The 41,924-nt window shown below is 61.3% G+C and carries 47 protein-coding genes and 5 pseudogenes (1 of these 52 running past the window's edge); 26 read left to right on the top strand and 26 right to left on the bottom strand.

Annotated features, from left to right (window positions below; genetic code table 11):
- The 3 genes from BUA41_RS15285 to BUA41_RS19035 form a co-directional block, all read left to right on the top strand.
- On the top strand, positions 1–75 hold the final stretch of the coding sequence (locus BUA41_RS15285) for a site-specific integrase (RefSeq protein ID WP_072824425.1). The gene continues 1,281 nt to the left of window position 1, outside the view; 75 of the gene's 1,356 nt are visible here — the last part of the coding sequence; its start codon lies beyond the left edge, outside the window; its stop codon occupies positions 73–75.
- 86 nt (positions 76–161) lie between these two features.
- Positions 162–3,080 carry a tyrosine-type recombinase/integrase gene (locus BUA41_RS15290; protein ID WP_217652834.1) on the top strand — a complete coding sequence of 973 codons (2,919 nt, stop codon included), beginning with the start codon at positions 162–164 and terminating at the stop codon, positions 3,078–3,080.
- A complete protein-coding gene (locus BUA41_RS19035; RefSeq protein WP_139249148.1) occupies positions 3,077–3,544 on the top strand; it encodes a hypothetical protein in 468 nt (155 codons plus the stop codon). The genes BUA41_RS15290 and BUA41_RS19035 overlap by 4 nt, the downstream gene beginning before the upstream one ends.
- Before the next feature lie 27 nt (positions 3,545–3,571).
- Here BUA41_RS19035 and BUA41_RS15300 read toward each other — a convergent pair whose 3' ends face one another.
- The 8 genes from BUA41_RS15300 to BUA41_RS15335 all read right to left on the bottom strand — a co-directional run bounded on the left by BUA41_RS15300 (position 3,572) and on the right by BUA41_RS15335 (position 8,162).
- Positions 3,572–4,030, bottom strand: coding sequence for a c-type cytochrome (locus BUA41_RS15300; RefSeq protein WP_072824429.1), 459 nt, complete (start codon positions 4,028–4,030; stop codon positions 3,572–3,574).
- Positions 4,023–4,889 carry a WD40/YVTN/BNR-like repeat-containing protein gene (locus BUA41_RS15305; protein WP_072824431.1) on the bottom strand — a complete coding sequence of 289 codons (867 nt, stop codon included), beginning with the start codon at positions 4,887–4,889 and terminating at the stop codon, positions 4,023–4,025. The genes BUA41_RS15300 and BUA41_RS15305 overlap by 8 nt, the downstream gene beginning before the upstream one ends.
- Positions 4,890–4,912: 23 nt before the next feature.
- Positions 4,913–5,656: a cytochrome c biogenesis CcdA family protein gene (locus BUA41_RS15310; protein ID WP_175546990.1), complete on the bottom strand. Its 744-nt coding sequence runs from the start codon at positions 5,654–5,656 to the stop codon at positions 4,913–4,915.
- Between the two features lie 17 nt (positions 5,657–5,673).
- Positions 5,674–6,057, bottom strand: coding sequence for a hypothetical protein (locus BUA41_RS15315; protein ID WP_072824433.1), 384 nt, complete (start codon positions 6,055–6,057; stop codon positions 5,674–5,676).
- Entirely contained in the window at positions 6,054–6,584 is a 531-nt protein-coding gene (locus BUA41_RS15320; protein ID WP_227370344.1) for a TlpA family protein disulfide reductase, read from the bottom strand. The genes BUA41_RS15315 and BUA41_RS15320 overlap by 4 nt, the downstream gene beginning before the upstream one ends.
- A 48-nt stretch (positions 6,585–6,632) precedes the next feature.
- Positions 6,633–7,124 (bottom strand): DUF411 domain-containing protein, encoded by a 492-nt coding sequence (locus BUA41_RS15325; RefSeq protein ID WP_245791936.1) that lies wholly within the window; start codon positions 7,122–7,124, stop codon positions 6,633–6,635.
- A gap of 13 nt (positions 7,125–7,137) precedes the next feature.
- On the bottom strand, positions 7,138–7,833 hold the full coding sequence (locus tag BUA41_RS15330) for an SCO family protein (RefSeq protein WP_072824435.1): 696 nt from the start codon (positions 7,831–7,833) through the stop codon (positions 7,138–7,140).
- A 74-nt stretch (positions 7,834–7,907) separates the two neighbouring features.
- Positions 7,908–8,162 (bottom strand): hypothetical protein, encoded by a 255-nt coding sequence (locus tag BUA41_RS15335; RefSeq protein WP_072824437.1) that lies wholly within the window; start codon positions 8,160–8,162, stop codon positions 7,908–7,910.
- 253 nt (positions 8,163–8,415) lie between these two features.
- Between BUA41_RS15335 and BUA41_RS15340 the strand changes: the two genes are divergently transcribed.
- Positions 8,416–8,853 (top strand): MerR family transcriptional regulator, encoded by a 438-nt coding sequence (locus BUA41_RS15340; protein ID WP_072824439.1) that lies wholly within the window; start codon positions 8,416–8,418, stop codon positions 8,851–8,853.
- On the opposite strand, the pseudogene BUA41_RS15345 reads toward BUA41_RS15340, so the two are convergent.
- The 10 genes and pseudogenes from BUA41_RS15345 to BUA41_RS15385 all read right to left on the bottom strand — a co-directional run.
- Positions 8,847–9,449 (bottom strand): annotated as a pseudogene (locus tag BUA41_RS15345) (sulfite exporter TauE/SafE family protein); the annotation flags it as partial. The gene BUA41_RS15340 and the pseudogene BUA41_RS15345 sit on opposite strands and share 7 nt — an antisense overlap.
- 102 nt (positions 9,450–9,551) lie before the next feature.
- Positions 9,552–10,463, bottom strand: coding sequence for an MBL fold metallo-hydrolase (locus tag BUA41_RS15350; RefSeq protein ID WP_072824441.1), 912 nt, complete (start codon positions 10,461–10,463; stop codon positions 9,552–9,554).
- 175 nt (positions 10,464–10,638) lie between these two features.
- Positions 10,639–10,887, bottom strand: coding sequence for a protein-disulfide reductase DsbD N-terminal domain-containing protein (locus tag BUA41_RS19515; RefSeq protein ID WP_245791937.1), 249 nt, complete (start codon positions 10,885–10,887; stop codon positions 10,639–10,641).
- 289 nt (positions 10,888–11,176) lie between these two features.
- Positions 11,177–11,989 carry a prolipoprotein diacylglyceryl transferase gene (gene lgt / locus BUA41_RS15360; protein WP_072824443.1) on the bottom strand — a complete coding sequence of 271 codons (813 nt, stop codon included), beginning with the start codon at positions 11,987–11,989 and terminating at the stop codon, positions 11,177–11,179.
- Between the two features lie 71 nt (positions 11,990–12,060).
- Positions 12,061–12,585, bottom strand: a complete 525-nt coding sequence (locus BUA41_RS15365) for a DsbE family thiol:disulfide interchange protein (RefSeq protein ID WP_072824445.1) — start codon at positions 12,583–12,585, stop codon at positions 12,061–12,063.
- A 33-nt stretch (positions 12,586–12,618) separates the two neighbouring features.
- Positions 12,619–13,296 carry a TVP38/TMEM64 family protein gene (locus BUA41_RS15370; protein WP_072824447.1) on the bottom strand — a complete coding sequence of 226 codons (678 nt, stop codon included), beginning with the start codon at positions 13,294–13,296 and terminating at the stop codon, positions 12,619–12,621.
- A gap of 70 nt (positions 13,297–13,366) precedes the next feature.
- Positions 13,367–13,501 (bottom strand): hypothetical protein, encoded by a 135-nt coding sequence (locus tag BUA41_RS19610; RefSeq protein WP_264477432.1) that lies wholly within the window; start codon positions 13,499–13,501, stop codon positions 13,367–13,369.
- A gap of 33 nt (positions 13,502–13,534) precedes the next feature.
- On the bottom strand, positions 13,535–16,024 hold the full coding sequence (locus BUA41_RS15375; RefSeq protein ID WP_072824449.1) for a heavy metal translocating P-type ATPase: 2,490 nt from the start codon (positions 16,022–16,024) through the stop codon (positions 13,535–13,537).
- An 87-nt stretch (positions 16,025–16,111) separates the two neighbouring features.
- Positions 16,112–16,519, bottom strand: coding sequence for a heavy metal-responsive transcriptional regulator (locus BUA41_RS15380; RefSeq protein WP_072824451.1), 408 nt, complete (start codon positions 16,517–16,519; stop codon positions 16,112–16,114).
- An 84-nt stretch (positions 16,520–16,603) separates the two neighbouring features.
- Positions 16,604–17,236 (bottom strand): peroxiredoxin, encoded by a 633-nt coding sequence (locus BUA41_RS15385; protein WP_072824453.1) that lies wholly within the window; start codon positions 17,234–17,236, stop codon positions 16,604–16,606.
- 261 nt (positions 17,237–17,497) lie between these two features.
- On the opposite strand from BUA41_RS15385, the gene BUA41_RS15390 reads away from it, so the two are divergent.
- From BUA41_RS15390 to BUA41_RS15405, 4 genes and pseudogenes are all read left to right on the top strand, one after another.
- Entirely contained in the window at positions 17,498–18,220 is a 723-nt protein-coding gene (locus BUA41_RS15390; RefSeq protein ID WP_072824455.1) for a cytochrome c biogenesis CcdA family protein, read from the top strand.
- Positions 18,221–18,362: 142 nt separating this feature from the next.
- Positions 18,363–18,497, top strand: a pseudogene (locus BUA41_RS19755) (MerR family DNA-binding transcriptional regulator); the annotation flags it as partial.
- 126 nt (positions 18,498–18,623) lie between these two features.
- The gene (locus tag BUA41_RS15400; RefSeq protein WP_072824457.1) at positions 18,624–20,207 is read left to right on the top strand and encodes a multicopper oxidase family protein; all 1,584 of its coding nucleotides are present in this window, start codon (positions 18,624–18,626) and stop codon (positions 20,205–20,207) included.
- A 50-nt stretch (positions 20,208–20,257) separates the two neighbouring features.
- On the top strand, positions 20,258–20,878 hold the full coding sequence (locus BUA41_RS15405; protein WP_072824459.1) for a class I SAM-dependent methyltransferase: 621 nt from the start codon (positions 20,258–20,260) through the stop codon (positions 20,876–20,878).
- A 172-nt stretch (positions 20,879–21,050) separates the two neighbouring features.
- On the opposite strand, the gene BUA41_RS15410 is transcribed toward BUA41_RS15405, so the two are convergent.
- From BUA41_RS15410 to BUA41_RS15425, 3 genes and pseudogenes are all read right to left on the bottom strand, one after another.
- Positions 21,051–21,404: a hypothetical protein gene (locus BUA41_RS15410; RefSeq protein WP_072824461.1), complete on the bottom strand. Its 354-nt coding sequence runs from the start codon at positions 21,402–21,404 to the stop codon at positions 21,051–21,053.
- 597 nt (positions 21,405–22,001) lie between these two features.
- Entirely contained in the window at positions 22,002–22,760 is a 759-nt protein-coding gene (locus BUA41_RS15420) for a ZIP family metal transporter (RefSeq protein ID WP_072824463.1), read from the bottom strand.
- A 142-nt stretch (positions 22,761–22,902) separates the two neighbouring features.
- Positions 22,903–23,740 (bottom strand): annotated as a pseudogene (locus BUA41_RS15425) (cation efflux transmembrane domain-containing protein).
- A 229-nt stretch (positions 23,741–23,969) separates the two neighbouring features.
- On the opposite strand from BUA41_RS15425, the gene BUA41_RS15430 reads away from it, so the two are divergent.
- The 3 genes from BUA41_RS15430 to BUA41_RS15440 all read left to right on the top strand — a co-directional run bounded on the left by BUA41_RS15430 (position 23,970) and on the right by BUA41_RS15440 (position 26,805).
- Complete coding sequence (locus BUA41_RS15430; RefSeq protein WP_072824467.1) at positions 23,970–24,638, top strand: DsbA family protein; 669 nt, start codon at positions 23,970–23,972, stop codon at positions 24,636–24,638.
- On the top strand, positions 24,635–25,897 hold the full coding sequence (locus BUA41_RS15435) for a M23 family metallopeptidase (protein WP_084671684.1): 1,263 nt from the start codon (positions 24,635–24,637) through the stop codon (positions 25,895–25,897). The genes BUA41_RS15430 and BUA41_RS15435 overlap by 4 nt, the downstream gene beginning before the upstream one ends.
- A 125-nt stretch (positions 25,898–26,022) precedes the next feature.
- On the top strand, positions 26,023–26,805 hold the full coding sequence (locus tag BUA41_RS15440; protein WP_072824469.1) for a ZIP family metal transporter: 783 nt from the start codon (positions 26,023–26,025) through the stop codon (positions 26,803–26,805).
- A 29-nt stretch (positions 26,806–26,834) separates the two neighbouring features.
- Here BUA41_RS15440 and BUA41_RS15445 read toward each other — a convergent pair whose 3' ends face one another.
- Entirely contained in the window at positions 26,835–27,314 is a 480-nt protein-coding gene (locus BUA41_RS15445; protein WP_072824471.1) for a MerR family transcriptional regulator, read from the bottom strand.
- A gap of 66 nt (positions 27,315–27,380) precedes the next feature.
- Between BUA41_RS15445 and BUA41_RS15450 the strand changes: the two genes are divergently transcribed.
- The 9 genes from BUA41_RS15450 (at position 27,381) to BUA41_RS19675 (ending at position 35,700) form a co-directional block, all read left to right on the top strand.
- Positions 27,381–29,576, top strand: coding sequence for a heavy metal translocating P-type ATPase (locus BUA41_RS15450; protein ID WP_072824473.1), 2,196 nt, complete (start codon positions 27,381–27,383; stop codon positions 29,574–29,576).
- 20 nt (positions 29,577–29,596) lie between these two features.
- The gene (lspA, locus tag BUA41_RS15455; RefSeq protein ID WP_444939608.1) at positions 29,597–30,076 is read left to right on the top strand and encodes a signal peptidase II; all 480 of its coding nucleotides are present in this window, start codon (positions 29,597–29,599) and stop codon (positions 30,074–30,076) included.
- A 4-nt stretch (positions 30,077–30,080) separates the two neighbouring features.
- Entirely contained in the window at positions 30,081–31,583 is a 1,503-nt protein-coding gene (gene lnt, locus BUA41_RS15460; protein WP_072824477.1) for an apolipoprotein N-acyltransferase, read from the top strand.
- A gap of 89 nt (positions 31,584–31,672) precedes the next feature.
- The gene (locus BUA41_RS15465; protein WP_084671687.1) at positions 31,673–32,689 is read left to right on the top strand and encodes a L,D-transpeptidase family protein; all 1,017 of its coding nucleotides are present in this window, start codon (positions 31,673–31,675) and stop codon (positions 32,687–32,689) included.
- A gap of 89 nt (positions 32,690–32,778) precedes the next feature.
- On the top strand, positions 32,779–33,657 hold the full coding sequence (locus BUA41_RS15470; RefSeq protein ID WP_072824479.1) for a cytochrome c oxidase assembly protein: 879 nt from the start codon (positions 32,779–32,781) through the stop codon (positions 33,655–33,657).
- On the top strand, positions 33,635–34,099 hold the full coding sequence (locus BUA41_RS15475; RefSeq protein ID WP_227370340.1) for a copper chaperone PCu(A)C: 465 nt from the start codon (positions 33,635–33,637) through the stop codon (positions 34,097–34,099). Before BUA41_RS15470 ends, BUA41_RS15475 begins: the two co-directional genes overlap by 23 nt.
- 10 nt (positions 34,100–34,109) lie before the next feature.
- The gene (locus BUA41_RS15480; RefSeq protein ID WP_072824483.1) at positions 34,110–34,688 is read left to right on the top strand and encodes an SCO family protein; all 579 of its coding nucleotides are present in this window, start codon (positions 34,110–34,112) and stop codon (positions 34,686–34,688) included.
- Positions 34,689–34,747: 59 nt separating this feature from the next.
- Positions 34,748–35,128, top strand: coding sequence for a hypothetical protein (locus tag BUA41_RS19670; RefSeq protein ID WP_319799293.1), 381 nt, complete (start codon positions 34,748–34,750; stop codon positions 35,126–35,128).
- Between the two features lie 11 nt (positions 35,129–35,139).
- Complete coding sequence (locus BUA41_RS19675) at positions 35,140–35,700, top strand: hypothetical protein (RefSeq protein WP_340641251.1); 561 nt, start codon at positions 35,140–35,142, stop codon at positions 35,698–35,700.
- A 193-nt stretch (positions 35,701–35,893) separates the two neighbouring features.
- Here BUA41_RS19675 and merR read toward each other — a convergent pair whose 3' ends face one another.
- Complete coding sequence (merR, locus tag BUA41_RS15490) at positions 35,894–36,334, bottom strand: mercury resistance transcriptional regulator MerR (protein WP_072824485.1); 441 nt, start codon at positions 36,332–36,334, stop codon at positions 35,894–35,896.
- Positions 36,335–36,407: 73 nt separating this feature from the next.
- Here merR and merT point away from each other — a divergent pair, with 73 nt between their 5' ends.
- The 6 genes from merT to BUA41_RS19525 are packed head-to-tail and all read left to right on the top strand — an operon-like array spanning position 36,408 to position 39,648.
- The gene (gene merT, locus BUA41_RS15495; protein WP_072824487.1) at positions 36,408–36,758 is read left to right on the top strand and encodes a mercuric ion transporter MerT; all 351 of its coding nucleotides are present in this window, start codon (positions 36,408–36,410) and stop codon (positions 36,756–36,758) included.
- A gap of 14 nt (positions 36,759–36,772) precedes the next feature.
- Positions 36,773–37,051, top strand: a complete 279-nt coding sequence (gene merP, locus BUA41_RS15500) for a mercury resistance system periplasmic binding protein MerP (protein WP_072824489.1) — start codon at positions 36,773–36,775, stop codon at positions 37,049–37,051.
- A 2-nt stretch (positions 37,052–37,053) separates the two neighbouring features.
- Positions 37,054–37,305 carry a mercury resistance system transport protein MerF gene (gene merF, locus BUA41_RS15505; protein WP_072824491.1) on the top strand — a complete coding sequence of 84 codons (252 nt, stop codon included), beginning with the start codon at positions 37,054–37,056 and terminating at the stop codon, positions 37,303–37,305.
- Positions 37,298–38,947 (top strand): mercury(II) reductase, encoded by a 1,650-nt coding sequence (gene merA, locus BUA41_RS15510; RefSeq protein WP_084671690.1) that lies wholly within the window; start codon positions 37,298–37,300, stop codon positions 38,945–38,947. Before merF ends, merA begins: the two co-directional genes overlap by 8 nt.
- 36 nt (positions 38,948–38,983) lie before the next feature.
- Positions 38,984–39,475 carry a sterol desaturase family protein gene (locus BUA41_RS19520; RefSeq protein ID WP_227370339.1) on the top strand — a complete coding sequence of 164 codons (492 nt, stop codon included), beginning with the start codon at positions 38,984–38,986 and terminating at the stop codon, positions 39,473–39,475.
- 29 nt (positions 39,476–39,504) lie between these two features.
- Positions 39,505–39,648: a sterol desaturase family protein gene (locus BUA41_RS19525; protein WP_245791938.1), complete on the top strand. Its 144-nt coding sequence runs from the start codon at positions 39,505–39,507 to the stop codon at positions 39,646–39,648.
- Positions 39,649–39,782: 134 nt separating this feature from the next.
- On the opposite strand, the gene BUA41_RS19050 is transcribed toward BUA41_RS19525, so the two are convergent.
- The 3 genes and pseudogenes from BUA41_RS19050 to BUA41_RS15525 all read right to left on the bottom strand — a co-directional run.
- Positions 39,783–40,199: a hypothetical protein gene (locus BUA41_RS19050; RefSeq protein ID WP_139249149.1), complete on the bottom strand. Its 417-nt coding sequence runs from the start codon at positions 40,197–40,199 to the stop codon at positions 39,783–39,785.
- Between the two features lie 300 nt (positions 40,200–40,499).
- Positions 40,500–41,542 (bottom strand): annotated as a pseudogene (locus BUA41_RS15520) (ISAs1 family transposase).
- Between the two features lie 120 nt (positions 41,543–41,662).
- Positions 41,663–41,924, bottom strand: a pseudogene (locus BUA41_RS15525) (IS256 family transposase); the annotation flags it as partial.

Raw genomic sequence — 41,924 nt, forward strand, 5'->3', positions numbered from 1 at the left:
CGCTCCCAACCGACTCCTCACCCCGAGTCACTTACCGAGAGCCAGCGAATGTTAGATGAGATGCTGAAACCATGATGCCGTCGGCCCGACAACACCGTGCTGATCCGGAGCGTCGACGGCTTACGATACGTACCGAGCTTGATCGTCGGCGCGAGCTGGGTGTGGCCTTCGTGAACCGAGAGGTGATGACGGTTACCGGCTACGATCGCAAGACGATCAGTGGCGTTACCCAGCGTTATGTTAGTGAGCTGGCAGCGGAGTTGTTGGAGACGGTGGTTGAGGACCGAGAGGCTTATGAACGCTGGGTACGTGACTACCGCACCTTTCGCCCCTTTATCACACGCACGGAGAGCGGGCCGGCGCTGTTCCGGCGCTTTGTGCGGCTGGTCATCGAACAGCTGCATCGCGAGAACGCGTTGATGACGGTGAACGCAGTTGAAACCATTACTGGGGGGAGGAAACGGATCCTCAATGAGGAGCTGGTTATCTGGGAACAGGAGACCGGCCATCAGGTAGCGCGCACGGTTGCTTGGAAATCCCTCGATACTTCTGGGGCTACCGTCCTCGTGGGCGAAAACCATACGCTGAATCGGCGAAACGAATCGATCAAGGCGGAACTGGACCGTCGCCGCCAGATCGGAACGCCTTTCAAACTCATCGACATCAGCAGGTGCTTAGGATTCAGCGTAGCCACCGTGTCGGGGTATTCGCGCCATTACGTGGCGGCATTGGCCGATGAGCTCCTGAGCGCCCCGGTCGACAGTCGTGAGGCCTATGAAAGCTGGCGTCGGGACTTCAATACCTTTCGCTATTCGCTTCCCAATACGCGGCGCTCACGTGAAGTGCTCACGCGGCTCACACGTCTGACCATTGAGCACCTACACCGAGAGGGATATACGGTGGCGTACAGCGAGGTCTTGAGGCTTTCTGGACACAACGTCTCCCGCATAAAACAAGAAATTCGGCGCTGGGAAGAAGAAACGGGGCATCGAGCTAGTCCGCTGCGAGTATGGAAGGAAATCACTCTGGAAATGGTGCTCGACAGTGTATCGCCGGCACTCCATCACCTGCCGTTGACCTTTCTAGAATCACCGACCATGGGACGGCCCTTCAATGATTCTCAACGACGGATGATTCACTCCATTTCGCAGCCGAAACTACGAGATGTGGCCTTCTTCGTCATGACCTTTGCCGATGGCAATCGGCGCAACGACATCACCTTCTTCGCCAATATGTCGCGCTACCTGACACGGTTGAAGCTACCGGATATCGACGCACTGGACCCCGAGGTGTTCTATCGACGATATCATGATGGCGAGATATTGCCGGAAGAGGGCACACCCAAACGTGGCCGGTTCCTGCAGACTTACTTTCGCCTACTGCGCAAGCAAGAGGACTATCTACTCCGGTTGACACCTAAGCAGCGCCGGGCCGTAGTGCCTTGGAAACTCATTGGCCTGAAGGATGATCACTTCTGGCACCGCTCCACCCTCCACCGAGATGTGAGAACCGACCAACGGATGCGTCGCAAGGCAGCGACCGCCGTTGTACACGATCGATTCTATCTGCTTCGTGATGTGGCCGAGCGTCGATGCATTCAGGTCGAGCGCCTGCATACAGCCTTTCAGGATGCCATGGCCCATCATGAACGGGAGGGGGAGGCCTTACCGATGTCATTCTCGATCACCGATGAAACGGTATCGACATCAGGCCGTACTCGATCGACACAGCAGCATTTCAGGCTTTGGGATGCAGCAACATTGCGTTCTGTGCATGAGCCCGTGGCAGAAGACTTCTATTACCATCAGGATCAGCGTCAGCGTATACGTGCGACGATATGTGACCAGGCACGTTACTTCCTAAGCTATGAGGGTGGCCATGCTTGCGATGATGCCACTTTGATAGAGCCCTACTGGTTCATCGAACTGCTGCAGGCCAATGTACTGAAGTCTCAAGTTACTGATTCTGACTTTCTGACGCATAACGGCTACTCAAAGGGGGCGTTCCAACTTCCCCCTCACTCAACTTGGGGGCTGTCTACATCCCATTGGTTGGAGCGTGTCTCGCGAGACCTGGGAATGCTCTTTATTCCACTCGATGCGCTCAAGCTAGCCGCTCTTGTCGGGTATGCGGCCATTCAGATCATGACCAAGACCGGGGCTCGCATGAACGAGTTCCTGCAGATCAGATTGAGTCCAGAGCACTTATCACGGGTGCTGCTCGCCAAGGATCGTGAAGCGATCGCCTTTCGCGCGATCCCCAAGGGACGCCGTGCAGAAGAACCATACTATATTGACGAGCGCTGCATGAAGGCGCTACACGCCTGGTGGAAGTTCCAGCGTGATCGGGGGCAGGATCTGGAGACCATCCCGCCTACCAGAAGCTTGCGGCATAAGCTTCGAGCGGCGTCCTACCTATGGCAACATGCCGGAAGGCATTTCAGTCATAAGGATGTCAATGCGACGATGTCTATCATGTTGCACGGTATCTCGTTGCAAACTGCTGCCGGTGAGGCCGTGCGGGTCACTTCTCACCTGCTGCGTCACGGGTTTGCCACCGAGATGCGGGCATTGAACACGCCCGTGGATGTGATCGCACTCCTCATGAAGCAGCGAGATGTGCGAGTGACCGAGTACTATTCCCAGCCGACGCCGGCCAGGCTAATGGAGTTGCAACAAAAGATCTTTGAAAGTCGTGTGGATCTGTCCCGTACCCATGTGCGATCCCCGGGGCAGATCCGGCGGCAAATCGAAGCCGCACAGGAGCAGGTGGGCGCACTGATCCCGGTTATCGGTGGACGGTGCACCGTGGCCAGTCAGTGTCCCATCAAGTTCGCCTGCATCGGCTGTGCCGGGAATGCGCCCGACTGGCACAAGCGTGACCAAGTCATCGTCTACCGGCAGGCCTGTGCGCAGATGGCGGAGATGGCAGAAGCACAGAACCTGCCCGCCGAAGGGCGCAAGGCAAAGGAATCCATGGCGAGCTGTGACGATGTGTTGGCCGAGATGGAACTGCTGGAGCGAGCTGATCAGGCGGCTGCCGATCCCGTCATACTGACCATCGGGAGGAAGGAGAAATGACACGACGATCCAGTAAGGCGCGTCCAGAGGCTGCGATGGCCGGTTTGAAACGCAGTCATCAGCAGCGACGCAATCGAAGCGTCACGATCGTGCGTCGAGCGATCAGTCGGTTGCAGGAGATCGGCAGTCCCGTGACGCTGGGACGAATTGCGAGAATATCGCGCGATCTCTCCGACACGGGAATGGGTATCTCCGAGTCCACCATTCTGCGAAATCTTGAATGCCGTCAATTATACGAAGAAGCCGCCCAACCCGTTCGTCAGCGGCGTGTCGTTGGTCGGCCGCTTGCTCGCGAGGTGGAAAAGCCCACCGACGTGGAGCGGCGACGTATGCATTATTTGATGCGCCAAACCAAAGCTGAGCTGGCCGCTCGCATTATCGCTGTTGAGCGAGAGTTGGTGTGCTCGGAAAAGTCGAATGGAGTCCTTCGCGACCGGATTCTCCGGGAAAAATTTGGCCAATAATCACCTTTTCAATTCCTAGCCCCACAGCTACTCACTTTGCGTCGGAAACGGAGCTCCCTCGCTTTCTTCCGCCTGATGGCGTCGTTGCTCCGGTGTCCATAACGTCTTGAGGTAATTCACTACGGAGCGGATCTCGGCTGGGGCTAGGGCATCCTCGAAGGCCGGCATCGTCAGTCGTTCGGTCTTGTTCCAGGGGTCACGCCATCCCTCGGCGACGATCCGGTAGAGCATAGCATCGGAGTGCTTCCAGGTATGGCCCTCCGGCCCATGAGGAGGAGCCGGCAGTTCGCCCTGGGCATTCTGGCGCTCCCAGTTCGGCATGCCCTCTCCCTGGCGGCCGTGGCAACTGGCACAATACTGCTGGTAGATGCTTTCTCCCTCTTCCAGCCGAGAGGTATCGCTTGAAGAGGGGCTTCCCTCCGCCATGGCCTGCCCCGCAGCACTGAGCAGCAGCCAGGTTGTGGCGAGGAACCAGCGCCTAAGCATCGGGGGGTGTCCAGGTTTGGCCCCGATCATCGCTACGCAGGAGCTCCCCCTCGCGATTCAGGCCATAGAGCGTTCCTGCAGGAGAATGAGCGAGCGCGACGAGCGCCGGGCTGTCACCTGTCACTGACTGCCATTCCTGGCCACCATTGTCGCTGCGCCACAGGCCTTGCTCCGTGGCGACATAGACGCGCTCTGGAGCGTCGAGGTCGTAGGCCACATCGTAGACCCTGCCGGCATCGAGCTCGCCGGTCGGTCGCCAGCCGCAGAAGCAGTCCATCGACAGGCGTACCGCATCGTCGGACACCGCATAGAGCCAGCCGGTCTGCATGCTGCCTTCCATATCGGAGTGGACGAGCCGGCGAACGGGCTGGGCAGGACCGCTATCCATCTTCTTCCAGGTCGTGCCGGCATCCTCGCTTTGATAGAGGCCATCGTCGGCGATCACCGCATAGAGGGTCTCGGCCTGCTGACGGTGGGTGGCCAAGGCGATAACGTTCTCACTGGGCAAGTCCTCGTCGAGCTCCTGCCAAGTCTTCCCATGATCGGTGCTGCGCTGCACCCCGATTGACGGGCCGGCGATATAGAGCGTCTGTTCGGCGGTTGCCGGTACCGATGCCGTGACCCACTGGCCTTCTTTCACGGCTTCCGGCAAGGGGAGTTCTTGCCAGGTCTCGCCGCGGTCCGTGCTCTTGAAGAGCTGGTTGGCCTGCGCCTTGATCAGTCGTTCGCCCGTACGGTCATAACTCAGCGACGGCAATGCCTCTTCGGCAGCCCCGGCCACACCGGCGATGCCCAGGCTGGCCACGACCCAGCTCGTCAATAACAGGGTACGCCAGAAGCGACTTGCGGGATTATTCATATCAGTGATTCCTCGAATAACGGCTAGCCAATGCTGCCTAGCGCAGGGAAGGTGCGTAATAACCAATAGGACAGCTCGGTCAGTTGCCCGGTGATCATCAAGATGCCCATCAGGATCATGAGCAGGCCGGCAGCCATATGCATGACCCGGCCCCAGCGGCGCAGGAATTGCTGGTGGTGCAAGAAACGGTCGAGCGAAACGGCAGTCAGCAGAAATGGCACGCCAAGGCCTAGCGAGTAAATTCCCAGTAACGCCAGTCCGCTTGAAATATTGGCCGTCGAAGCGCTAACGGTAAGGATGGCACCCAAGATCGGACCAATACAGGGCGTCCAGCCGAAGGCGAACGCCACGCCGAGTAAATAAGCCGCACCGCGCCCGCCGCCATTTTCCGTGAGCTTGTCGATAAACCGCCATTCTCGCTGTAACCAGTGCAGCGGGATGAGCCCGGTCATGAAGGCACCGAACAGGATGACGATGAGACCGCCGACCAGGTTCGCCTCCTGGCGATAGACCAGCAGTAGGCGACCGATGGCCGTGGCACTGGCCCCCAGCATCAAAAATACCGTGGAGAAGCCCAGCACGAACCATAGCGACTGGGTCAACACCCGGAGCCGCTCGCGCCGGTCCGCTTCCCGTATCTGCCCAAGCGATCGCCCGGCCACGAATGAGAGATAGCCAGGCACGAGCGGCAAGACGCAGGGTGAAATGAACGAAATCAAGCCCGCCAGAAAGGCCGTCGCCAGGCCGATATTGGCAATCTCCAGCATCCCTCCTTATCCCGTGGCTAGGCTTGGAACTTGGAGTTGGACTGCTCGGACGACACCTCGTGAACCGCTGCTTGGCGATGGGCGGATGCCGTCTCCGTGGATACCTCAGTAGCGGGTTCCACTCCGGCTTGCACGTCAGTGGCTTCGCCCTGGTCGGTAGCCTTACCTTTCTTGTCCTTGCATTTCATCATGCACAGCCCCAAGCCGCACATGACGAGGCAAGGCAAGAGGCTCACCAGGATAGGGGCGATCCCCAGCAGGACCAGTTGATCCCAGCCCATGGCCAGGCCACCAGCCACGACCACGGCACCCAACAGCATCCAGCGGCGGGGACCCGTCAGCAGGCCTGTCAGTCCGGCTTTCTGCTGCCCCTGTGGGGTCTTGTCGTCACAGCAACTCATGGCGCTTCCTCTTTGGTGGCGTCTATCGTTTCGGTCAGAAACTCGATCATCTCAGGGGTATCCCATTCGGCTTCCCCGACCAGGCGTCCAAGCTCCCTACCCAGGCGGTCGAGCAGCAGCGTCGTGGGAATCCCCACGGCACCAAGATCCGCGCTGGCCATGCCGGTTCGATCGACATAGGGGGAAAGATGCTCGATCCCCACCTCCTGATAGAACTCATTGACGACCTCGAGACCTTTGCGATCGATCGAGAGCGCAACGACCTCGAAATCCAGTCCCCCCAATTCGGCCTGGAGGGCATCCAGGGTGGGCATCTCCTCACGGCAAGGGCCACACCAGGTCGCCCAGATGTTGAGCAAAACCTGCTTACCTTCGAAGTCAGCCAGGGTCAGTGGGGAACCTGTGTCATCCTCGAAGCGGATGTTAGTTACGTCGCGCGGGCTTTCCCAGAGAAGAAAGCCCTGTGGCCCCAGGCGTTCAGGAGGCGTGGCGGCGGCTATCTTGGCCATGGCCATCAGCAGTGCCACCACTAGCCACCTGGTTGCGATCCGTTTCCCAATCACCAGCGCTTACCTTCAGTGGGTGGCGTAGATGTCCGGAGTTTCGGTCGGCTGAAAGGCCAAGGTGTAGACCTCGAGCGGGCCTTGTTTCTCGCCCGACATTCCCGGCGAGCCGAGGGGCATGCCGGGCACGCTCAAGCCTTTGATAAAGGGCGTCTCTTCGAGCACCTGGCTAACGCTTGCCACGGGAACGTGGCCTTCGAAGACATAGTCGCCAATCAGCGTGGTGTGGCAGCCATGCAGTTTCTCGGGCACATTGTGCTCGGTTTTCAGCTGTGCAAGATCATGGGTATCGATCGTTTCCACCTCGAACCCGTTCTGTTCGAGATACTTGGCATATTCGGCACAGCAGCCACAGTTGGGGTTCTTGTAGAGAGTGGCCGATGTCTCGGCTGCCAGTCCCGAGAGGGGAAAGGTCAAAAGAGAAGCGATGGCCAGTGTTTTCCCATACTTCATATGCGGAGTCTCCGAGGAGGTCGTGAAATGAGCGATGATGCCGTTGAGCATTGTCTCGCGGAATTTAGTTAACGATATCGGTAACGTAATGACGGATACGGTCCCAGGTGCCAGTGGATAATGTCTCTGGTCCTTCTGCCAGTACCCGTACATACGAAACCAGGTGCTCCGGATCGAATTCGAGGCCATGAAAGCGAGCCCGCATACGCCCCGACGGATCGATAACATGGGTCACGACGCCATGGGCCTGGACGCCCTCCGCCACGTCGTCGAACCGGAGGCCATAGGCTTCTGCGATCTGGCGTGTGGTGTCGGCCGGATCGCCTTCGTCACGATATAGAAAGCGCCAGTTGGCGGAGTCCAGGTCGAAGTTCTTGCCATAGGCTCGCATGTTTTCCCGGGTGCCGACGATATCTTCGCTGTCGGTGGCGATGGTAATGAACTCGACCGCCTCACTCAGGCCGGCGTCGCTGACTCGTTCCTGCACCTCGGCAATCAGGTTCATATGCACAGGGCAGGCTTCCTGGCAGCGGGTGTAGATGAAATTGAGCACCACGACGCTTTCTTTCAGGTCAGAGGACGACACGGTATTACCGTCAGCATCGGTCAAGGAAAATGCCGGCGCTGGCTGGTCGACAAACTGGGCGTAGCGCTCCCGCTCCTGCAACGTCTCCTCGGCCTCTTCGAGGGAATGAGCGAAGGATGGAGAATTTGTCACCAGCAAAAGAATGGCTAACGGAGCATAGATGCTTTTACTCAAAGGCCGTCCTCCGCTCGCATCATCAAAACCGTAACTCAGCTGCTCCTATGTGGAGCAGCCGGGCCCATATACTGTCAGGCGTTACTGTCACTCTCATGACCCTGCTGCATCTTGTCCATCATGGCATTGCATTTTTCCATCATGGCATTCATTTCACTCATCATCCCCATCATGCCGTGCATGCCACCTTCCTGCATCATGTTGCCCTGCATGCCCTGACCTTCCATTGGCTCCTGCTGACTCTCTTCCTGTGCAAGGAGCGAGCCCGCCCCGAGGCTACCGGTAACGATGATGGCGGCAGTCAGGATCGCAGTATGACGTTTCCGCATGACACTCTCCTCTATCTTCCTGGGAATCACCTATCCATCCGCGAGGGTGGGAAGGTTTGACCTTGGTTTCAACATTCGCAGCGTGGCTACTTGCTGGAAAGGTATCCTTAAAGCCCACTTCAAGGTCAAGCCCTATTTTTAGGCCTCCGCGCCGGCATGGGTTGCTCGTCGGCGAAGGCCTGGCAGCGGCCTTGACCCTTGGGCAGCCCCGCGGTTGTAGACTGCTCTCAGACACGTAGTAGAGGGTAGATCAATGCGCGTCAGCGAACTGGCCCGCGCTGGTGGCGTCACCGCCGAAACGGTGCGCCACTACACGCGAGAAGGCTTGTTACCGTCGCGGCGGGATCCACGCAACGACTATCAGCTCTATGACGAAGAGGCGCTGGGGCGGCTTCGTCTTATCGACTGCCTGCGTTGTCTGGGTCTCAGCCTCAAGGAAATCAAAGAGGTACTGGTACGCGCGGAACGAGATAACACTTTGCCTGTCGACAGGGTTGACCGGCTGGCCGAGAGCTTACCTCTTATCCACTCGCGCGTTCGAGAGCTGCAGACCCTGGCAAGTTGGCTGGAACGAGCCAGGCGACGTTCGCACGCCGAGTTTCGTGACACTACCAAAGCGCCCAGCCTCAACCAACTGATGGCAGAGCTGACGCGGCAACAGGATGGGACGACTCAGCGTGGTCATCAGTGAGGCGACGGCGTCATGCCGCCGGCCATATCGTCCATACCGGTCATGGATGACAGATGCCAGAGCTGCCAGACGGCAAACGCCATGATCAGCAACGCCGCCATCGTGCGGGTCGCCGGATGACGAATCCAGAGCGAGACGCGACGCGCGGCCACACCGGTCGCCAGGACGACGGGCAGGGTGCCGAGCCCGAAGGCCCCCATCATCGCCGCGGCACGCAGCGGCTCGGCCACGGCCAGACTCCAGGCCAGCATCGAATAGATCAGCCCACAGGGCATCCAGCCCCAGATCGACCCCAGCGCGAAGGCCTGTGGCACCTTCACCACGGGCAACAAGCGTCGACCGAGCGGCTCGATACGGCGCCAGAGCGAGCGCCCCAGGGCCTCGACATGCAGCAAGCCTCTCCACCAGTTGGCGATGTACAGGGCCATCAGAATCAGCATGACCGCCGCCAGGATACGTAGTGCCAGGGCGATGCCGTCCAGGGCATGGTTGAGCACGGAACCGAGCAGCGCCACCAGGGCACCGGCAGTCATATAGCTGGTGATGCGGCCCAAGTTGTAGCCGAGCAACAGGCCCGCCAGGCGCCCAGGCCGCCGTCAGCGGCGGCAGGCTCAGGCCGGTGGGATCCATTCAAGGTACTCCGGTTTGTCTTTATGCCGCATCAGGCGGAAGGCCGCCGCGCAAAATTGGCTAAAGTATCAGTTGCGTGCTTTGCCCCAGGTAGCTTCGGGCAGGGCATCAAGAGGAATTTTGAGATAGCGCTGGCCGTTCTCTTCCGGTTCAGGAAGAGCGCCACCGCGGATATTGACCTGTAGTGAAGGCAGGATCAGCTTCGGCATGGGCAGCCCGGCATCCCGCTCGTTACGCATGGCCACGTAACCCTCAGCAGTCAATCCGTGACAAAGATGGATATTGCTTTCTCGCTGGCTGCGTACCGTGCTTTCCCACCCCGGTTCACGATCGCCGGGCATGTAGTCATGCCCCGTAAAGAGCCGGGTATCATCCGGCAATGCCAGTATGGCCTGGATGGAGTTCCAGAGCTTGTGAGCGTTACCCCCGGGGAAATCGGCACGCGCCGTTCCGCCATCGGGCTGGAACAGCGTATCGTGAATAAAAGCGGCATCGCCGATAACATAGGTGATCGAGGCCAATGTATGCCCCGGAGAGTGCATCACATGACTTTCGACCTCACCGATCTTGAATGTGTCGCCTTCGTTGAAGAGGTGATCCCACTGATGGCCATCGGCCGGAAAGTCGGGCCAATTGTAGATATCCTTCCACAAAGCCTGGACCTTCGTGACATAACTTCCGATCGCCATAGGCGCCCCAGTTTTCTCTTTTAGGTATTGCGCTGCCGAGAAGTGGTCGGCATGAGGATGGGTATCGAGGATCCATTCTACCTCGAGTCTCTGGGCTGCCACGTAATCAAGTAATTCATCGGCATGATGTGTCGCTGTGGCTCCGGATTTTTCATCAAAGTCCAGCACCGGATCGATGATCGCGCAGCGCCGGGTTGATGGGTCGCTTACCACGTACTGCACACTGGAGGTTCTTGGATCGTAGAAGCCGGCCACGTCTGGCCTGCCTGGTGAGTGTCGAAAGGTACGCATGCTTTCTCTCCTCTTCCTTTGATTCCGTTCCAAGGTAGCTTAAAAAGAAATATGAAAAGGGGCTCTTGCAGATGTTATCAATGCCACTTTCCACCCCGCGCCGTATCTCCCGAAGCTGCGACGGGGATTATGCAGTGTTTCCCCAAGACGGCAGGCTCAGGTCGGTGGGATCCATTCAAGGTGCTCCGTTGGGATTATCCGCCGTATCACGAGGGGAGGGGGTGGCAAAGGCCGCGGGAGGCGACCCGTGAAGCGCTTCGAGCTCGACCTGTTCGGGCGGGTAACACAGTCCCCGGTCGGAACAGCCCTGAAAGGTCACCGTGATGGTCAGCGGCTCGCGAGTGGCTCCGCTCGCCTCGATGGGCGCACTGAATACCACCCGGTCATGGAACACGCGGATCTCCCCCAGCGAGGCATGCACCATGCGTTCCCCGGGTGGCAATGCCAGCTCACCGACACTGACGCCCGGGAGCGGCTGTCCAGGGCGAATTGGTGGCGATGAAGGTAATAGTCCTCGGCATTGAGGAAGCCGACGTAGAGCCGCTCATCGTCTCGCCAGGCGCTGGCCTGGAAGGCTTCTTTAGCCGGCAGGAATTGCCCCTGAACCAAATCACTGAAGGGATTGCTCTTGTCACCGCCCAAGGGAATCCCCTCACGGGCCGCTACCGGTGTGGCGACGAGCAGCGCAACCAGCAGAGAAGCGAGGGCCGTGTTCATGAGGCCACCGCCGCCTTGGCGTCATCCACCGGCTGACGCCTCGCCCAGATGACCAGCGCCAGGCCCGCGATGAGCATCGGCAGGGTCAACAGTTGTCCCATGGTCAGCCAGCCGAAGGCGATGAACCCCAGTTGAGGATCGGGCAGTCGCACGAACTCCACGGCGAAGCGGAAGGCGCCATAGAGCAGCAGGAACAGCCCGGAGATCGTGCCCCGCCGGCGTGGCTGGCTCGACAGCCACCACAGCACCCCGAACAGTACGACCCCCTCCAGGGCAAATTCGTAGAGTGCCGAGGGATGGCGTGGTTCCGGGCCCAGCCCCATCATGGGCGGAAACACCATGGCCCAAGGCACCTCGCTGACGCGCCCCGGCAGTTCGTGATTGATGAAGTTGCCGAGTCGCCCGGCCCCCAGGCCGATAGGCACCAGGGGGGCGATGAAATCGGTCAGCTGAAAGAAGGCGAGGCGCTTCTTGCGGGCAAACAACAGGGCGGCGATTAGCACGCCGGCCAGGCCGCCATGGAAGCTCATGCCGCCGTCCCAGATTCTGAAGAGCCACAGGGGGTTGGCCAGCAGTTGCTCGAACCCATAGAACAGCGCATAGCCCAGGCGACCCCCGAGGATGATCCCCAGGGCGCCGTAGAAGATCAGGTCGCCGATATCGTCATGACTCAGGCCCAGGCGGTGGGCACGACGGCGCCCCAGCCACCAAGCGGCGGCCAGGCCGACCACATACATCAGGCCATACCAGTGAATCTGTACCGGCCCCAGGGAGATGGCCACAGGATCGATCTGAGGGTATTGCAGCATGTGTTTTCCTTATATGACCGTTACCGGTCGCGCTATCAACAAAAGCAATTTCCAGCACGCTCGACGACTCATTACTGCCATTTTTCCACCTCCTTCATGACCTGCTCGACATCCCCGGGAGTGATATAGCCCGTGTGCTTATAGCGGATAATGCTCTTGGTATCGACGAGGAAGGTCTCCGGCACGCCGTAGACGCCGAGTTCGAAACCCAGGTCGCCATCCGGATCGAAGATATTGACTTCGAAAGGGTCGCCGAACTCGTCAAGAAACTCCTGCCCCTTGGCACGGGTGTCCTTGTAGTTGATGCCAACCAAGCGCACGCCACGTTCGGCCAGTGTCAGCAACTGAGGCATTTCCTCCTTGCAGGTCGGGCACCACTCGGCCCAGACATTAACCAGGGTTATTTCACCTTCCAGTAGGGACTCATCGACGTGGCGTGAGGGATCTTTCAGCGTTGAGAGGCTAAAGGCCGGAAACTTCTGAGCCAGCAGTGCCGAATCGCGTGCGCTGGGATCCATTCCCAAGCCGCGGTAGAGAAAGAACCCCATGCCCAGGAAAACCAACAGGGGTAACAGCAGTAATAGTCGCCGTTTCACGTGTGCGCCTCACAGGCTGTCAGCTGTTAGGGTTCATGTATTCCGAGCCCAGACGAGTTTCGCCAGGATCGGCAGAAGCGTGATACCACTGATCAGTATCAGTACGACCATGAGGCCGCGGGAGTCGGCAGTGATCAGGGCCTCGCCGAACATGACGACCAGGTACGCCGTGGGAATCACGCCGGCCAGCGTGGCGATCAGGAAACGCCAGAAGGCCAGCGGTGTAAGGCCCGCCGCGTAACTGACGGCATCGAACGAAATAAATGGCACCAATCGCGATGCGAAGACAACGAGCATTAATCCCATCTGGGAGCGATCCCTTCCCAGCCAGTTCAGCATTGGGCGGATACGCGACCAACGATGGATCGCCTCGTAGCCAAGCAGCCGTGCAATGCAAAAGGCGAGTAGCGCGCCGGCCTCCGCACCGAGGACCACATACGCCGTTCCCCAAACAGGACCGTAGGACGCACCGGCTACCATCGCAATCGGCCCACTGGGTATCGGGCTCATGACAATGGCCGCAATCATCATGGCGATAATGGCCAGCGGCCCCCAGAATCCCAACTGGCCAACCCACTCACGCAACGCCTGCTTATTGGTAAGCGTCGATAAGACACCGGTCTCCATCAGCACCCAATAAAGGGCCACCAAGCCAACCAGGACGGCGACTCCCCATACGAGCCTTGGCTTTATGCCGAGCCTACTTGCCATATCTTTCTCACGTCGTGCATCGAAGTCTCTAGCCAAGCCAATGGGCAACTCCACTCGTTAACGTTCTTCTCTACTTCTCGCGCTTTTTGTTGAAAAACAGGTATTTGACGAGTGCTGCCACGCCGAGCACCAACGCGATGATCAGCAGGATGCCGATCAGGCCCATCCCCGCCATGCCCCACATGCAGCTTTCGCTTCCCATCATGTCGAATTCCCCTTCGATAACCGGGTGAGTGGCTCAGGCGGGATGGGCCCGTTCTGGCCGGGTAGCCCCGTCAGTGCTTGGCATCGCGTCGTCGATATCCGGCTTAAAGCGGCGAAGCCGCAATGAGTTGGTCAGAACGAATACGCTGGAAAGGCTCATGGCGCCCGCCGCTAGCATGGGATTGAGCAAGAAGCCGGTAAACGGGAATAACACGCCCGCCGCCACCGGAATCAATGCCAAGTTATAGCCATAAGCCCAGATGAAGTTGCCGAGAATGGTCTTACGGGTGCGCCTGGAGAGTGCCGTGGCATTGACGATGCCTCTCAGATCGCCGCGCATCAGCACCACATCACCGGCCTCGATCGCGATATCCGTTCCGGTGCCGATGGCGATACCGACATCGGCCTGGGCCAGCGCCGGTGCATCGTTGATCCCATCACCCACGAATGCAACATCTTGGCCCTCGGCTTGGAGCCGCTTGATCTCGGCCGCTTTCTGGTCCGGCAGCACTTCGGCAAGCACGCGCCGTATGCCGACTTGCTTGGCGATGGCATCGGCGGTGGCGCGATTGTCGCCGGTGAGCATCGCTATCTCCAGCCCCAGCGCCTTGAGTGATGCTATAGCCTCGGCCGAGCCCTCCTTGAGCGGGTCCGCCACTGCGATGATCGCTGCCAGCCGACCGTCCACCGCCGCATAGAGCGGACTCTTGGCGTCCTCGGCGAACGCCTTGGCGCGGGCTTCCGCCTGACCGAGTTCGAGCCCCAGCCGGTGCATGTAGCGATCGGCCCCCACGTGAAGCCGGTGGCCGGCGACGTCGGCCTCGATGCCATAGCCCGGCTCGGCGCTGAAATGGCTAACGCTCGGGAGCTCGAGCCCACGCTCCTTAGCGTTGCGCACAATGGCTTCGGCGATGGGGTGTTCGCTCTGCGCTTCCACCGCCGCTACCCATTGGAGCACCTCGTTCTCGTGGCCATCGGTCACGATGAAATCGGTCAGTTCGGGGCGGCCTCGGGTCAGCGTGCCGGTCTTGTCCAGCACGACCGTATCAATCTTGGCGAGCGTCTCGAGGGCTGCGCCCTTGCGAAACAGCACCCCCATCTCGGCACCCTTGCCGGTCCCCACCATGATCGCGGTCGGCGTGGCCAGCCCCATCGCACAAGGGCAGGCAATCAGCAGTACGCTAACCGTCGTGACAAAGGCGAAGGACAGCGCCGGGGCCGGTCCGAAGCCGAGCCATACGCTGAAGGTGATCAGTGCGATAACGATGACCACGGGCACGAACACCCCGGCGATCTTGTCGGCTAGCTGCTGGATCGGGGGCTTCTCGGCCTGGGCCGATTCCACCATCCTGACGATTTGCGATAGCAGCGTATCGGCACCGACCCGCGTAGCACGGAAGGTAAGCGAGCCATTCTTATTGACCGTGCCACCGACGACTTCGGCATCCTGCTGCTTGGCAACCGGCACCGGTTCACCGCTGATCATTGACTCGTCGACGAAGGAATGGCCTTCTTCAACGACGCCATCCACCGGGATGCGCTCCCCCGGGCGGGCCAGTATGCGATCGCCGGGCACGACGGCCTCGATCGACACCTCGACCGCTTCACCGTCGCGAATGACTCGGGCGGTTTTCGCCTGCAGCTGCAGGAGCTTCTTGATCGCCTCGGAAGTACGGCCCTTGGCGACGTGCTCGAAATACCGCCCTAGCAGGATGAGCGTGACGATGACCGCCGCCGCCTCGAAATAGCTTTCGGCTGTCCCCGCGGGAAAGAATCCAGGCACCAGCAGTGCCGCGACCGAATAAAAATAGGCCGCGCTCGAGCCGATCATGACCAGACTGTTCATGCCCGGGTTCGCGTGCCGAAGCTCGGCATAGCCGGAGCGATAGAAGCGTGCCCCGGCATAGAACAGCACGGGCGTAGTCAATAACCACTCGACACCCATCCAGCCTCGGTGCGGCATGATGCTGGTGAAGAAGGCTTCCAGAGCGGGAATCATCTTGCCCATGGCGATCAACACCACGGGAATCGTGAACGCCGCAGCGAGTAGGACCTTATTGCGCAACTGGAGTCCTTCTCGGTCCTCGTTCTGCGTTTGTGCGCTGGCATCGGGTTCCTGCGGCTCATAGCCCGCATCCTTGATGGCATGATGGAGTCGCGGTAACGACACCGCGCCAGGCAGAAACCGCACGAACGTCTTCTGGGTGGTCAGGTTGACACTGGCCTGGAGAATGCCCGGCAATTTCTTGAGCGAGCGCTCCACTCGCGATACGCAGGAGCCACAGGTCATGCCGATGACCGGAATCTCAGCGTCTTCGACGACGGGTTGATAGCCCGTCTCTTCGATGGCCTCGACCACCTGGCTGAGGGTGGCGCTCTCCTCGAGGGCAACCGTCGCCTTCTCGGTGGCGAGATTCACCTGAGAGTCGATGACACCCGGTTGCTTATCGAGTGCGCGTTCCACGCGCCCCACGCAGGATGCACAGGACATGCCCCGAATCTCGATAGTGACGTTTTCCGTCATCGCTGCGTCCTCCTCGTTAGGTTCTCGCCGACCCGGGATGCGCGTAGGGGTTGTCTGGCGTCACACTGTCGGTGCTCATGTGTTTGTTCACTCGTCTTGTTCGGCGATAGCATCGACAATCGGGCACCCTTCCTGCATCGGTCCTTCGCCCGTGCACTCGTCGAGAGTTTTCGACAGCACGGCCTCGACCCGCGAAAGATGCCGAATTTGCTCACGAATCTTGTGCAGCTTCTCTGCGGCGATACGCTTGGCCTGGGCGCGATCACCGTTGGCATCCTGGAGGATCAGCAATTCGCGGATCTCGTCGAGGCTGAAGCCCCACTGCTTGGCATGCACGATGAATTCGAGCCTGGCCACGGCATCCAAGGGATAGCGCCGATAGTTGGCGTCCGTTCGCTGAGGGGCAGGCATGAGCTTCTCTTTCTCGTAATAGCGGATCGCCTGGCTGGCGACCCCGCTACGTTCGGCAAGCTCGCCGATACTGAATGTCTGCATAAGTTCACCTCAACGAGGTTGTCAATCGTCGGTCATTGGCAGCCCGGTTCAACCGGGCTGCCAGATTCGCGGACAGTGGTGCCATTAGCGTGGTTGGCGGACGACACGCAGGTAAGGTGTTTTCTCGTCCCAGCCCTCGGGAAAGCGCTCCTTGGCTTCGTCATTCGACAGCGACGGGACGATGATGACATCCTCGCCGTTCTGCCAGTCCACGGGGGTCGCCACCTTGTGCTTGTCGGTCAGCTGAAGCGAGTCGATGACGCGCAGGATCTCATCGACGTTTCGACCCGTGCTGGGCGGATAGGTCAGAGTGAGACGCACCTTCTTGTCGGCATCGATGATGAAAACGGTACGCACCGTGACCTTGGGATCGGCTTTCGGATGGATCATCCCGTAGAGGTCCGCAACCACCCGATCCTCATCCGCCAGCAGCGGGTAGTTCAGCGCCGCGCCCTGGGTCTTCTCGATATCCCCGGCCCAACCGCTATGGGAGTCGAGCGGATCGACCGACACCCCAACCAGTTTAACGCCACGCTGCTCGAACTCGCCCTTGCGCTTGGCGAACGCACCCAGTTCCGTGGTGCAGACAGGCGTATAGTCGGCAGGATGCGAGAATAGTACGGCCCAGCTATCGCCAAGCCATTGATGGAAGCTGAGCGTGCCTTCCGTGGATTCGACCGTGAAGTCGGGGGCTATCTCTCCAAGCTGTAGTGCCATCATTCTCTCCTTGTATCGGGGTATATGGGATGATGCACTATGCACGATAACTTTAAAGTCAACTTTAAGGTCAAGGGCTTTCGAAGGGAGAAGTGGTATCCCGTTAGATTATATGGATAGTCATTTATTCATGGTTGACCTGGAGGCGGACACACCCTTTAGAATCTAGAATCATTTGCCGAACTGAATACCGTAGCAGGCAGTCGGTCACAGACCGGTTCACGTCTCGCATGTTGATACCGCCCCAGGAAGCGTAATGCCTTGGAATCTCTCTCTTCTATCGGTTTATTCGGTGCTTTCGCCGGCGGGTTGGTCTCCTTCTTCTCGCCCTGCACGCTGCCGCTGTTACCGGCCTACCTGTCGGTGGTCACGGGCGGGAGCGCCGGCAAGGCCGATAGACGTCTGGAGGCCATGATCCTCAGCGTCTTCTTCGTCTTCGGCTTCAGCATTGTGTTTATCTTGCTGGGGCTTGGCGCCAGTGGTATCGGTCAACTGATGCGGGGGTATCGTCAGGAATTCAACTGGGTCGCCGGGTCGGTGGTGATCGTGCTGGGCCTGTTCATGACCGGTGTGTTCCGGTTTTCGCTGTTCCAGCGTACCCTTCAGTTCACTCCAAGCGTTCAGGGCGGCTCCCCACTGTCGGCAACGGTGTTCGGGGTCTCCTTCGCTATCGGCTGGACACCCTGTATTGGCCCTATCCTGGGTGCCATCCTGATGGCCACCTCCAGTACTGCCAGTGCCCAGGCCGGCATGATCTACTTGAGTACATATTCCCTGGGCTTGGCGCTACCGTTTCTTGCCAGCACCCTGCTGATCAATCGATTTGCCCTGCATCGGCAACGCCTGGGACGGTGGAGCGCCTATGCTCGACCGGTCGCCGGGACGATCGTCATCCTCATGGGTATTGCCATCGTCTCGGGCACCATGACACGGCTTTCCAGCATCATGGTCGACCTGTTCCCCTCCCTGGCGACACTGGGATAGCCAACACAGACGCCTGCATTGCCCGCTCTTGACCTTCCCATTGCTATAAGGTTTATCGTTTTCATGTCATGTATTGAACAGAAGTCGATGAGAACGTTATCCATGAACATCGGTGATGTGAGCAGGTTGGACCGGTGTCCCAGCCAAGCTGATCCGCTACTACGAGAAAATTGGTCTGTTTCCTGCGCTATGGCGTAGGGAGAACGACTATCGTCAATATCGCAGGACATCCATTTTCTGCGATTCATACGCCGAGCCCGGGACCTCGAATTCTTGATGAAACGGACGCGCCAATTGTTCACGCCTTGGTAGGATAGTGAGCGTTCTTGCGCAACAAAGGGTTCGTCATGGAAAAAGCCCCCGTTTGTGGCCCACCGACCATCGTGAAGAGGAGGGAAAAATCATGGACAATGTCGACCTGCAACGACGTAGCGTATTACGCCGAATCGGTGGGGTGGCGGCGCTATCGACTCTGGCGGCCGCCGGGGTGTGGTTTGGAGGGGGACGTTCCCGTTCGCTGGCGGCGTCCGCGTCGACGACCATGGAGGGCCCCTTCGACGTTGATTTGCGTTTGCGAGCCCACCCCGCCAAGGTGCCGATCCTGCCCGGCGTGCCGAGCGACGTCTGGCGCTACACGGCCGAGCGAGTCGCCGGGCCCAACGAGACCCTGACGCCGGTGGGCGAGAGCTATGCGGGCCCGCTTATCCGTCTGCACCGTGGCCAGCGTGTGCGTGTACGCATCGACAACGGGCTCCTCGAAGACACCACCGTGCACTGGCATGGCCTGCACGTGCCGCCGAACGTGGACGGCCAGCCGCGCCTGCCGATCGAACCGGGGACGAGCACGACGGTCGCCTTCGATGTCGTTGATCGCGCCGGCCTGTACTGGTATCACCCCCATCCCCATGGCCCCGATGGCGGCCGAGTCGGCCCTCAGAGCTACGCCGGCCTTGCCGGTCCGCTGATCATTAGCGACGACACCGAGCGTGCTCTCGGACTGCCCGACGGGGAGCGGGAGCTGGTGCTCATCCTGCAGGATCGTACCTTTACCGATGACAACGCGCTTCAGTACATCGGCAGTGACATGGGGGCGATGATGACCCGCATGCGGGGTTTTCGTGGCGAGCAGGTGCTGGTGAACGGCCATCCGGACGCGCGACGCGAGGTGTCCACACAGTCTTATCGATTGCGTCTGCTCAACGGTTCCAACTCGCGCATCTACAAGCTGGCCTGGAGCGGTGGCCGGGCGGTGACCGTCATTGGCACCGACGGTGGCTTGCTCGCCGAGCCCGAGCGGCGCCGCTCGGTCACCCTGGCGCCGGCCCAGCGGGTCGACCTGTGGGTCGATTTCGGCGATACCGAACCTGGTGACTCCGTGCAACTCGTGAGCGAGGCATACCAACTCGAGATGATGGGCGGAAGGGAGATGATGGGGGGCGGTGGCATGATGGGCCGAGGGATGATGGGTGACATGATGGGGAGCGAGCGGCTCACGCTGGTCACCTTCGATATCGTCGCACGGGTGAACGATTCGAGAGCCTTGCCGGAGCGGCTGGCCGAGGATTTGCCGACTTCCCCGGTGCAGGCCGATACGCCGGTTCGTCGCTTCGAGCTGGGCATGCGCATGATGCAAGGGTTCACGATTAATGGTCGGCGGATGGAGGGCGCGACGGTGGCGGACGACGAGATCGTCCGGCTGGGGGAGACGGAAATCTGGGAGTTCGTTAACAACACCATGATGCCGCATCCCATGCACGTCCATGGCCTGCAGTTCCAGGTTCAGGAGCGGATATCGGCGGGTGACAGGACAGATCTGCACGATGGCATCATCGACGCGGGGTTGCACGATACGGTGCTGGTGTTCCCGGAGGAACGGGTGCGCATCGCCTTGACCTTCAAAAGCTTCGAGGGGCTGTACATGTATCATTGCCACAACATGGAACATGAGGATGCCGGCATGATGCGCTACTACAAGGTAGTGGCATAACGAACCGACGGTATGTCGACCACAGCAACCACAAGGGATGGCGATAGCCGATGACCTTTTACGAGCAGCACGTCCTGCCGCATCTTCTCCACCTGGCGTGCGGTAGCGAGGTGGTCGAGCGTCAACGGGCGGCCGTGGTGCCGCAAGCGCGAGGCCGGGTCCTGGAGGTTGGCATGGGCTCCGGCCTCAACCTGCCTCACTACGATCCGCAGCGTGTCGAGCTGGTGTGGGGACTCGAGCCCTCCGCGGGCATGCGCCGCAAGGCCCGCCATCACGCCGCCGGGGCGCCGTTCGAGGTTCGCTGGCTGAACTTGCCGGGGGAGGAGATCCCTCTCGAGGACGACAGTGCCGATACCGTGGTGCTGACCTACACCCTGTGCACGATCCCCGACTGGCACCGAGCGCTCGAGCAGATGCGGCGCGTGCTCAAGCCGAGTGGCCAACTGCTGTTCTGCGAACACGGCACGGCCCCCGACGAGGGCGTGCGCCAGTGGCAGGACCGCGTCAACCCTCTGTGGCGCAGAGTGGCGGGGGGCTGCCATCTCAACCGCGCCATCCCCGAGCTCATCGAGCACGCCGGCTTCCGTATCCAGCGGATGGAAACGGGCTATCTGCCGAAGGTCCCGCGATTTGCCGGTTCCAATTTCTGGGGAACCGCCGCTCCCCGTTGACCAAGCCTTCGTGTAAGGATGCGATCAGCGGGCAAGTGATGCCGAGGTCACACCTGCACGAGCAGGGCCGTGGCGTACATAATCCCCACACCGACGGTGCCACCCAGCACTGAAATGCCGGAAACCAGCGAGGCCGCTTCACTCCCGGTGCATCAGACCACCTCGAGCAGGCTCATCCAGCCGAGTTCCACGAATTCGCTTTGGTGGGCGTGAAACATGTAAAGCCCGGGCTCATGGTTGGCGAAGGAGAACTCCAGGATACCCCGCTGCGCCTGGCACTGTATGACCATATCCACAGTTCTGAGAGTGGGAGCAGAGTTGTGCCATGATCGTAGTAGTCGTAGAAGTTGGCATGCAGGTGCGGCAAATTCACTGGATCGAACTTGGTGACGTTGATCAGGTAGATCCGCGCGGTTCGCGCCCGTTCGAGGCGGATGGGCCGGTTCACATAGGCATGCGCCACCGTGTTGACCGCATAGAGCTCGCTCTCCTCATCGAAATTGGTGTCGAAGCCATTCAACACCATCCCGAACTCCTGCCAGCGGGCATTCGCCCCACTGCCGCGCAGAGGCGAGCGTGCCGTCTCTTCATATTTGGGGGTGCTGCTCGGAATCGACGATGAAGGCCGTACAGGCCCTCGTGAATATGACACTTCAGCGGCAACAAATGGCAGTGATAAAGATGGCAACCGAAAAGTTCGACATCGAATTCAGGGTATCCGGATTATATGGTTGAAGGGGTGCTTATGCCCCTCCGAACCCTTCATCCCTCCAGAAGGTTGATAGATCGACACCGAAGTTCTTGTCGGGCTCGGGAAGGTCCATGCTGTAGGTCATGGTGGCCCTGCCCAAGAACGAAGATTCTTTGGTCTGTGGCGATTTCTTCCACGATGACAACGTGGCGGTACCGATCATCGACCGGATCATCCGTCACTCGCACCTCTATACGTTATACGTTGGGAGGCGAGAGCTACCGGCTGAAGCAGAAGACGCTCAGCTGACGGTCATAGGTGGGTCAGTTCTGATGGCCATTGACAGACGTGATTAGGTACGCCCTGAGAAGGGCGGTGCATTGCTTCGAGCCAGCACGTCAGTGGCTGTGCTGAAGGGGACCAGCGTGGCCGTTAGCTTTGCGATACCACTCCTTCCAAGCCCGCCGAGACCAGAACGAACAGGACGAAGCCGCCTATGAAAGCCAGAGGCGAGACGTGGGTGTCTTCACCGCTCTCATGCGCCTCGGATACCATGTCTTCGATAGCAGCGACCGTAAGAAGACCTGACGTGAACGTCAAGGCCGCTAGCTTGAACGCCTCCGGTTGGTTTCTGAGCACGAAGTAAGCAAAGATGGCTGCCGAGAGCACGGGAATTGCAAAGGAGGCAGAGAGCAGCAAGCGCTTGCTGCGGCGAACCCCTTTGTCTTTCATGTTGGCGATCGCCGCAAAGCCCTCAGGGAAATCCGCTAGAACCTGGCCCGCCGCCAGGATGATCGCAACCGACGGCGCGACCGCAGACCCCGCCCCGACCAGGAGACCATCGCTGAACAGGTCGATGGACACGGCGATATAGATCATCCAGACGCTCGACTGACCGTTCTCTCCCTGCCGGTCTTGCCGCTTCTGGATAATCTCGACAAGTTTCTCGAGACCTACGTAAGCGATGCCGCCCAACGCGAAAGCGAGGGCGATTAGCCAAGCTGAGAGTCCCTCGAGCACGCGCGGCATGATTTCAACTGCCACCACCGCAATGACGAGGCCGGCGGCACCATGAAGGGCATAATTGAGACGGCGCCCGGTAGTCAAGGAAACTTCCGCAGCGAGCCCACCACTGAAGTTGCCTAGTGCGGGAAGCAGCGCCAGGCCGAGTACCAGCCAGATACTATCCATTAATATCCTTCCTTGGTTGATGCCTAGACACGCTCCCTTGCTGGCTCCGAGATCTCGCACCATCGCTGTCGTACAGGTCTGGCGCGATCATGAAGCCACCTCGACCAGTGTTCACGGCAGCAATAGCTGCTACCGTGAGGCCTCACGCCTTGATTGCCAGAATACGCCGAGCGCCGTTGAAGACGATTAGGCCCACGATGGTACCGATAAGCAGATCCGGATAGCTAGACCCCGTCCAGGCGACCAAGGCACCGGCGGCGATGACGCCCATGTTGATGACCACATCGTTGGCCGAGAATATCCAGCTTGCCTGCATATGCGCGCCGCCCCCGCGGTGCTTGGAGATCAATAGCAGACAGCCAGTATTAGCAATCAACGCGACGAACACAATGGCCATCATCATCAGCGATTCGGGCTCACTACCAAATACAAAGCGCCTCCCCACTTCTACGAGGACGCCGAGAGCCAGAATCAGTTGGAGCACGCCAGCCAGATGCGCGGCACGCACCTGCATTTTCGCACTGTACCCTACGGCATAGAGAGCAAGGCCATAGACGGTTGCATCGGCAAACATGTCCAGGGAATCCGCGATCAGGCCGGTAGACTGGGCGATCAGACCAGCAGTCAACTCCACCACGAACATGGGAGCATTGATGCCGAGCAACAGCCGCAGGGAGCCAGGCTCCTGAGAAGCAGAGTCAGCCGAGCTCTCAAGGACTTCGATCCTCTCCGGGTCGGCGGCTTGAGTCTCCTGAAGCGAGGCCTCCAGCCCTAAGGCCGCCAGTTTCACGATAATGGGCTCAACCGCGCCATCATGCACGACTTCCAACCGGCGGTTCGATAAGTCAAAGGACAGCGTTCGAAGCTCATCAAAACTGTTCAGCGCCAAGCGGATCGTCCGCTCTTCTGACGGTCAAATCCATTTTCGGCACGGCATAAACGCTGAACCATTCCCCTGACGCTTCGGAGAAAATTGGCATATCGGTATCCGCTGCAGGCGTTACATCGCAGCCGCATTGGCCACCACAGGCTATGGCTCACCCGCCGGACGCCTTGCGGAGATGCGCGGGAAGCAGGTATTGAACCTGTACCAGCTAGAGCTTGTAAGCTTGACGCTTTCATCGTCGGCGCCGTATCGGCGCGTGGCCCTGGCCACTCGCTGCGCGCCGAGTTTCGTGGGTTAACCCGATCATCTCGTGAGGAAATAAGATGATACGACGTGCGGCTGTTATCTTGGTGGGCGCGCTGGTCCTGGTGGCCATTATCGTTGCCGTTTCGAATCCCTCGTTGGTTGGAGCCGCATCGGAGTCGGCGAGTCGTGAGGCCGATAACAGCCTCGTCCGCTCTCATTCGCCGATCCTGGGGCCCGATGACGCGCCGGTCACCATCGTCGAGTTCTTCGATCCGGCCTGTGAGGCCTGTCGCGCCTTCTATCCGCTCACCAAGAAAATCCTGAACACCTACCCCGACCAGGTCCGCCTGGTGGTGCGCTATACCCCCTTCCATGGCGAGGTGTCAGAAACGGCCATTCGCGTGCTGGAAGCCGCCAGGCTGCAGGGGGGCTTCGAGCCGGTGCTGGAGGCACTGCTGGCTCGCCAGAACCAGTGGGCGGCCCACGGCAGCTTCGATGAGGCCGCCATCCTGGAGATCGCCAGCCAGGCCGGGCTGGACAGCGCCCAGGCGCAGGAGCAACTCGATTCCCCTGAGGTCCAGGCGGTATTCGAGCAGGACAAGGAAGACGTCAAGGCCAACCAGATCCGCCAGACCCCGACCTTCTTCATCAATGAGGAACAGCTGGACCCCTTCGGCATGCAGGAGCTGGTCGATGCTGTTCAGCGAGAGGTGGAGGAGCTTTCCGAAGCAGGAGGGGGCTCATGACGCGACGCTGGTGGCTGGTGGGGCTATTGGGATTGAGCCCCCTGCTGGCGGATGCGAGCTGGCAAGAGAATACCTGGCTCGCCTCGGCGTCCCAGGCGTCGACCGGCGAGCCGGAGAGGAACCGCTCTCTGCCGAATGCTCGGCGGCCCGACGGCAGCACCAAGACGCTCAGGGTGGCATCCGGCGACACGCTCGCCTCCCTGTTGCGCCGCCTGGGCGCCGATGCCGAGACCCAACAACATGCCATCACCACCCTGACCGATAAGTTCGATCCGAGGCAGCTGCAGCCAGGCAATCGCGTGAGCCTGACCAGGCTGGACGACGGGCGGCCACTCTCGGTTGCCATCGAGCGGGCCTCCGGCGTGCGATACATTGTCACGCTGGACGAGCGACCTAGGGCGCGCGTGGTCCAGCCTCGTACCGAGACCCGGGTGCTAGGGCGCGAGATCGTGATCGAGTCCTCGCTCTACGCGGCACTCGCGTCAGCGGCGTTACCGACACGCTTCGCCGCGGATCTCGAGGCCCTGCTGGCTGGCATCATGAACGTTCGCCGAGATCTTAGCGGCGGAGAACGCCTGCAGCTGCTGTGGCAAGAGATGCGCCGCGAGAACGGTGCACGAGTCGGTGATCCACGCTTGACCTATGCCGGACTTGTGCGTCGGGCACAGCGGCTGGAGGTGGTTTGGCCACAGGGTCAGGGCGGGCCAGTGATGCTGTTCAAGGATGGCAAGCTGCAGGACACCTTGCGTTTCCCGGTGCTGGGTGCCCGCCTGACGTCCCCGTTCGGCAACCGGCGCCATCCGGTGTATGGCGGGGTCCGCCGTCATGACGGCATCGATCTTGCCGCGCCGCGTGGCACGCCGGTGGTGGCGGCAGCGTCAGGGCGCATCTCCTTTCTTGGACGTCGGGGAGGATATGGACGCGTCGTCGAGCTCGAGCATGCGTCGGGCACCATCAGTCGCTACACCCACCTCAGTCGCTTCACTCCCGGGCTTGCGGTTGGCGACTCGGTCATCACGGGCGACCCATTGGGCGCGGTAGGCGCATCCGGGCTCACGACCGGCCCCAACCTGCATTACGAAGTGAGAGTGGATGATCGACCGGTCGATCCTCTCAAGGAGGGGCAACGCCTGCTGCAAGAAAGCGACTCGCCGAGGCGTGAGGACTATCGCGTGGCCCTGTTCGAGGCGCGGGCACAGCTGCAGGAGGTGATCAGTGATCCCGTCGCTTCTGACTTGGCGGCACTGGACCGCCCATAGGTCTCCGGCAATTTTCCAGATCGCAAGCCATATGAGGGCACGCGCTCACAGGGCACGTCGAGCCACCACCGGCACGGCATTCGTCATTCACCTGCGTTAGACACTCACCTGCACAGGCAGAACTCATGGAAGCGCTTTCCCCGGTCTCGCTGGGTTTTCTGGGTAGCCTGGCCGCCGGCGCGATGACGGCTGTCGGGGCGCTTCCGGTGCTCGTGAGCAGAACGCCCGATAGGGCCATCCGGGACCTGGCGCTGGGGTTCGCCGCCGGGGTCATGCTCGCGGCGTCGTTCTTCTCCCTGATCATCCCATCCCTGGACGCCTCCGAGCTGCGCTATGAGGGGAGCGTCATTCCCGCCTCCATCGCCTGCTTGTCGATCCTGCTGGGTATCGGGATGGTGGCGCTGATGAACGAATGGCTTCCTCATGAGCACTTCCAGCAGGGTCGTGAGGGCCCCGAGGCGGCGTCTTTGCGTCGGGTCTGGCTGTTCATCATCGCCATCACGATTCATAACCTGCCGGAAGGCCTCGCGGTCGGCGTCGCGTTCGGTGCTGGGGGCCGCGAGGGCGGGCTGCCACTCGCCATCGGCATCGGCCTGCAGAATGCGCCGGAAGGCCTGGCCGTTGCGGTGTCGCTGCTCGGTGAGGGCTACTCCCGCTGGCGGTCGTGGAGTATCGCTGCCCTGACGGGCCTGATCGAACCACTGGGCGGCCTGATGGGCGCGGGCATCGTTACCGTTTCCCAGACGCTGCTGCCCTGGGGCCTGGCGTTCGCCGCCGGGGCCATGCTCTACGTCATCAGCCATGAAATCATCCCCGAGACCCACCGTAGTGGCCACCAGAACAAGGCAACGCTGGGGCTCTCGGTGGGGCTGGTGCTCATGCTGTTTCTGGATGTTTCGCTGGGCTGAGGCGTTGAAGGGTAAACGCATGGAACAAGCTACCCCAGGCCTTGGGCACCGCCATGGGCTGACTCGCCGATGCACAGCTGATGATCGCTCAGTACCTCGATGATGCGGCAGCTCTCGACCCTGCCACCGGCACACTGGCCCACCATCCTCCTGAGCTCTTCACGTAGTGCGGAGAGCCGCTGAAGACGTGACTCGACCTCCTCCAGGTGATGCTTGGCGATGGCATCGACCTCGTGGCAGGGCATCTGCGGATGGTCCGCCATCTCCAGCAGCTCACGCACCGCCTCCACCGAGAAGCCGAAGTCACGGGCATGGCGAATGAACGTCAGCCGCCTGACAGCTGCCTCACCGTAGCGGCGCTGACCGCCCTCGGTGCGCGGGGCGTCACGAAGCAACCCGATGCGTTCGTAGTAGCGCACCGTTTCGGGCTTGCAGCCGGCGCGTCGGGCCAGCTCACCGATGCCGAGCGCGGGGCAATCAATAAGCGCTGGCGTAGTATCACCGGACATGGCTTGAACCTCTAGTCGCTACAAGGTTTATGCTTCAGACGATAAATCATCTCAAGGAGTGACGCCATGGGCGAATCGACGCACCAGGAGACTTCCCCGGCCCTCTCTTTACGAGTCGAGGGCATGGACTGTGGTGGCTGCGAACGCAAGGTCGAGGCCGCGCTGGGCCGCCTGGCGGGCATCGCGGAGGTGTCGGCCAGTTCGGTCACCGGCTCGGTGAAAATACATCCTCAACAGAACACGACGCCCCCTCATGAGGCGATCGAGCGAGCCCTCAACGAGCTTGGCTACCGCCTGGTCGATGAAGAGGCAGCGAGTGAATCCGCCACCGCATCGGCCTCCTGGTGGCAGACCGCCAAGGGGCGCCTGGTGCTCGTCACCGGATGTTTACTGGTACTGGCTTTCGCCCTGCGCCTGGCCTGGCCGGCCCTGGGCAACTGGCCCTTCGTCGCGGCCACCCTGGTGGGGCTGGTGTCCATCGTGCAGGCCGCCTGGGGCGCGCTGAAACAACGCAACCCCTTCACCATCGAGATGCTGATGAGCATCGCCGCCCTGGGGGCCCTGGCCATCAATGCCGCCGCCGAGGCGGCAGTGGTGGTCTTCCTGTTCGCCGTGGGCGAGTTGCTGGAGGGAGTGGCCGCGTCGAGGGCACGACGCAGTATCTCGGCCCTGGCGGACCTGACGCCGTCCACGGCGAGGCTGATGGAAGATGGGGACACCCGTGAGGTCTCGGCCGCCTCGCTCACGCCCGGGCAGCGAGTCCTGGTGCGGCCGGGCGACCGCGTGCCCTGCGATGGGCGTATCCTGACCGGCGAATCCGATCTGGATGAGTCACCGATCAACGGCGAGTCCGTGCCGCGATCGCGCGCCCCCGGCGATGACGTCTTCGCCGGCACGGTGAACCTCGATGCCGCCCTGGAGGTGGAGGTAACCCGCAGCGCCGAGGACAACACCATCGCCCGGGTCATCCGACTGGTGGAAGAGGCCCAGGCCGCCAAGGCACCGGTGGCACGCTTCATCGACCGCTTCGCTCGCTACTACATGCCGGCGGTGGTGGGGCTCGCCCTGCTGATGGCGGTGGTGCCGCCGCTGGTCTCGACCATGGCCTGGTCGGAATCGGTCTATCGCGCCCTGGCCCTGCTGTTGATCGCTTGTCCCTGTGCCCTGGTGATCTCGACCCCCGCCGCCATCGCTGCCGGCCTCTCGGCGGGCGCCCGGCGGGGCTTGCTGATCAAGGGCGGCGCGGTGCTTGAACAACTGGGCAAACTCCGAACGGTGGCGCTGGACAAGACTGGCACTCTCACCGCCGGTGCTCCCAAGGTCACCGACGTGGAGGTCTGGGCCTCCGGCCAGAGCACGCAGGAGATCCTGAGGCTGGCGGCCGCGATGGAGCGTGATTCCAGTCACCCCATCGCCATGGCCATCCTCGCCCATGCGAAGCAACAGGGGCTTTCATTGCCCCAGGCGAGTGAGAGCCGCGCCATGGCGGGCCGAGGGGTCGCCGGTTGGGTCGAGGGGCGTGAGCTGAGCCTGATCACGCCTCGCCACCTGGCAGAACAGGCCGCCCTCGACCACGACCTGGCCGCTCGGATCGCCGAGTTGGAACACGCCGGCAAGAGTCTCGCCGTGCTGGTCGAAGGCGAGCGTCCGCTAGGCCTGATCGCTGTGCGCGATGAACCTCGCGACGATGCCCGGGAGGGGCTGACAGCGCTGTCGCGCCTGGGCGTGCAGGCGGTGATGCTCAGCGGCGACAATGCGCGTACCGCCGCTGCCATCGGTGACAGCCTGGGCATCGAGGCACATGGAGAGCTGATGCCCGAGGACAAGGCCCAGCGCGTGCAGCAATGGCAGGCCACCGGACGCGGGCCGGTCGGCAAGGTGGGCGACGGCATCAACGACGCCCCCGCGCTGGCCGCGGCCGAAGTTGGCATCGCCATGGGCGGCGGCACGGATGTGGCACTGGAAACCGCGGATGCGGCGCTGCTCAAGAACCGCGTCGGCGGCATCGCCGAGCTGATCGACCTGTCCCGGGCCACGCTGCACAACGTCAAGACCAACGTCGCCCTGGCGCTGGGCCTGAAGGCCATTTTCCTGGTGACCACGGCGCTGGGCATCACCGGCATGTGGATCGCGGTGATGGCGGATACCGGCGCCACCGTGCTGGTGACCCTGAACGCCATGCGGCTGCTGGGCTATCGCTTCTCGCCAGGCAATGCCACGAGTGGCCCGGCGAGCCCGCGCTACCAGAAAGCCACATCATGAGGACAGGGCGGATACCGATAGTGCCGCGCCGCTGGTACTGGTTGGCACTGGCCGTCATGGTCGGCCTGGCCGACCAAGCCATCAAGGGGCTGGTGCAGGCGCTGATGCCTTATGGCCAGACCATCCCGCTAGCCCCGTTCTTCAACTGGGGCCACTGGTGGAACACGGGGGCAGCCTTCAGCTTCCTCGCCGATGCAGGCGGCTGGCAGCGCTATCTCTTCCTGGGCCTGACGGGGATGGTGACTATCGTCCTGACGATACTGCTGTGCAGGCCCAGACCCCGCCTGGAGGCGCTGGGATACAGCTTGATGCTGGGTGGCGCGCTGGGCAATGGCATCGACCGCCTGGCACGAGGGTATGTCATAGACTACCTGGACTTCTACTGGCGTGAGTGGCACTGGCCCGCCTTCAACCTGGCGGATATCGCCCTGTTCCTGGGTGTCATCGCCTTTGCGATTGCGGCCTTGCGTGAGCGTCCCTCCTCCAGAGTGTCTGAGTAACGGCATGGATGCAGAGAACCTGCCAGCCCGGTACATGACGCTTGCCGGCCGGATCTCTCCGGCCCTCGGCTGTTTGCTGGCTCTGACTGCTGGGGGGCTGACCACGCTCAGCGCCGCGCCCTTCGCGCTGTGGTGGCTGGGCCCGCTGGCGGTGGCACTGGTCTATTCCGGCATCCATGCCCTGACACCCGCTCAGGCCGCCCTGCGCGGCTGGTGCTATGGCGTGGGCCTGTTCGGCTCCGGCGCCTCCTGGGTCTTCGTCGCGATCCACGACTACGGCTATACGGGGGCGCCTCTGGCGCTCTTCCTCACTGGCCTGTTCGTGGCCAGCCTGGCGCTGTTCTTCGCCGTCCCCTTCGGGCTCTATCGCCGCGTCACGGGACCACGCCTGGCCTTCCTCAGCTTCGCCGGCGCCTGGGTAGTGAGCGAGTGGCTGCGCACCTGGCTGTTTACTGGGTTTCCTTGGCTACTGCTGGGCACGTCTCAGGTCGACTCGCCGCTGGCGGCCTGGGCCCCGGTCGGCGGAGTCTATCTGCTGTCACTGGCCACCGCCCTGACCGGTACCTTGGGCGTGGAGCTGCTGCGCCGACGCTGGTGGGCTGCGGCGCCCATCGCTGCTCTCTGGCTCATCCCTCTGGCCCTGCCGACCCAGTGGACCTCCCCGGCCGGTGAGCCGCTGCGGGTCGCCTTGCTGCAGAGTAACCTGGATCAGGCGATCAAGTGGGCGCCCGAGGGCCAGCGCGAGGCAGTCAACATCTACACGGCGTTGACCGGGGAGCAGCCCGACGGCATCGACCTGATCGTCTGGCCCGAGGTGGCTCTGCCGATGCTCGAGGTGCAGGCCCGGCCAATACTGGAACGGGTGCAGTCCAACCTAGCCCCCGACACCGCCCTGCTCACCGGCATCCTGCAGCGCGACGGCGGCGACTACTACAACAGCGTGATCGGCCTGGGTGCCGCCGAGGGCGAGTATCGCAAGGCGCACCTGGTGCCCTTCGGCGAGTACCTGCCGCTGGAGCGCCTGCTCGCCGGCACCATCGCCTTGTTCGACCTGCCCATGCCGACCCTGACCCCCGGACCCGAGGATCAGGGGCCGATCCACGCAGCAGGTACCACCATCGGCAACGCCATCTGCTACGAAATCATCTACGCCGACCGGGTCGCCGAGCAGGCGCGCGGTGCCGAGCTGCTGCTGACGGTCTCCAACGACACCTGGTTCGGTCGCTCCATCGGCCCTCTGCAGCATTTGCAGATGGCCCGCCTGCGCGCCCTGGAGAACGGCCGCTATCTTATTCGTGCCACCAGCAACGGGGTGACGGCGATTATCGATCACCAAGGGCGGATTACCGCCCGTGCACCGCAGTTCCAGGTCACCAGCCTGCGCGGTGAGGCAGTGCCCATGCAGGGCCAAACCCCTTTCACCCGCACGGGCAGCTGGCCCATCTGGCTGCTGGCCGGGCTACTGGTGCTGCTTGGCTGGACATTCAACAAACGTCGGTCTGGATGACAACCCACCAGGCGAAAGGAGAGGGGATGATGGCTTTGTCGAAAGCGCATTCGGGCACAGCGGGGAACGTCTCGTTGTGGCAGCGGCGAATGCGCACACTGTTAGGGATGCTGGCCGGTTTGGCATTTTCCGGCCTCGTGCTGGCCCAGGAACAAGACGAGAGACCCCTCGGCCATTATCCGCTGCCCGAGACGGGTAACGTGATCGGCGATACCTACCGCGTATCGGTGGCCGACCAGGAACAGACCCTGATCGACATCGCCAGGCAAAACAACCTGGGGTACCAGGAGATCGTGCGCGCCAATCCAGACGTGAGTCTCTGGATTCCCGGCGAGGGTAGCGAGGTGACCATTCCCGGACGCTTCATCCTGCCCGATGCCGAGCGCACCGGTATCGTCATCAACATCGCCGAGCTGCGCCTCTACTACTACCCGGAGGTGGGCGATGGTGAGACGCCGCGCGTCGAGACCTACCCCATTGGTATCGGTCGCGAGGGGTTCGATACGCCCCTCGGCGTCACCGAGACCACCATGAACATCAAGAATCCCGCCTGGTATCCACCCGAGTCGGTACAGCGAGAAGCCAGGGAGCGCGGCGAGGAGGCGCCGAGCGTGGTCCCTCCCGGCCCGGATAATCCGCTGGGGGACCATGCCATTATCCTGGGGTTCGATGGCTACCTGATCCACGGCACCAATCAGCCGGACGGCATCGGCATGCGGGCAAGCCGAGGTTGCATTCGCATGTTTCCCGAAGACATCGAGTCGATCTTCGACCGCATACCCGCCGGCACCCAGGTCCAGATCGTCAACCAGCCCATCAAGATCGGCTTGGATGGCGGCCGGCCCCTCGTCCAGGTGTTTCCTCCCCTGGGAGAGGAAAAGCACGATATGGCGACACTGGCCGACACCCTCACACGCCTCGACCAACTCGGCAGCGAAGGCATGACCTTCGACTATGGGCAGCTCGAAAGCCTGCTCGATGCCTCGAGTGGTCGCATCGTGGCGCTGTCTCCAGCGCCGGCGGGCGAGCCGGAGAGCCAAGAGGAGGATTGGCGCTACGGAATCTATGCCGAGGTGGCACACCTTGGGAAAGACCGGCAGCCATAGGAGCGCCCAAAGTCTTTCCGAGGAACGCCATAGCGTTGGCGGCACCCGCTTGCGGCAGAGCGCAGCAGGCTTCTATGTTCACTTGAGTCATGTCGGGGGATGGGGGAAGGGCTATCGACTTCGAAGACGCTCTGGGCTACCTGCTGCCATGGGAGTTCTCGCTGACCTGGTCGGCGGCCTGCCTGATGGCCATCCTGCTCTACCTGCGGGGGCTGCGGCAGCGCCGGTTGCGTGGTGACGCCACGGGGGTGAGACGATCGGTGGCCTACCTGTTGGGCGTTGCGGCGACCTACGTCGTCACCCAGACCCATTACGACTATCTCGCCCAGTACATGTTCTTTACCCATCGTGCCCAGCACCTGGTGCTGCACCATGCAGCCCCCTTCCTGATCGCCTTGGCCGCTCCGCTGCCGGTACTGGCGGATGGTTTGCCGGCCCGAATCAGACATTTCCCGGGCAAGGGGCTTGCGGTCGACCTGCTGAGCCCACTCTACCGGCTACTGCAGCACCCGCTGATCGCACCGGTGCTGTTCGTCGGGCTGATCTATTTCTGGTTGATTCCCGAGATCCATTTTGACGCGATGCTCAGCGCCGACCTCTACCAGGTGATGAACTGGAGCATGGCACTGGATGGCCTGCTGTTCTGGTGGCTGATCCTCGATCGCCGCACGCCGCAGCAGGGTGGTCTCGGCTATGGCAAGCGCATCGCCATTCTGCTGGCGGTGATCCCGCCGCAGATTCTCCTGGGGGCCTATATCGCCTTCAGTCGGGAGGTGATCTTCGATGTCTATGAGGTGTGCGGCCGAGCCTGGCCGCTGGACCCCCTGGATGACCAGCGGCTTGGCGGCCTTATCACCTGGGTGCCGGCCACGATGATGAGTGCCATCGGAGTTCTGATCATTCTCAGCTTTCTTTTCCGTGACGCGCGTAATGAGGACCTTGCCCGTGCTAACCATCCCGTTCAATAAACTATCGTCCTTGATTCGCACGGTGTGCGGCATCGCTTTATTCCTGGTGGCCGCGCCTCCAGCGCTTGCTGCCGAGACACTGACGACAGAAGAAGCTCGCATACGCCTGCTACCGGGCGACCTCCCAGCCGCAGGCTATTTCACGCTACGTAACACCGGTGATGCCGACGTCATCCTGGTGGGTGCACAAAGCCCCGCCTTCGGCAGCGTCGAGATGCATCGCAGTGTCGATCGGGACGGCGTCGCCAGCATGCAACCGGTCGAACAGATTGAGCTGGCCGCGGGCGAGCAGATCGCATTTGCCCCGCAGGGGTACCACCTGATGCTCATGCAGCGAGCGCGGCCGCTGGCTATCGGTGAAGAGGTCGAGGTCACCCTCTTGTTCGAAGACGCGCAACGACTAATCGTGACCTTCCAGACCGTATCACCGGCGAGCCTGTAGGAGGAAAGGCATGGGCAAGTGGGTAGTTCCAGTACTCGTATCGCTTTGGCTGACAGGCTGCGGCGAGCAGGAATGGCAGACCAAGGATATCTCGGGGCTGATGCCTCCCCTCGAGTTCACCCTGACCGACGAGAAGGGCAATACCGTGGATGTCGAGTCATTCCGTGGCGAGCCGACGCTGCTGTTCTTCGGCTTCACCCATTGCCCGGATGTCTGTCCGACCACGCTTGCGCGCCTTGGCACGGCTATCAAGCGACTTGACGATGATACCCAGGAAGACATGCAGGTGCTGTTCGTCTCGGTCGACCCGGCACGCGATGATCCCGAGACGTTGAAGGAATATACCGACGCCTTCGGCCCCCAGTTCGTGGGATTAACGGGAGACAAGGAGGCCCTGGATGCCCTGACGCGCCGCTATCGCGTGACCTACGGCTATGGCGAGAAAGACGACAACGGCAACTACGATGTATCCCACTCCAGCGCTGTCTTCGCCTTCAATGACCTGGGAGAGGTACGCCTGCTGATCCGGGACAGCGACCCCCTGGAGGCCGTGGTTGCCGACCTCGAAAGGCTTGCCGACGATACCTAGGGTGACAGGCTCTCATGCCTCGGCAGCAGTTTCTCCCCCGACGAGGACATCACTGACATATGCGCGCCACACTGGAGCAGCATCAGGTCTGGATCTATTTCATCGCCATTCTGATCGGCATGGCGATCGGGTGGGGCTCGCCGGAAACGACTCAACGTTGGGAGACATGGCTCTGGCCACTGCTGGGCGTGCTGCTCTACACCACCTTCACCCAAGTGCCCCTGCTTCATCTGACCCGTGCCTTTCGTGACCGGCGTTTCATGGCCGCCCTCCTGGCAGGCAACTTCCTGCTGATACCGCTGGCCGTCGGTGCCCTGTTACTGTTGTTGCCGGAGGAGCCCGCCATTCGGCTCGGCGTACTCCTGGTACTGCTGGTGCCCTGCACGGATTGGTTTATCAGTTTGCCCATCTGGGTGGAGGGGACAGCACGCGGGCGATAGCGGCGGCCCCCTTGTTGCTGCTGGCTCAGTTGGTGATGCTGCCGGTGTATGTGTGGTGGTTCATGGGAGAGTTGGCCATCGAACTGACTGCTAGCAGCCACCTGCTGCCGGCCTTCTTTGGACTAATCGTCACGCCTCTGGTCTTGGCCTGGCTGACCGAACGGTTGGCCATGCGACACGTCGCCCTCAAGGGAATCATCGATGAGTTGGGCTGGCTCCCCATCCCTCTGCTGGCACTGGTGGTCTTGCTGATCGCCGGCTCCCAGGCCAACCTAGTAATCGACAGCGGCACCCTGCTTTGGCGGGTACTGGTGGTCTTTGTTCTCTACCTGGTGATCGCCGCGACCATCGGGAGGCTGCTCAGCCAGGTGTTCCGGCTGCCTCCTGCCACGGGACGCACTCTCACCTTCAGCTTTGGCACCCGCAACTCCTTCGTCATGCTGCCACTGGCACTGTCCCTGCCGGAAGCCTGGAGCGCGACCATCGTCGTGATCGTGCTGCAATCGCTGGTGGAGCTGTTCGGGATGGTGGCCTTTCTACGATGGGTACCTGGTCACTTGATCAGATGCTGAGGCAGTCGGAAGATGTGTTATCCGCAACGCGTCGAGCTGGTCAGGGGGGCTTGAGTCTGCCGCGGAGATGGTCGCGTGGTGGCGGGGGGCTGCCATCTCAACCGCGACATACCCAAGCTCATCGAGCACGCCGGCTCCCGTATCCAGCGAATGGAGACGGGCTATCTGCCGAAGGTCCCGCGGTTTGCCGGTTTCAATTTCTGGGGAGCCACCGCTCCCCGCTGATCGAGCCCTCGTGTAATGAGGCGATCAGCGGGCAGGTGATGCTGCCCTCCCGCTCATGACATGCCTGTACCAGTTCGGCCAGTGTCCGCTCGATGCGTCGCAGGCCGGCGATCTTCTCTTGCACATCCGCCAGTTTATGCTCGGCCAGGGTGCTGGCCTCCTGGCAATGAGTGCCATCCTCCAAGCGCAATAGCTCGGCGATCTCACCCAGGCTGAAGCCCAGTCGCTTCGCGGTTTTCACGAAGGTCAGACGCGCCACCTCGGCTGTGCCATACCGGCGAATACTGCCATAGGGCCGCTCCGGCTCCGGCAATATCCCGCGTCGCTGATAATAGCGGATGGTCTCGACATTGACGCCCGCGGCCTTGGCGAGACCGCCGATGGTCAGGGTTTCCACTTGATTCTGCATAGTGCTTGAGTCCGTACTCGGCTACGGAAGTAACCTTATCTCAGTACCCCTGTCCTGATAAGGAGAAACGTCAATGCGGAAGTCAAAAACAGGGCGAGGGCCCCTGGCCGCCGGAGGGGTAGCGGCACTTCTGGCCTCGGCTTGCTGCCTTGGGCCTCTGGTGCTGATCACGCTGGGCGTTTCCGGCGCCTGGATCGGCAACCTGACGGCCCTGGAACCCTACCGCCCGCTGTTCATCGGCGTCGCGCTGGTCGCCATGTTCTTCGCCTGGCGCCGAATCTTTCGGCCAGTGGAGCAGTGCCGGCCGGGTGAGGTGTGTGCTGTGCCACGCGTCAGAACGGCCTATAAGGCGATCTTCTGGATGGTGTCGCTGCTGGTACTGATCGCCCTGGTGTTCCCCTACTTCCTGCCCCTGTTCTATTGAAAGGAGATTTGTCCATGAGAATGCGATTCGCCCTCATCACGCTACTCGCCTTGCTCAGCATGCCTGCCCTGGCGGCCTTGCAGACCGTGACGCTCTCGGTGCCGGGCATGACCTGCGCTGCTTGCCCCATCACCGTCAAGGCCGCGCTCAACAAGGTGGAAGGCGTCTTGCAAGTCGACGTGAGCTATCCGGATCTTGAGGCCGTGGTCACCTTCGACGACACCAGAACGTCCGTGGAAGCGCTGACCCAGGCGACGACCAACGCGGGGTATCCGAGCTCGGTGAAGGAATAAGCGTGAAAGATCCGAAGAAATTTTCAAGCGTCGTGCTTGGCACCGTGCTGATGGCACTGTGTTGCGTCGTGCCAATAGTCCTGATTCTGTTCGGCACGGCTGGCCTTGCCGCGCTGACCGGCTATCTCGACTACGTGCTGTTTGCTGTCCTGGCCCTGGCCATCGTGATCGGCTTACCTCTCTACGTTCGACACCGCAAGCGTAAGCAGGACACCTGTTGTCCCCATGAAACCTCGGAGAAACGTGATGATTGAACTCAATGTGAGTGGCATGACCTGTGACAGCTGTGCGGCCCATGTCAGGGAAGCCCTGGAGAAACTGCCCGGCGTGCACTCGGCCGAGGTTTCCTATCCTCAGGGAACGGCGTCGGTAGCCGTTGATCCGGGTACACCGGCTTCGGCACTGACGTTCGCCGTGACCCGACTAGGCTACCAGGCCCGACTGGCCAACAGTGGGAGCCCTTCCCCGACAGGCGCATCGGTGTCCAAGGGCCGCGATGAAGACGCCCCGCATATCGCGGTCATCGGCAGCGGTGGCGCCGCCATGGCGGCGGCCCTGAAGGCCGACGAGCGTGGGGCCCGCATCACCCTGATCGAACGCGGTATCATCGGCGGCACCTGCGTCAATACCGGCTGCGTGCCCTCGAAGATCATGATCCGTGCCGCGCACATCGCCCACTTGCGCACGGCAAGTCCCTTCGATGCCGGCCTGAGCGCCCAGGCGCCGGTGGTGGATCGTCCGGCACTGCTGGCTCAGCAGCAAGCACGGGTGGAGGAACTACGTGATGCCAAGTACCAGGGCATTCTGAATGATAATCCCGCCATTACCGTCGTGCAGGGCGAGGCCCGCTTTGTCGATGAGCGGACCCTGACCGTTGCCCTCAGCGAAGGCGGCGAGCAAACCGTCCGCTTCGATCGCGCCTTCATCGGTACCGGCGCTCGTCCGGCCGTTCCGCCGGTACCGGGCCTGGCCGACACTCCTTACCTGACCTCCACCAGCGCACTGGCACTGGACCATATTCCCGAACGGATGGTGGTGATCGGGGCCTCGGTGGTGGCCCTGGAATTGGCCCAGGCCTTCGCCCGGCTGGGCAGCCGGGTCACTGTGCTGGCCCGCAGCCGAGTGCTGTCCCAGGAAGACCCGGCGGTGGGTGAGGCCGTGGAGGCGGCGTTTCGCCGTGAGGGCATCGAAGTGCTCAAGCAAACCCAGGCCAGCGAAGTGAGCCATGACGGCCAGCTGTTCACCCTGAACACCAACGCCGGCACCCTGCAGGCGGAGCAATTGCTGGTGGCTAGCGGCCGCGCACCCAACACCGAGGCCCTGAACCTGGCGAGTATCGGCGTGGAAACCGCGCGTGGCGCGATTCTGGTGGATGAGCACCTGCAAACCACGGTACCGGGCCTCTACGCCGCCGGTGACTGCACCGATCAACCGGAGTTTGTCTATGTGGCCGCCGCCGGGGGCAGCCGGGCCGCCGTCAACATGACGGAGGGCGACGCCACCCTGGATCTCAGCGCCATGCCGGCGGTGATCTTCACCGACCCCCAGGTGGCTACCGTCGGCCTCACGGAAGCCGAGGCACTCGAGCAGGGCGTCAGCGTGGAAACTCGCATCCTCAACCTGGAGAACGTGCCGCGGGCGCTGGTCAACTTCGACACCCTTGGCTTTATCAAGATGGTGGCCGAACGCGAGTCGGGGCGCTTGCTGGGCGTGCAGGCGGTGACGGCCAAGGCGGGTGAACTGATCCAGGCCGCCGTGATGGCGCTGCGCGCCCACATGACCGTGCAGGCCATCGGCGATGAGCTGTTTCCCTACCTGACCATGGTGGAAGGCCTCAAGCTCTGCGCCCAAACCTTCACCAAGGACGTGAAGCAGTTGTCCTGCTGTGCGGGGTAACTGATATGGGGGGATCAGGGGACAAAAGGCACCGTCATGTCAGATACGCTACTGGCTCATGAGCCGCTAATTCGTGGGGCCATCTTCACCTTCGTCCTGCTGACGATGGCACTGTGGGAGATCGTCGCCAAGCGTCGGCCTCAACACATTCACCGTCGCCAGCGCTGGCCAAGCAACCTCTTGATCGTCGTCCTCGACACATTGGCGGTTCGCTTGGTCTTCCCGCTGGCCGCCGTCGGTGCCGCCTTGGTCGCCGCCGAACGAGGCTGGGGCCTCTTTAACCTGATCGCGGTCCCGGTGTGGCTGACCGTGGTCGCTTCCGTGGTCGTGCTGGACTTGGCCATCTATTTCCAACACCGCCTCTTCCATGCTGTCCCCTGGCTCTGGCGGCTGCATCGCATGCACCATGCGGACCTGGAATTCGACGTTACTACAGGGCTGCGTTTCCATCCACTTGAGATCCTGCTCTCGATGGGCATCAAGCTCGCCGTGGTGACTCTGTTCGGGCCCCAGCGCTGGCGGTCCTGATCTTCGAGGTATTACTGAACGCCACCTCAATGTTCAACCACGCCAACATCCACCTGTCAGCCAGGCTCGATCGCCGGCTGCGCTTGCTTGTGGTGACGCCGGACATGCACCGTGTCCCCCACTCCATCATCCGTCGGGAAACCGACAGTAACTTCGGCTTCAACCTGCCCTAGTGGGATCGTCTGTTTGGCACCTACCGGGACCAACCTGCCGCCGGGCATCTCGGCATGACGATCGGCATCGAGGGGTTCAGGGAACCGCGTAACCTGCGGCTAGATCGTATGCTGCTCCAGCCCTTTGTGAGCCCTCACCAGGACGGGAAGCGACAGCGCCTTTGAGGCTGTTGCTTGTTCAGCTCATCGGCGAGTATTCCTCCGATCCTGCCAACCAGATAATCCGGAGAAAGCAAGGCGTGATCATGAATTGGTAAAAGGCCATATACACCATTTAATCTGGATACCCTTAATAGTCCGGTATGCAGCGACACGTCACTTTCGCCGACCACCGATAGTACTTGACCAAGAAACAGCGGCAGAATCGGCAACACCGTGCCGTAGCCGAGGAAGACGACGAAGGTGGCGGCGAGCAGGGTACGGAAGCCACTTCCAGGCTCCCGCATGGCCCCAGTCGTAGGGCTGCTCTCGTTACTGCACTGGCCTCGCTGATTTTTGGGGTCGAGGCTCATAGCGGTGTCGCTATTACTTGACTTTCCGTTCTCGCTCATGCGGTACCGTACTCATGAGCCAGATGGCTGAAGAATGTTAAAAATACCATGAAGTCTCCTTACTCGACCCAGTGAAATCATGAGGGAGATATGAAAATCGGCGTTGACGTAGAATCACTCGCCGATAGAGATAGCATCAAGTTCCGTACCGGTGTAGGGGAAATAGCGGGTCAGGTGGCCGGTCTCGAACGGCCCCTTAGCTCGAGACTTGCTCTGTGACCGATAATCATAAGAGATTTGCTATTGCCATGCCATGGCGTCTTGCTGTAGATCTTCCCAATCAGGGCAATCGCACATAAATCAGCTCGCCATGGTCAGCACTTTGAACAGATATTGTTCGTTCCAACCGGCCTTGAGGCGCTTGGTTTTAATGCCGCGCTTGCAGGTGGTTTCCTGACGCAGCAGATTGAGCGTGAGATGGCGCAGCATCGCCATATTGTCCGGTCCGTGATCTTTTCGAACCCGGCAGTCATCTTCGCGAAACGCCACGTCCAGGCTCCAATGCAAGCGATTCTCGATGCCCCAGTGGGCGCGGATCGCCGCGCCTAATGGCTCCGCGTTGCCCTCAAGGCTAGCGATATAATAACGCCGCTCGACCGTGGTCTGATCGTCGATTTCGCGCTCGGCTTCCACCATGCCAATGCTGTTCAACCCCGACCATTGCCCCGGGTCGACGATGCCATCGAGCGCGGTGGTCGCCCAGGTGCGGCGTGTTTCGATCTGGCCATAATCGGCGTCCACGGTTTGATGGTGGTTCACTGCGATATCGCCGAAGCCACTCGCCGCGCCGGTATCGAAGAATAGCGTGACGTCGTCATACAGCTGGCGCTGGTTGCCGTTGAGCGCCAGGACATCGTCTGCGTCTTGATCGATGATCGTGCCGGCGATGGCTTTCTGGCAGCCCATCGCACCGATTGTCACGATACCGCCGTCCAAGGCCAATAGGTCTAACAGCGCCGGAATCGCGGTGATCTCATTGGATTTGTCCTCGGTCTTGAGTTGGCCCAGGACCACGACGTTTTTCGACGCCCAGGCACTGATCATGTGAGTAGCGCTCTTGCCCTCCGCGCGGTCGTGGGAGCGACGCAATGTCTTGCCGTCGATCGCGACCACCTCGCCCCGTGTGACGTGGGCCACTGCCTCCATCCACGTGATGAAACACTGGCGAAAGCCGGCGGGATCCAGGCGCGCTTGGCGTGCCCGAATTCTTCGACGTCGGTCCAAGTGTTGGCGCCGCCTATAAAAGCGCAAATCGTGAGGATGGCGATATCCTCAAGGCTATGACGCTTGTTGCGTTCGATTCGCGGATCAACGAGGTCTTTGAAGGCGTCCTGCAGGTCCATATCGGGCACTCTCGGCGTGGATCAAAGCTCCTGTGTGCCTGAATGCTTGAGCACTGTCCAACATGCAGCTCATTTATGTGCGATTGCCCTGAGTTATTGTCAAATCCTGTGTATGGCCGGTTAGGCGGCAGTCCTATCTGACTGATCGGTCAAGGGTTCTCCATCCTGGAACTTGACGTTGTTCACGACTAGCTCCAGTTTCTTGAACCCCTTGATCCGCTTCCAGCGCTTCTGAGCGCTCTGAAGCAGCTTGAAGACCATCGCCAGGGTGGTCGCCCGGGAGCCGCAGTTCCGGCTTCGCTTGCTCCGCAGGCGGACCGTGGCGAAGGTCGACTCGATTGGGTTGGTGGTGCGGATATGCACCCAGTGCTCTGCCGGATAG

This window comes from Modicisalibacter ilicicola DSM 19980 (assembly GCF_900128925.1).
Taxonomy (GTDB): domain Bacteria; phylum Pseudomonadota; class Gammaproteobacteria; order Pseudomonadales; family Halomonadaceae; genus Modicisalibacter; species Modicisalibacter ilicicola.

Coding starts and splice junctions, on each gene's coding strand:
- BUA41_RS15315 (WP_072824433.1), bottom strand. CDS start 6,057: ATGAGTTGCTGTGACGACAAGACCCCACAGGGGCAGCAGAAAGCCGGA.
- lnt (WP_072824477.1), top strand. CDS start 30,081: ATGGATGCAGAGAACCTGCCAGCCCGGTACATGACGCTTGCCGGCCGG.
- BUA41_RS15385 (WP_072824453.1), bottom strand. CDS start 17,236: ATGGCACTACAGCTTGGAGAGATAGCCCCCGACTTCACGGTCGAATCC.
- BUA41_RS19610 (WP_264477432.1), bottom strand. CDS start 13,501: ATGATGGGAAGCGAAAGCTGCATGTGGGGCATGGCGGGGATGGGCCTG.
- BUA41_RS15340 (WP_072824439.1), top strand. CDS start 8,416: ATGCGCGTCAGCGAACTGGCCCGCGCTGGTGGCGTCACCGCCGAAACG.
- BUA41_RS15405 (WP_072824459.1), top strand. CDS start 20,258: ATGACCTTTTACGAGCAGCACGTCCTGCCGCATCTTCTCCACCTGGCG.
- BUA41_RS15470 (WP_072824479.1), top strand. CDS start 32,779: ATGTCGGGGGATGGGGGAAGGGCTATCGACTTCGAAGACGCTCTGGGC.
- BUA41_RS15420 (WP_072824463.1), bottom strand. CDS start 22,760: ATGGATAGTATCTGGCTGGTACTCGGCCTGGCGCTGCTTCCCGCACTA.
- BUA41_RS19525 (WP_245791938.1), top strand. CDS start 39,505: ATGTTCAACCACGCCAACATCCACCTGTCAGCCAGGCTCGATCGCCGG.
- lgt (WP_072824443.1), bottom strand. CDS start 11,989: ATGCTGCAATACCCTCAGATCGATCCTGTGGCCATCTCCCTGGGGCCG.
- BUA41_RS19520 (WP_227370339.1), top strand. CDS start 38,984: ATGTCAGATACGCTACTGGCTCATGAGCCGCTAATTCGTGGGGCCATC.
- BUA41_RS15310 (WP_175546990.1), bottom strand. CDS start 5,656: ATGCTGGAGATTGCCAATATCGGCCTGGCGACGGCCTTTCTGGCGGGC.
- BUA41_RS15305 (WP_072824431.1), bottom strand. CDS start 4,889: ATGAATAATCCCGCAAGTCGCTTCTGGCGTACCCTGTTATTGACGAGC.
- BUA41_RS15465 (WP_084671687.1), top strand. CDS start 31,673: ATGCGCACACTGTTAGGGATGCTGGCCGGTTTGGCATTTTCCGGCCTC.
- merT (WP_072824487.1), top strand. CDS start 36,408: ATGCGGAAGTCAAAAACAGGGCGAGGGCCCCTGGCCGCCGGAGGGGTA.
- BUA41_RS19050 (WP_139249149.1), bottom strand. CDS start 40,199: ATGAGCGAGAACGGAAAGTCAAGTAATAGCGACACCGCTATGAGCCTC.
- BUA41_RS15480 (WP_072824483.1), top strand. CDS start 34,110: ATGGGCAAGTGGGTAGTTCCAGTACTCGTATCGCTTTGGCTGACAGGC.
- BUA41_RS15435 (WP_084671684.1), top strand. CDS start 24,635: ATGACGCGACGCTGGTGGCTGGTGGGGCTATTGGGATTGAGCCCCCTG.
- BUA41_RS15380 (WP_072824451.1), bottom strand. CDS start 16,519: ATGCAGACATTCAGTATCGGCGAGCTTGCCGAACGTAGCGGGGTCGCC.
- BUA41_RS15325 (WP_245791936.1), bottom strand. CDS start 7,124: ATGCTCAACGGCATCATCGCTCATTTCACGACCTCCTCGGAGACTCCG.
- BUA41_RS15410 (WP_072824461.1), bottom strand. CDS start 21,404: ATGGTGTTGAATGGCTTCGACACCAATTTCGATGAGGAGAGCGAGCTC.
- BUA41_RS15300 (WP_072824429.1), bottom strand. CDS start 4,030: ATGCTTAGGCGCTGGTTCCTCGCCACAACCTGGCTGCTGCTCAGTGCT.
- merP (WP_072824489.1), top strand. CDS start 36,773: ATGAGAATGCGATTCGCCCTCATCACGCTACTCGCCTTGCTCAGCATG.
- BUA41_RS15375 (WP_072824449.1), bottom strand. CDS start 16,024: ATGACGGAAAACGTCACTATCGAGATTCGGGGCATGTCCTGTGCATCC.
- BUA41_RS15370 (WP_072824447.1), bottom strand. CDS start 13,296: ATGGCAAGTAGGCTCGGCATAAAGCCAAGGCTCGTATGGGGAGTCGCC.
- BUA41_RS19670 (WP_319799293.1), top strand. CDS start 34,748: ATGCGCGCCACACTGGAGCAGCATCAGGTCTGGATCTATTTCATCGCC.
- BUA41_RS15350 (WP_072824441.1), bottom strand. CDS start 10,463: ATGCGTACCTTTCGACACTCACCAGGCAGGCCAGACGTGGCCGGCTTC.
- BUA41_RS15400 (WP_072824457.1), top strand. CDS start 18,624: ATGGACAATGTCGACCTGCAACGACGTAGCGTATTACGCCGAATCGGT.
- merA (WP_084671690.1), top strand. CDS start 37,298: ATGATTGAACTCAATGTGAGTGGCATGACCTGTGACAGCTGTGCGGCC.
- BUA41_RS15445 (WP_072824471.1), bottom strand. CDS start 27,314: ATGTCCGGTGATACTACGCCAGCGCTTATTGATTGCCCCGCGCTCGGC.
- BUA41_RS15440 (WP_072824469.1), top strand. CDS start 26,023: ATGGAAGCGCTTTCCCCGGTCTCGCTGGGTTTTCTGGGTAGCCTGGCC.
- BUA41_RS15430 (WP_072824467.1), top strand. CDS start 23,970: ATGATACGACGTGCGGCTGTTATCTTGGTGGGCGCGCTGGTCCTGGTG.
- BUA41_RS19035 (WP_139249148.1), top strand. CDS start 3,077: ATGACACGACGATCCAGTAAGGCGCGTCCAGAGGCTGCGATGGCCGGT.
- BUA41_RS19515 (WP_245791937.1), bottom strand. CDS start 10,887: ATGGTGCATGCCTCGCTGGGGGAGATCCGCGTGTTCCATGACCGGGTG.
- merR (WP_072824485.1), bottom strand. CDS start 36,334: ATGCAGAATCAAGTGGAAACCCTGACCATCGGCGGTCTCGCCAAGGCC.
- BUA41_RS15450 (WP_072824473.1), top strand. CDS start 27,381: ATGGGCGAATCGACGCACCAGGAGACTTCCCCGGCCCTCTCTTTACGA.
- BUA41_RS15335 (WP_072824437.1), bottom strand. CDS start 8,162: ATGCGGAAACGTCATACTGCGATCCTGACTGCCGCCATCATCGTTACC.